52 protein-coding genes and 1 tRNA gene (1 of these 53 running past the window's edge) are annotated in these 56,102 nt (G+C 65.7%); 34 read left to right on the forward strand and 19 right to left on the reverse strand.

Annotated elements, in window-relative coordinates; all coding sequences use genetic code 11:
• From DKG74_RS13840 to queG, 17 genes are all read left to right on the forward strand, one after another.
• Window positions 1-122, forward strand: a 122-nt coding sequence (locus DKG74_RS13840) for an EF-Tu C-terminal domain-related protein (protein WP_133251593.1), incomplete at its 5' end; no start/stop codon positions are given.
• 28 nt (window positions 123-150) lie between these two features.
• Window positions 151-226 (forward strand) — tRNA-Trp (locus DKG74_RS13845).
• 143 nt (window positions 227-369) lie between these two features.
• A complete protein-coding gene (gene secE, locus DKG74_RS13850; protein ID WP_109906766.1) occupies window positions 370-567 on the forward strand; it encodes a preprotein translocase subunit SecE in 198 nt (65 codons plus the stop codon).
• A 4-nt stretch (window positions 568-571) separates the two neighbouring features.
• A complete protein-coding gene (gene nusG / locus DKG74_RS13855) occupies window positions 572-1,102 on the forward strand; it encodes a transcription termination/antitermination protein NusG (protein WP_109906767.1) in 531 nt (176 codons plus the stop codon).
• A 150-nt stretch (window positions 1,103-1,252) separates the two neighbouring features.
• Window positions 1,253-1,681 carry a 50S ribosomal protein L11 gene (gene rplK, locus DKG74_RS13860; RefSeq protein ID WP_109906768.1) on the forward strand — a complete coding sequence of 143 codons (429 nt, stop codon included), beginning with the start codon at window positions 1,253-1,255 and terminating at the stop codon, window positions 1,679-1,681.
• 4 nt (window positions 1,682-1,685) lie between these two features.
• The gene (gene rplA, locus DKG74_RS13865; RefSeq protein WP_109906769.1) at window positions 1,686-2,378 is read left to right on the forward strand and encodes a 50S ribosomal protein L1; all 693 of its coding nucleotides are present in this window, start codon (window positions 1,686-1,688) and stop codon (window positions 2,376-2,378) included.
• Between the two features lie 338 nt (window positions 2,379-2,716).
• Complete coding sequence (gene rplJ, locus DKG74_RS13870) at window positions 2,717-3,241, forward strand: 50S ribosomal protein L10 (protein WP_109906770.1); 525 nt, start codon at window positions 2,717-2,719, stop codon at window positions 3,239-3,241.
• A gap of 45 nt (window positions 3,242-3,286) precedes the next feature.
• A complete protein-coding gene (gene rplL, locus DKG74_RS13875) occupies window positions 3,287-3,664 on the forward strand; it encodes a 50S ribosomal protein L7/L12 (RefSeq protein ID WP_109906771.1) in 378 nt (125 codons plus the stop codon).
• A 155-nt stretch (window positions 3,665-3,819) separates the two neighbouring features.
• Entirely contained in the window at window positions 3,820-7,935 is a 4,116-nt protein-coding gene (gene rpoB, locus DKG74_RS13880) for a DNA-directed RNA polymerase subunit beta (RefSeq protein WP_109906772.1), read from the forward strand.
• A 94-nt stretch (window positions 7,936-8,029) separates the two neighbouring features.
• A complete protein-coding gene (gene rpoC, locus DKG74_RS13885) occupies window positions 8,030-12,208 on the forward strand; it encodes a DNA-directed RNA polymerase subunit beta' (protein ID WP_109906773.1) in 4,179 nt (1,392 codons plus the stop codon).
• Between the two features lie 266 nt (window positions 12,209-12,474).
• Window positions 12,475-13,068: a hypothetical protein gene (locus DKG74_RS13890; RefSeq protein ID WP_133251594.1), complete on the forward strand. Its 594-nt coding sequence runs from the start codon at window positions 12,475-12,477 to the stop codon at window positions 13,066-13,068.
• A gap of 2 nt (window positions 13,069-13,070) precedes the next feature.
• Complete coding sequence (locus tag DKG74_RS13895; protein WP_109906775.1) at window positions 13,071-14,726, forward strand: GTPase; 1,656 nt, start codon at window positions 13,071-13,073, stop codon at window positions 14,724-14,726.
• The gene (locus DKG74_RS13900) at window positions 14,701-16,428 is read left to right on the forward strand and encodes a LeoA/HP0731 family dynamin-like GTPase (protein ID WP_109906776.1); all 1,728 of its coding nucleotides are present in this window, start codon (window positions 14,701-14,703) and stop codon (window positions 16,426-16,428) included. Before DKG74_RS13895 ends, DKG74_RS13900 begins: the two co-directional genes overlap by 26 nt.
• Before the next feature lie 39 nt (window positions 16,429-16,467).
• Complete coding sequence (locus DKG74_RS13905; RefSeq protein ID WP_109906777.1) at window positions 16,468-17,508, forward strand: GHMP family kinase ATP-binding protein; 1,041 nt, start codon at window positions 16,468-16,470, stop codon at window positions 17,506-17,508.
• A gap of 5 nt (window positions 17,509-17,513) precedes the next feature.
• Window positions 17,514-18,071: a nucleoside 2-deoxyribosyltransferase gene (locus tag DKG74_RS13910; RefSeq protein WP_109906778.1), complete on the forward strand. Its 558-nt coding sequence runs from the start codon at window positions 17,514-17,516 to the stop codon at window positions 18,069-18,071.
• A 67-nt stretch (window positions 18,072-18,138) separates the two neighbouring features.
• Entirely contained in the window at window positions 18,139-18,807 is a 669-nt protein-coding gene (locus tag DKG74_RS13915; protein WP_109906779.1) for a glutathione S-transferase family protein, read from the forward strand.
• A 4-nt stretch (window positions 18,808-18,811) separates the two neighbouring features.
• Window positions 18,812-19,876, forward strand: a complete 1,065-nt coding sequence (queG, locus tag DKG74_RS13920; RefSeq protein WP_109906780.1) for a tRNA epoxyqueuosine(34) reductase QueG — start codon at window positions 18,812-18,814, stop codon at window positions 19,874-19,876.
• On the opposite strand, the gene DKG74_RS13925 is transcribed toward queG, so the two are convergent.
• The gene (locus DKG74_RS13925; RefSeq protein ID WP_165837681.1) at window positions 19,854-20,582 is read right to left on the reverse strand and encodes a tetratricopeptide repeat protein; all 729 of its coding nucleotides are present in this window, start codon (window positions 20,580-20,582) and stop codon (window positions 19,854-19,856) included. The two genes, queG and DKG74_RS13925, sit on opposite strands and share 23 nt — an antisense overlap.
• Window positions 20,583-20,626: 44 nt before the next feature.
• On the opposite strand from DKG74_RS13925, the gene DKG74_RS13930 reads away from it, so the two are divergent.
• The 3 genes from DKG74_RS13930 to DKG74_RS13940 all read left to right on the forward strand — a co-directional run bounded on the left by DKG74_RS13930 (window position 20,627) and on the right by DKG74_RS13940 (window position 22,630).
• Window positions 20,627-21,487 carry an SDR family oxidoreductase gene (locus DKG74_RS13930; protein WP_109906782.1) on the forward strand — a complete coding sequence of 287 codons (861 nt, stop codon included), beginning with the start codon at window positions 20,627-20,629 and terminating at the stop codon, window positions 21,485-21,487.
• Window positions 21,484-22,143: a VOC family protein gene (locus DKG74_RS13935; RefSeq protein WP_109906783.1), complete on the forward strand. Its 660-nt coding sequence runs from the start codon at window positions 21,484-21,486 to the stop codon at window positions 22,141-22,143. Before DKG74_RS13930 ends, DKG74_RS13935 begins: the two co-directional genes overlap by 4 nt.
• A 73-nt stretch (window positions 22,144-22,216) precedes the next feature.
• Entirely contained in the window at window positions 22,217-22,630 is a 414-nt protein-coding gene (locus DKG74_RS13940; RefSeq protein WP_109906784.1) for an MAPEG family protein, read from the forward strand.
• Window positions 22,631-22,634: 4 nt separating this feature from the next.
• Here DKG74_RS13940 and DKG74_RS21800 read toward each other — a convergent pair whose 3' ends face one another.
• The 3 genes from DKG74_RS21800 to ccrA are packed head-to-tail and all read right to left on the reverse strand — an operon-like array spanning window position 22,635 to window position 26,078.
• Entirely contained in the window at window positions 22,635-23,054 is a 420-nt protein-coding gene (locus tag DKG74_RS21800; RefSeq protein WP_165837682.1) for a PaaI family thioesterase, read from the reverse strand.
• Window positions 23,051-24,745, reverse strand: coding sequence for an acyl-CoA dehydrogenase family protein (locus tag DKG74_RS13950; RefSeq protein WP_109906785.1), 1,695 nt, complete (start codon window positions 24,743-24,745; stop codon window positions 23,051-23,053). Before DKG74_RS13950 ends, DKG74_RS21800 begins: the two co-directional genes overlap by 4 nt.
• A 34-nt stretch (window positions 24,746-24,779) precedes the next feature.
• Window positions 24,780-26,078: a crotonyl-CoA carboxylase/reductase gene (gene ccrA, locus DKG74_RS13955; protein ID WP_109906786.1), complete on the reverse strand. Its 1,299-nt coding sequence runs from the start codon at window positions 26,076-26,078 to the stop codon at window positions 24,780-24,782.
• A 266-nt stretch (window positions 26,079-26,344) separates the two neighbouring features.
• On the opposite strand from ccrA, the gene DKG74_RS13960 reads away from it, so the two are divergent.
• The 3 genes from DKG74_RS13960 (at window position 26,345) to DKG74_RS13970 (ending at window position 29,755) form a co-directional block, all read left to right on the forward strand.
• Window positions 26,345-28,360, forward strand: a complete 2,016-nt coding sequence (locus tag DKG74_RS13960) for a protein meaA (protein WP_109906787.1) — start codon at window positions 26,345-26,347, stop codon at window positions 28,358-28,360.
• 157 nt (window positions 28,361-28,517) lie between these two features.
• Window positions 28,518-29,516 (forward strand): permease, encoded by a 999-nt coding sequence (locus tag DKG74_RS13965; protein ID WP_109906788.1) that lies wholly within the window; start codon window positions 28,518-28,520, stop codon window positions 29,514-29,516.
• Window positions 29,517-29,527: 11 nt separating this feature from the next.
• Window positions 29,528-29,755, forward strand: coding sequence for a thioredoxin family protein (locus DKG74_RS13970; protein ID WP_109906789.1), 228 nt, complete (start codon window positions 29,528-29,530; stop codon window positions 29,753-29,755).
• Between the two features lie 15 nt (window positions 29,756-29,770).
• Here the strand turns inward: DKG74_RS13970 and DKG74_RS13975 are convergent, their stop codons facing one another.
• From DKG74_RS13975 to DKG74_RS13980, 3 genes are all read right to left on the reverse strand, one after another.
• The gene (locus tag DKG74_RS13975; protein ID WP_109906790.1) at window positions 29,771-30,541 is read right to left on the reverse strand and encodes a glucose 1-dehydrogenase; all 771 of its coding nucleotides are present in this window, start codon (window positions 30,539-30,541) and stop codon (window positions 29,771-29,773) included.
• Window positions 30,542-30,670: 129 nt separating this feature from the next.
• Window positions 30,671-30,820 carry a hypothetical protein gene (locus DKG74_RS21805; RefSeq protein ID WP_165837683.1) on the reverse strand — a complete coding sequence of 50 codons (150 nt, stop codon included), beginning with the start codon at window positions 30,818-30,820 and terminating at the stop codon, window positions 30,671-30,673.
• An 81-nt stretch (window positions 30,821-30,901) separates the two neighbouring features.
• The gene (locus tag DKG74_RS13980) at window positions 30,902-31,894 is read right to left on the reverse strand and encodes an aldo/keto reductase (protein ID WP_109906791.1); all 993 of its coding nucleotides are present in this window, start codon (window positions 31,892-31,894) and stop codon (window positions 30,902-30,904) included.
• A 96-nt stretch (window positions 31,895-31,990) separates the two neighbouring features.
• Between DKG74_RS13980 and DKG74_RS13985 the strand changes: the two genes are divergently transcribed.
• Window positions 31,991-32,887: a LysR family transcriptional regulator gene (locus DKG74_RS13985; RefSeq protein ID WP_109906792.1), complete on the forward strand. Its 897-nt coding sequence runs from the start codon at window positions 31,991-31,993 to the stop codon at window positions 32,885-32,887.
• A gap of 110 nt (window positions 32,888-32,997) precedes the next feature.
• Here DKG74_RS13985 and DKG74_RS13990 read toward each other — a convergent pair whose 3' ends face one another.
• Window positions 32,998-33,585, reverse strand: a complete 588-nt coding sequence (locus DKG74_RS13990; protein WP_109906793.1) for a TetR/AcrR family transcriptional regulator — start codon at window positions 33,583-33,585, stop codon at window positions 32,998-33,000.
• 119 nt (window positions 33,586-33,704) lie between these two features.
• Here DKG74_RS13990 and DKG74_RS13995 point away from each other — a divergent pair, with 119 nt between their 5' ends.
• A complete protein-coding gene (locus DKG74_RS13995) occupies window positions 33,705-34,919 on the forward strand; it encodes an MFS transporter (protein WP_341475861.1) in 1,215 nt (404 codons plus the stop codon).
• Window positions 34,920-34,943: 24 nt separating this feature from the next.
• On the opposite strand, the gene DKG74_RS14000 is transcribed toward DKG74_RS13995, so the two are convergent.
• Window positions 34,944-35,993, reverse strand: coding sequence for an alcohol dehydrogenase (locus DKG74_RS14000; RefSeq protein ID WP_109906795.1), 1,050 nt, complete (start codon window positions 35,991-35,993; stop codon window positions 34,944-34,946).
• 46 nt (window positions 35,994-36,039) lie between these two features.
• A complete protein-coding gene (gluQRS, locus tag DKG74_RS14005; RefSeq protein ID WP_243404140.1) occupies window positions 36,040-36,891 on the reverse strand; it encodes a tRNA glutamyl-Q(34) synthetase GluQRS in 852 nt (283 codons plus the stop codon).
• Window positions 36,892-36,970: 79 nt separating this feature from the next.
• Here gluQRS and DKG74_RS14010 point away from each other — a divergent pair, with 79 nt between their 5' ends.
• Window positions 36,971-37,633 carry an alpha/beta hydrolase gene (locus DKG74_RS14010; protein WP_109906797.1) on the forward strand — a complete coding sequence of 221 codons (663 nt, stop codon included), beginning with the start codon at window positions 36,971-36,973 and terminating at the stop codon, window positions 37,631-37,633.
• Between the two features lie 143 nt (window positions 37,634-37,776).
• Window positions 37,777-38,328: an HNH endonuclease gene (locus DKG74_RS14015; RefSeq protein ID WP_109906947.1), complete on the forward strand. Its 552-nt coding sequence runs from the start codon at window positions 37,777-37,779 to the stop codon at window positions 38,326-38,328.
• On the opposite strand, the gene DKG74_RS14020 is transcribed toward DKG74_RS14015, so the two are convergent.
• Both DKG74_RS14020 and DKG74_RS14025 read right to left on the reverse strand, forming a co-directional pair.
• Complete coding sequence (locus tag DKG74_RS14020; RefSeq protein WP_109906798.1) at window positions 38,301-39,344, reverse strand: NAD(P)/FAD-dependent oxidoreductase; 1,044 nt, start codon at window positions 39,342-39,344, stop codon at window positions 38,301-38,303. The two genes, DKG74_RS14015 and DKG74_RS14020, sit on opposite strands and share 28 nt — an antisense overlap.
• A gap of 66 nt (window positions 39,345-39,410) precedes the next feature.
• Entirely contained in the window at window positions 39,411-40,388 is a 978-nt protein-coding gene (locus DKG74_RS14025; RefSeq protein WP_109906799.1) for a histone deacetylase family protein, read from the reverse strand.
• On the opposite strand from DKG74_RS14025, the gene DKG74_RS14030 reads away from it, so the two are divergent.
• On the forward strand, window positions 40,387-41,235 hold the full coding sequence (locus DKG74_RS14030) for a fumarylacetoacetate hydrolase family protein (protein ID WP_109906800.1): 849 nt from the start codon (window positions 40,387-40,389) through the stop codon (window positions 41,233-41,235). The two genes, DKG74_RS14025 and DKG74_RS14030, sit on opposite strands and share 2 nt — an antisense overlap.
• Window positions 41,236-41,280: 45 nt before the next feature.
• Entirely contained in the window at window positions 41,281-42,102 is an 822-nt protein-coding gene (locus tag DKG74_RS14035) for an IclR family transcriptional regulator (protein WP_109906801.1), read from the forward strand.
• On the opposite strand, the gene DKG74_RS14040 is transcribed toward DKG74_RS14035, so the two are convergent.
• Complete coding sequence (locus tag DKG74_RS14040) at window positions 42,006-42,374, reverse strand: DUF952 domain-containing protein (protein WP_109906802.1); 369 nt, start codon at window positions 42,372-42,374, stop codon at window positions 42,006-42,008. The two genes, DKG74_RS14035 and DKG74_RS14040, sit on opposite strands and share 97 nt — an antisense overlap.
• Window positions 42,371-43,984, reverse strand: coding sequence for a lysine--tRNA ligase (locus DKG74_RS14045; protein WP_109906803.1), 1,614 nt, complete (start codon window positions 43,982-43,984; stop codon window positions 42,371-42,373). Before DKG74_RS14045 ends, DKG74_RS14040 begins: the two co-directional genes overlap by 4 nt.
• Before the next feature lie 490 nt (window positions 43,985-44,474).
• Between DKG74_RS14045 and DKG74_RS14050 the strand changes: the two genes are divergently transcribed.
• Window positions 44,475-47,237 (forward strand): ATP-dependent DNA helicase, encoded by a 2,763-nt coding sequence (locus tag DKG74_RS14050; protein WP_109906804.1) that lies wholly within the window; start codon window positions 44,475-44,477, stop codon window positions 47,235-47,237.
• 47 nt (window positions 47,238-47,284) lie between these two features.
• The gene (locus DKG74_RS14055; protein ID WP_109906805.1) at window positions 47,285-47,698 is read left to right on the forward strand and encodes a tellurite resistance TerB family protein; all 414 of its coding nucleotides are present in this window, start codon (window positions 47,285-47,287) and stop codon (window positions 47,696-47,698) included.
• 44 nt (window positions 47,699-47,742) lie between these two features.
• On the opposite strand, the gene DKG74_RS14060 is transcribed toward DKG74_RS14055, so the two are convergent.
• On the reverse strand, window positions 47,743-48,381 hold the full coding sequence (locus DKG74_RS14060; RefSeq protein ID WP_109906806.1) for a peroxiredoxin: 639 nt from the start codon (window positions 48,379-48,381) through the stop codon (window positions 47,743-47,745).
• Between the two features lie 230 nt (window positions 48,382-48,611).
• On the opposite strand from DKG74_RS14060, the gene DKG74_RS14065 reads away from it, so the two are divergent.
• Window positions 48,612-49,127, forward strand: a complete 516-nt coding sequence (locus tag DKG74_RS14065) for a SixA phosphatase family protein (RefSeq protein ID WP_165837684.1) — start codon at window positions 48,612-48,614, stop codon at window positions 49,125-49,127.
• Window positions 49,127-50,659 carry a CYTH and CHAD domain-containing protein gene (locus tag DKG74_RS14070; RefSeq protein ID WP_109906808.1) on the forward strand — a complete coding sequence of 511 codons (1,533 nt, stop codon included), beginning with the start codon at window positions 49,127-49,129 and terminating at the stop codon, window positions 50,657-50,659. Before DKG74_RS14065 ends, DKG74_RS14070 begins: the two co-directional genes overlap by 1 nt.
• A 16-nt stretch (window positions 50,660-50,675) precedes the next feature.
• Here DKG74_RS14070 and DKG74_RS14075 read toward each other — a convergent pair whose 3' ends face one another.
• The 4 genes from DKG74_RS14075 to DKG74_RS14090 all read right to left on the reverse strand — a co-directional run bounded on the left by DKG74_RS14075 (window position 50,676) and on the right by DKG74_RS14090 (window position 53,884).
• Window positions 50,676-51,503 carry an ABC transporter permease gene (locus DKG74_RS14075; RefSeq protein ID WP_109906809.1) on the reverse strand — a complete coding sequence of 276 codons (828 nt, stop codon included), beginning with the start codon at window positions 51,501-51,503 and terminating at the stop codon, window positions 50,676-50,678.
• A gap of 14 nt (window positions 51,504-51,517) precedes the next feature.
• Window positions 51,518-52,555, reverse strand: a complete 1,038-nt coding sequence (locus tag DKG74_RS14080) for an ABC transporter permease (RefSeq protein ID WP_109906810.1) — start codon at window positions 52,553-52,555, stop codon at window positions 51,518-51,520.
• A 10-nt stretch (window positions 52,556-52,565) separates the two neighbouring features.
• Entirely contained in the window at window positions 52,566-53,333 is a 768-nt protein-coding gene (locus DKG74_RS14085; protein ID WP_109906811.1) for an ABC transporter ATP-binding protein, read from the reverse strand.
• Window positions 53,334-53,452: 119 nt separating this feature from the next.
• Window positions 53,453-53,884, reverse strand: a complete 432-nt coding sequence (locus tag DKG74_RS14090) for a response regulator (RefSeq protein ID WP_109906812.1) — start codon at window positions 53,882-53,884, stop codon at window positions 53,453-53,455.
• 398 nt (window positions 53,885-54,282) lie between these two features.
• Between DKG74_RS14090 and DKG74_RS14095 the strand changes: the two genes are divergently transcribed.
• Window positions 54,283-56,102, forward strand: partial view of an autotransporter outer membrane beta-barrel domain-containing protein gene (locus DKG74_RS14095; protein ID WP_165837685.1) — the 5' portion only. 613 nt of this gene lie beyond the right edge of the window; the window shows 1,820 of its 2,433 coding nt (coding positions 1-1,820); its start codon is at window positions 54,283-54,285; the stop codon falls past the right edge of the window.

Below are 56,102 nucleotides of genomic sequence, written 5' to 3' on the forward strand. Positions count from 1 at the left end.
ACAACGTCGCGATGTCGGTCGAGCTGATCGCTCCGATCGCCATGGACGATGGTCTGCGTTTCGCGATCCGCGAAGGCGGCCGCACCGTCGGTGCCGGCGTCGTCGCCTCGATCGAGAAGTAAGGTTTGACGGGTTCCCGTCCGGGGCCTTAGGAGTGTAGCTCAATTGGTAGAGCACCGGTCTCCAAAACCGGGGGCTGGGGGTTCGAGCCCCTCCACTCCTGCCACCTTTCACGGGTGAGCTGTCGGGCGGGTTGTACAGGGCAAAGGGCAAAGGGCCGGACGCGGGCAGCCGCTTCCCGGCCCTAGGCTCGTTGGAAATCGGGACTGCGGTGACGCTGTCTCAGTTCGCAAGGGTGAGTGACAGGGCATGAGCAAGTCGAGTCCGATCGAATTTGCCCGGCAGGTGCGCCAGGAAGTCTCCAGGGTCACTTGGCCGACGCGCAAGGAGACCGGGATCACGACCCTGTTCGTGTTCGTGATGGTGGTGGTCGCTTCCGTGTTCTTCCTTGCGGTGGACATCGGCCTTTCCAAGCTGGTCGAATTGATCCTTGGCTTCGGAGCGTAAGGTCATGGCAGCGCGCTGGTACATCGTTCACGCCTATTCGGGCTTCGAGAAGAAGGTTGCCGCCTCGATCCGCGAGCAGGCCGAACAGCACGGTATGCAGGAGCAGATCCAGGAAGTGCTGGTCCCGACCGAGGAAGTGGTCGAGGTGCGGCGCGGCCAGAAGGTCTCGGCCGAGCGCAAGTTCTACCCGGGCTATGTCCTGGTGAAGATGGAAATGAGCGATCAGGGCTATCACCTGATCAAGAATACCGCCAAGGTGACGGGTTTCCTTGGTCCCGCCGGCAAGCCGACGCCGATTTCCGAGCGTGAGGCGCAGCACATCCTGCATCAGGTGCAGGAAGGCATCGAGCGGCCCAAGAGCACGATCAACTACGAGATCGGCGAGCAGGTGCGGGTGGCGGACGGCCCCTTCACCTCGTTCAACGGCGTGGTGGAAGATGTCGACCACGAGCGTTCGCGTCTCAAGGTCGCGGTTTCGATTTTCGGCCGGGCGACCCCGGTCGAGCTGGAATTCTCGCAGGTCGAAAAGATCTGAGGGAAAGGCGAGGGGCCGGCGTTTCTCCCTTGAGGGGAAGCATCGGTCGGTGCGGGAGGCCATCCTGGGGAGTCCACCAGGGGCCGGACCCACAACCTCCCGGATCAACCGGCCGCTTCCCGCTTTCGGGATACGGCCAGGAGGGATGTCATGGCAAAGAAGATTGACGGTTACATCAAGTTGCAGGTGAAGGCTGGCGCCGCCAACCCTTCCCCGCCGATCGGCCCGGCGCTGGGTCAGCGCGGCGTGAACATCATGGGCTTCTGCAAGGAGTTCAACGCGCAGACCGCCAACCTGGAAAAGGGCATTCCGATTCCGGTGGTGATCACGGTCTATTCCGACAAGTCGTTCACCTTCGTCACCAAGACCCCGCCGGTGACCTTCTATCTGAAGAAGGCCGCGAACCTGAACAAGGGTTCGACCACCCCGGGTCGTGGCACTGTCGGTTCGGTTTCGATGGATCAGATCCGCGAAATCGCCGCGATCAAGATCAAGGACTCGAATTCCAACGACGTCGAGGCCGTTGCCCGCCAGATCGCCGGCTCCGCCCGGTCGATGGGCCTTGCGGTGAAGGAGTAATCCCATGGCTATCGCAAAGCGTCTGCGCAAGGCCGCCGAAGGCATCGACCCGGCGAAGAGCTATCCGCTGACCGACGCGGTCAAGATGATCCGCGAACGCGCCACGGCGAAGTTCGACGAGACCATCGAAGTCGCGCTGAATCTCGGTGTCGATCCGCGTCACGCCGACCAGATGGTCCGCGGCGTCGTCACCCTGCCGAACGGCACGGGCAAGACCGTCCGCGTCGCCGTCTTCGCCAAGGGCGACAAGGCGGAACAGGCCAAGGCCGCCGGTGCCGACATCGTCGGTGCCGACGATCTCGCGGCCGAAGTCCAGGCCGGCAACATCGCGTTCGATCGCTGCATCGCGACCCCGGACATGATGGTCGTCGTCGGCAAGCTCGGCAAGGTGCTCGGCCCGCGCGGCCTGATGCCGAACCCGAAGCTCGGCACGGTGACCGGCGACGTCGCCGGCGCGGTGAAGGCGGCCAAGGGCGGCCAGGTGGAGTTCCGCGTCGAGAAGGCCGGCGTTCTGCAGGCCGGCGTCGGCAAGGCCAGCTTCACGCCGGAAGCCCTGGAAGAGAACATCAAGGCTTTCGTCGACGCGGTTTCGCGCGCGAAGCCGACGGGCGCCAAGGGCACCTACCTGAAGAAGGTGGCCGTGTCCTCGACCATGGGCCCGGGCATCAAGGTCGAAGTCTCGTCGGTTGTCGGCTGACGCTTCTTCGATCCGCTGAAGAATTGGAAGTCTCCCGGCCGCAGGGCCGGGGGACTTTCAGGGTTTCCTACCCTCGCGAGGGGGTGGGAAGGGGCGGTCCGGCAACGGGCCGCAACCCTGTCCGAGACTGCTGGTGTGTCACGGGTTCCTGCCCGTGATGCTTAAAATCCGCCAGCATAGACGGGAGTAGTCCGAATTCGGACCCGGGGCCGTTCCCCGGGGCTGGGATTGGGTCTTTCTCGGGACAGGTGTCACGGATCGCGGGGATTTCTCCGTGGTTCTGGCAGAAACGGCCCGGCGGGGCATGGTGCATCGCCGGGTAACTCGGGAGTAACAAGGTGGACAGAGCCGCAAAAAAGGAGCTGGTCGAGACCCTCTCGGGCGTCTTTAGCGAGACGTCTCTGGTGGTCGTCGGTCACTACAGCGGGCTGAAGGTCTCGGAGATCACCGATCTCCGTCGCCAGATGCGCGCTGCTGGTGCCAGCTTCAAGGTTTCCAAGAACCGGCTCACCAAGCTTGCTCTCCAGGGCACGAAGTTCGAAGGCCTCGCGGAGCTCATGAAGGGCCCCACCGCGATCGCCTATTCGGCCGATCCGGTTGCCGCGGCCAAGGTCGCGGTCGACTACGCCAAGAAGAACGACAAGTTCGTTCTGAAGGGCGCGGTCATGGGCGGTCAGCAGCTGGACGTCGAGGGGATCAAGGCCCTCGCGACCCTGCCGTCGCTCGACGAACTTCGCGCCAGGCTCCTTGGCATGATCCAGACGCCCGCGTCGCGGATCGCATCGGTGCTTCAGGCGCCGGGCGGTCAGCTGGCCCGCGTGCTGTCGGCTTACGCCAAGAAGGACGAAGAGCAGGCGGCGTGAGCCGCCGTACCAACCCAATCCAGTTGAAGACAAGGACGTATCAAAATGGCTGATCTGGCCCGTATCGTTGAAGAACTCTCGGCCCTCACCGTCATCGAAGCCGCCGAGCTGTCGAAGCTCCTCGAAGAGAAGTGGGGCGTCTCGGCCGCCGCTCCGGTCGCCGTCGCCGCCGCTGCCGGCCCGGCCGCCGCTGCCGCTCCGGTCGAAGAGCAGACCGAGTTCACCGTCATCCTGCAGGATGCCGGCGACAAGAAGATCAACGTGATCAAGGAAGTCCGCGCCATCACCGGTCTTGGCCTCAAGGAAGCCAAGGACCTCGTGGAAGGCGCCCCGAAGGAAGTCAAGGCCGGCGTGTCGAAGGACGAAGCCGCCAAGATCAAGGCGCAGATCGAATCGGCCGGCGCCAAGGTCGTCGTTAAGTAATTTAACGACTTCGGAAGTGGCCGGGGGCGGGTTCGCCTGCCCCCGGTTTCCCCCTCCGACGAGGGGCCGGCCCGGACGGGCGATGAGAGGGCAGAGGCTGCGCGCCGCACTCCATCATGTCAGATGCGCAGCAGAGACGTTGTCGCGAGGGTCCCATGGCGATTTCCTTCACCGGCCGCAAGCGGGTCCGTAAGTCCTTCGGGCGTATTCCCGAAGTGACGACCATGCCGAACCTGATCGAGGTTCAGAAGTCGAGCTACGACCAGTTCCTCCAGATCGACATTCCGGCCGAGAAGCGCACCGACACGGGCATCCAGGGGGTGTTCAAGTCGGTCTTCCCGATCAAGGACTTTTCCGAGAACGCCCACCTCGAATTCGTGAAGTACGAATTCGAGCACCCGAAGTATGACGTCGAGGAATGCCAGCAGCGCGGCATGACCTTCGCCGCGCCGCTGAAGGTCACGCTCCGTCTGATCGTCTTCGAAACCGACGAGGATACCGGCGCCAAGTCCGTGCTCGATATCAAGGAGCAGGACGTCTACATGGGCGACATGCCCCTGATGACGGCCAATGGCACCTTCGTCGTGAACGGCACCGAGCGCGTCATCGTCTCGCAGATGCACCGCAGCCCGGGCGTGTTCTTCGACCATGACCGTGGCAAGACCCATTCGAGCGGCAAGTATCTCTTCGCCGCCCGCGTCATTCCCTATCGCGGCTCGTGGCTCGATTTCGAGTTCGACGCGAAGGACATCGTGCACGTCCGCATCGACCGTCGCCGCAAGCTGCCGGTGACGACGCTGATGTTCGCGCTCGGCATGACCGCCGAGGAAATCCTCAACCACTTCTACCGCTCGATCGTGTTCCGTCGTTCGGGCAGCCAGGGTCAGGGCCAGTGGCGCCAGCCGTTCGAGCCCGATCGTCTGCGCGGCGTGAAGCCGCTCGTCGACCTGATCGACGCCAAGACCGGCAATGTCGTCGTCGCCGCGGGCACCAAGGTGACCCCGCGCATGGCGAAGAAGCTGCGCGAGGAAGGCGTCGAGGAACTCTTCGTGTCCTCTTCCGATCTGGTCGGGCGCTATGCCGCCTATGACATGATCAACGAAGAGACCGGCGAGATCCTGATCGAGGCCGGCGAGGAGCTGACCGAAGCCGCGGTGAAGCTGCTCGAGGAATCGGGCGTCGAGGAGTTCCATGCCCTCGACATCGACCATGTCACGGTCGGGCCCTATATCCGCAACACCATGATGGCGGACAAGAGCCAGTCCTACGAACAGGCGCTGATCGAAATCTATCGCGTCATGCGTCCGGGCGAGCCGCCGACCCTCGACACCGCCTCGGCGCTGTTCCAGGGCCTGCTGTTCGACGAGGAGCGTTACGACCTCTCGGCCGTCGGCCGCGTGAAGATGAATTCGCGCCTCAGCCTCGAGACCCCGGACACCCAGCGCACCCTGCGCAAGGAAGACGTGCTCGCGGTGATCAAGACCCTGGTCGAACTGAAGGACGGCCGCGGCGAGATCGACGACATCGACCATCTCGGCAACCGCCGCGTCCGCTCGGTCGGCGAGCTGATGGAGAATCAGTACCGCATCGGCCTCCTGCGCATGGAGCGCGCGATCCGCGAGCGCATGTCCTCGGTCGAGATCGAGACCGTGATGCCGCACGATCTGATCAACGCCAAGCCCGCGGCCGCCGCGGTGCGCGAGTTCTTCGGTTCGTCCCAGCTGTCGCAGTTCATGGACCAGACCAACCCGCTGTCGGAAATCACCCACAAGCGCCGTCTCTCGGCGCTTGGCCCGGGTGGTCTGACCCGCGAGCGCGCCGGTTTCGAGGTGCGCGACGTGCACCCGACGCATTACGGCCGTATCTGCCCGATCGAGACGCCGGAAGGCCCGAATATCGGTCTGATCAACTCGCTCGCGACCTATGCCCGCGTGAACCAGTACGGTTTCATCGAGACCCCGTACCGCAAGGTGATCGACGGCAAGGTGACCAACGAGGTCGTCTATCTGTCGGCCATGGAAGAGGGCAAATACACGATCGGCCAGGCCAACGCCGAGCTGGACGCCGAAGGCCGCTTCACCGCGGACCTCGTCTCCTGCCGCGAGGCGGGCGAGTTCGAGATGCGTCTGCCGTCGTCGATCCAGCTGATGGACGTCTCGCCCAAGCAGCTGGTGTCGGTCGCCGCCGCGCTCATCCCCTTCCTCGAGAATGACGACGCCAACCGCGCGCTCATGGGCTCGAACATGCAGCGTCAGGCCGTGCCGCTGATCAAGGCGGAAGCGCCGCTGGTCGGCACCGGCATGGAAGCGACGGTGGCCCGCGATTCCGGCGTGACCCAGGTCGCCCGGCGTTCCGGCATCGTCGATCAGATCGACGGTACCCGTATCGTCGTCCGCGCGACCGAGGAGAACGATCCGGCCGCCTCGGGCGTCGACATCTATCGTCTGCTGAAATTCCAGCGCTCGAACCAGAACACCTGCATCACCCAGCGTCCGCTGGTGAAGGTGGGCGACCTGGTGAACAAGGGCGACATCATCGCCGACGGTCCGTCGACCGAGCTGGGCGAACTCGCCCTCGGCCGCAATGTGCTCGTCGCCTTCATGCCGTGGAATGGCTACAACTTCGAAGACTCGATCCTGATCTCCGAACGGATCGTGTCGGAAGACGTCTTCACCTCGATCCACATCGAGGAATTCGAGGTGATGGCCCGCGACACCAAGCTCGGGCCCGAGGAAATCACCCGCGACATTCCGAACATCGGTGAAGAAGGCCTGAAGAACCTCGACGAGGCGGGCATCGTCTACATCGGCGCCGAAGTGAAGCCGGGCGACATCCTGGTCGGCAAGGTGACGCCGAAGGGCGAAAGCCCGATGACCCCGGAAGAGAAGCTGCTGCGCGCCATCTTCGGCGAAAAGGCGTCGGACGTGCGCGATACCTCGCTGCGCCTGCCGCCGGGCGTCGCCGGCACGGTGGTCGAGGTCCGCGTCTTCAACCGTCACGGCGTCGACAAGGACGAACGCGCCCTGGCGATCGAACGCGAGCAGATCGAGACCCTGGCCAAGGACCGCGATGACGAACTCGCGATCCTCGAGCGTAACGTCTACGGCCGTCTGAAGGTCCTGCTGCAGGGCAAGACCGTCGCTTCGGGTCCGAAGGGGATGCGGTCGGGCGTCACCGTCGATGACGCGGGTCTCGCCGAGCTGACCAAGGGTCAGTGGTGGCAGATCGCGATCAAGGGCGACGAGCAGACCAACCTCGACATCGAGGCGCTGAAGAAGCACTTCGACGAGGCGAAGGACCGTCTGCAGAAGCGTTTCGAGGACAAGGTCGAGAAGCTGCAGCGCGGCGACGAGCTGCAGCCGGGCGTGATGAAGATGGTCAAGGTCTTCGTCGCGGTGAAGCGCAAGCTGCAGCCGGGCGACAAGATGGCCGGCCGTCACGGGAACAAGGGTGTCATCTCGCGCATCATGCCGCGTGAGGACATGCCCTATCTCGAAGACGGCACCAATGTCGACATCGTGCTGAACCCCCTCGGCGTGCCGTCGCGCATGAACGTCGGGCAGATCCTGGAAACCCACCTCGGCTGGGCCGCGGCCGGTCTCGGCCGCCAGATCGGCGAGGTGGCGGACAAGATCCGTCGCGGCAATACCCAGGCGAACGCCCTGCGCGAAAAGCTGCAGACGATCTATTCGGCGGCCGAATACGCCGAGAAGATCGCCCCGCTCGAGGACGGTCAGCTGCTGGAGATGGCGGACAACCTGCGCCGCGGCGTGCCGATCGCGACCCCGGTGTTCGACGGCGCCCAGCCGTCCGACATCGAGGACTACCTGAAGATGGCGGGCTTCGCCTCCTCGGGCCAGAGCACGCTGATCGACGGCCGTACCGGCGAGACCTTCGACCGCAAGGTCACGGTCGGTTACATCTACATGCTGAAGCTGCATCACCTCGTGGACGACAAGATCCACGCCCGGTCGATCGGCCCCTACAGCCTCGTCACCCAGCAGCCGCTGGGCGGCAAGGCCCAGTTCGGTGGCCAGCGCTTCGGTGAAATGGAAGTGTGGGCGCTGCAGGCTTACGGCGCCGCCTACACCCTCCAGGAGATGCTGACCGTGAAGTCGGACGACGTCGCGGGCCGCACCAAGGTCTACGAGGCGATCGTGCGCGGCGAGGACAATTTCGAGGCCGGTATTCCGGAATCGTTCAACGTTCTCGTCATGGAAATGCGGTCTCTCGGCCTCAACGTCGACATGGGCGGCAAGGGCGCCGCGTAAGCGCGGCGCCCCCCATGCTGAAACCTTTGTCGACCGTGATTTCTCGCAACCGAGCGGCGTCGGGGACGCCCGCGCCGCATGAGGGAGCAAAGTAATGAACCAAGAGGTTATGGCCCTGTTCGGCCACGCCCCCGGCACCCAGGCTTTCGATCAGATCAAGATCTCGATCGCCAGCCCGGAAAAGATCCGCGCCTGGTCGCATGGCGAGATCAAGAAGCCGGAAACGATCAACTACCGGACCTTCAAGCCCGAGCGCGACGGCCTGTTCTGCGCCAAGATCTTCGGGCCGATCAAGGACTACGAGTGCTTGTGCGGCAAGTACAAGCGCATGAAGTATCGCGGCATCACCTGCGAGAAGTGCGGCGTCGAGGTCACCCTGTCGAAGGTGCGCCGCGAGCGCATGGGCCATATCGAACTGGCCTCGCCGGTCGCGCACATCTGGTTCCTGAAGTCGCTGCCGTCGCGCATCGGCCTGCTGCTGGACATGACCCTGAAGGATCTCGAGCGGATTCTCTATTTCGAGAATTACGTCGTGACCGAGCCGGGCCTGACCGCGCTGAAGCGTAACCAGCTTCTCAACGAGGAAGACTTCATCCGCGCTCAGGACGAGTATGGCGAGGACAGCTTCGAGGCCGGCATCGGCGCCGAGGCGATCCGCAAGATGCTCGAAAAGCTCGACCTCGAGGGCGAGCGCGACGAGCTGCGTCAGGAACTGGCCACGACCACGTCGGAAGCCAAGCCGAAGAAGATCGTGAAGCGCCTGAAGCTGATCGAGAGCTTCATCGAATCCGGCAACCGCCCGGAATGGATGATCCTGACCGTCGTGCCCGTGATCCCGCCGGAACTCCGCCCGCTCGTTCCCCTCGACGGCGGCCGTTTCGCGACCTCGGACCTGAACGATCTCTATCGCCGCGTCATCAACCGTAACAACCGCCTGAAGCGGCTGATCGAGCTGCGCGCGCCGGACATCATCGTCCGCAACGAAAAGCGCATGTTGCAGGAAGCGGTCGACGCCCTGTTCGACAACGGCCGCCGTGGCCGTGTGATCACCGGCGCCAACAAGCGTCCGCTGAAGTCGATCTCGGACATGCTGAAGGGCAAGCAGGGCCGGTTCCGCCAGAACCTGCTCGGCAAGCGCGTCGACTACTCGGGCCGTTCGGTCATCGTCGTCGGGCCGGAGCTGAAGCTCCATCAGTGCGGCCTGCCGAAGAAGATGGCGCTCGAGCTGTTCAAGCCGTTCATCTACGCCAAGCTCGACATGAAGGGCATCGCCACCACGATCAAGATGGCGAAGAAGATGGTCGAGAAGGAGCGGCCGGAGGTCTGGGACATCCTCGAAGAGGTGATCCGCGAACATCCGGTGATGCTGAACCGGGCGCCCACGCTGCACCGTCTCGGCATCCAGGCTTTCGAGCCGACGCTGATCGAAGGCAAGGCGATCCAGCTGCACCCGCTCGTCTGCGCCGCCTTCAACGCGGACTTCGACGGCGACCAGATGGCCGTGCACGTGCCCCTGAGCCTCGAGGCCCAGCTGGAAGCGCGCGTGCTGATGATGTCGACCAACAACATCCTCAGCCCCGCCAACGGCAAGCCGATCATCGTGCCGTCGCAGGACATCGTCCTCGGCGTCTATTACCTGACGATGGAACGCCCGAACGAGCCGGGCGACGGCATGGCCTTCGGCACCATCAACGAGATCCAGGCGGCGCTCGACTCGAAGTCGGTCACCCTGCACTCGAAGATCAAGGCGCGTCTGCACACCGTCGACAGCAACGGCGACCCGATCGTCGTGCGCGTCGAAACCACGCCGGGCCGGATGCTGCTCTCCGAGCTGCTGCCGCGTCACCCGAACGTGCCCTTCTCGATGATCAACAAGCTGTTGACCAAGAAGGACATCTCGACCGTCATCGACACGGTCTACCGCCACTGCGGCCAGAAGGAGACGGTGATCTTCGCCGATCGCCTGATGGCTCTTGGCTATGCCCATGCCTGCCGTGCCGGCATTTCGTTCGGCAAGGACGACATGGTGGTGCCGAAGGCGAAGGACGCCCTGGTCGCCGCGACCCAGGAGCAGGCCAAGGAATACGAACAGCAGTACCTCGACGGCCTGATCACCCAGGGCGAGAAGTACAACAAGGTCATCGACGCCTGGGCCCAGTGCACCGACAAGGTCGCGGACGAGATGATGAAGGAAATCTCGTCGGTCGTGATCGACGAGACGACCGGCCGCGCCAAGCCGATCAACTCGATCTACATGATGGCCCACTCCGGTGCCCGCGGCTCGGCCGCCCAGATGAAGCAGCTCGCCGGAATGCGCGGCCTCATGGCCAAGCCGTCGGGTGAAATCATCGAGACGCCGATCATCTCGAACTTCAAGGAAGGCCTGTCGGTTCTCGAGTACTTCAACTCGACCCACGGCGCCCGCAAGGGTCTGGCCGATACCGCGCTGAAGACGGCGAACTCGGGTTACCTGACCCGTCGCCTCGTCGACGTGGCGCAGGACTGCATCATCGTCATCGACGATTGCGGCACCTCGAACGGCCTGACCGTGACCGAAGTGGTGGAAGGCGGCGACGTCATCGAGCCGCTGGGCGACCGTATCCTCGGCCGGACCGCGGCGATCGACGTGATCGACCCCGCGACCTCGGCCCTGGTGGTTCCGGCCGGCGAGATGATCCTCGAGGACGATGTCGAGCGCGTGAACAAGGCCGGCGTGCAGTCGGTGCTCATCCGCTCGGTCCTGACCTGCGAGGCCGAAGGCGGCGCCTGCGCCAAGTGCTATGGCCGAGACCTCGCGCGTGGCACCTCGGTCAACATGGGCGAGGCGGTCGGCGTCATTGCGGCGCAGTCGATCGGCGAGCCGGGTACCCAGCTCACCATGCGTACCTTCCACATCGGCGGCGCGGCGCAGTTCTCGGAAAAGACCAGCGTCGAGGCGACGATCGACGGCACGATCAAGATCAACAACCGTCACATCGTCATCGACAGCTCGAACCGCATGGTCGTGATGAGCCGCAACTGCGAACTCATCCTGATCGACGCCAACGGGCGTGAGCGTGCGCGTCACCGCGTCTCCTACGGCGCGCGTCTGTTCTTCGACGACGGCCAGACCGTCACCAAGGGCGCCAAGCTGGTCGAGTGGGATCCCCGTACCCTGCCGATCATCTCGGAACGCGAAGGTTACGCCGCCTACATGGACCTCGTCGAAGGCGTGTCCATGCGCGAGGCGACGGACGAAGCGACCGGTATCGCCAACAAGGAAGTCATCGACTGGCGCAGCCAGCCGAAGACCTCGGACCTGCGTCCGCGTATTGGCCTGCGTGACGAGAAGGGCAACCCGATCCTGCAGCCGAACGGCACGGAAGTGCGTTACTTCCTCGCCGCCGGCGCCATTCTCTCGGTCGAGGAAGGCGGCAAGATCAACGCGGGTGACGTGCTTGCGCGTATTCCGCTGGAATCGGCCAAGACCCGCGACATCACCGGCGGTCTGCCGCGCGTCGCCGAACTCTTCGAGGCGCGTCGTCCCAAGGACCACGCGATCATCGCCGAGCGTTCGGGCCGGGTCGAATTCGGCAAGGACTACAAGAACAAGCGCCGCGTCATCCTGCATCCGCTGGAAGGCGACGATGCCGATCCGCAGGAATATCTGATCCCGAAGGGCAAGCACATTGCCGTTCAGGAAGGCGATATCATCCAGAAGGGCGACTATCTGCTCGACGGCAACCCGGCGCCGCATGACATCCTGAAGGTCCTGGGCGTCGAAGCCCTGGCCCGTTACCTCGTGAACGAAATCCAGGACGTCTATCGACTGCAGGGCGTGAAGATCAACGACAAGCACATCGAGGTGATCGTTCGCCAGATGCTGCAGAAGGTCGAGATCGAGGATTCGGGCGCGACCACCTTCCTCCAGGGCGAGCAGGTGGACCGCGTCGAGTTCGAGGAAGAGAACGCCAGGACGATCAAGCTCGGCCTGCGGCCGGCCACCGGCAGCCCCGTGCTGCAGGGCATCACCAAGGCCTCGCTGCAGACCCGCTCGTTCATCTCCGCCGCCTCGTTCCAGGAAACGACCCGCGTGCTGACCGAGGCGGCGACTGCCGGCAAGGTCGACAACCTGGTCGGTCTCAAGGAAAACGTCATCGTCGGCCGCCTGATCCCGGCGGGTACCGGCGCCATGATGAACCGCCTGAAGGAAGTCGCGACCAACCGCGACAAGGAACTGGCGGCGATCGAAGCCGGCAGCGTCCCGGCGGTCGATACCAACGACGCCGCCTGATCGCGGACGACAAACATGGAAAGGCCCGGGACGGCGACGCCCCGGGCCTTTTTCTTTTGGGTCGGATATCCATCACAGGGTTAGTTAATTCTCGCCAACGCTGGCGATAAAAGATGTTTTGTAATCTGTGATTGTTAAAGGCATTGTGTTGACGAGATTTGTACGGCCGGAAAATTGCTGCATGACAGGACGATCAGCAGCGATGGTAGCCACAAATAAAGGCGGAATGATATGGCTGGCGGCGGTACAGGTATCCGAAGACGATCATGATGAATGCCCATCGTTCAGAGTGCAATATGAATCCAGAACGTGATTTCACTCGTCTGTATGCGGATGTGTCCACGAGTATCGCTGCTGCGATGGACGATATCGCCGATCTCAGAGTCGATCATAAACAGGGGAAACAAGAACTCAGCAGCATGATGGAGCGTCTGCGGTCCATTCGCGCGCGCTTTGATGGCGAGCTTGATCTGCTGGGGCAGAATGCCGAATGGGACAAATTCACGATCGCTTTTTTCGGCGAGACCAATGCCGGTAAGAGCACGATCCTTGAATCATTGAGAATCATGTTTGATGAAGAGCTGCGACAGCAGCTGCTGCGAGACAATAAGGGTACAATCGTTGGATATGAGCAGGCATTGGACGATCATGTCGCTCGGGTCCGGGAAGGCCTCGGTCTGATCTACGCCGAATATGCCGGAGAGATTGAGGCAATCCGAGCCAGTGCGGCGGCGCTGCGCGGGATTGTGCGTGAAGAGTCGGATGCGCGGGTCAAGAGAAAGCTCCTGTTAGCCGCCGTAACCGGCCTGGCGTTCGGAGGTGGGGTCTGCGGCGTCCTCGTCCATTTTCTGAGGCTCTGATCGTGGCGCGGACTGAATCGAAGGCATCGAATGCGGTTGACGAGCTTCTCAAGAGCTTTCTGCCTGCGCTCAAGGCTTCGGTCATCGAATTGGAGCAGCGCCGGTCGATAGTCGCGCGAGTCGATGGCCAAATCATCGGTACCGGACAAGCCGATTTCACGACCACCAACACGTTTTACACGCTGAACTTTGAAGGCAAGGCGTTTCAGCTCGTCGATGTTCCGGGGATCGAGGGGGACGAGCGCCGTTTCGAAGCGACCGTCAAGCAGGCGATCGCTCGTGCGCACCTTGTTTTCTATGTCAACGGTACGAACAAGAAGCCCGAAAAGGCCACGGCGGAAAAGATTCGTTCATACCTGAACCGTGGAACGCAGGTTGTCCCGCTTGTCAACGTGCGCGGGAGCGCCGATGCTTACGAGTTCGACGAGGACCGCGAGGCCTTGGAATCGAACGGTAGCGCAAGAGCCGCGCTCGAACAAACCCGGGAAGTGCTTCGATCGGCGTTAGGTGCGGAGGTTCTGCTAGAGGGGCATTGTATCCAAGGCCTTCTCGCTTTCAGCGCCCTCGCGTTAAGCCGCGCCGACAATAGAACAACGATCCATCCATCACGCGATCGGGACCTCGTCCTCCAGCAGCGGAATTACCTGAAGTACTTCAGATCACCGGAAGCCATGCGCAGTTTCAGTCGCATCGACGCGGTGGCCAAAATTCTTCACAATAAATTGGCGACTTTCAAAGAGGACATCGTCGAAGCCAACAAAATAAAAATTCGTGAGCTCCTCGCCGAGAACATTCTCGTGCTGAAGGCTGCCCAGTGTGAACACGAGGAGTTCATGAAACGAGTCGCGCCGGAGTTTGATAAGTGCCGGGAGGCACTTGCACATTCCTTGAAGAGTTTCGAGCAGCTGGTTGTGGCGGGGCGCAAGAACCTGTGGGATGGGTTTTTCAATAAAGTGCAAGAAGACTCAAGCGAAATTGTAGAAAAATATTTCGGCGATAACGAAAAAATTCAGAGCCTTATCCAGAAGGATTTTGAGAGGCGTCAAAATATTCTGAAGCCGGAATTGGAAAATCAACTCAAGAAAAACGTAGGCGAGATGCTCGATGCGGTGCGGGAAGCGCTAACGCGGTTGGTGGAGGACGTGAACCGTGTCCAGTTCGAGGAACAGGTCCTGTTCGCGGGCGAGGCGGCGGTGGGATACGAACCTGCCGAGCTAGAGATGAGCCTCAAATTCTGGGATTACGGTGCAATCCTTTACAGGTTCGGTTCGTATATTACGACAGGCATGGCTGCGGGATCTGTGATTCCAGGCATTGGCACGCTTATTGGAGGTGTCGCTGGGGCGATGATCGCATTGGTGGTGTCCGCAGTTTCTTATTTTCAGGGAAAGGATGCACGGATCCGAAGGGCGCAGAGTAAAGTTCGGGCATCAATCGAAGAAAAGCGCGAAAAATTACTGCAGAGCATCAATTATAATTCTGAGGAGATTTTAAACCCGGTCCGCGATATTATGAATGATGTGTATCGGAAAATCAAAGAATCTCAGGAAAATATTGATAGGCCTCTGAAAATTATTCAGAAATTGACCGAAACAATGTCGGGACTTAAGATTCAATTGGAGGATATGGCCCGTGGATCAATTCGGCCAATTCAATAGCGGCAAGGAAGCGATCCTCGGCACGCTCGAGCAACTTCGCTGTCTTCTCGTTGAACTCGGCGAGATCGGGGCCGACGTCGCCGTCGACCTGGAGAAGATTGCGGCTGCGGTCAAGTCCATCGAGTTGGATGTGCTTCGCATCGCTTTGCTTGGAGCCTTCTCGGACGGAAAGACCAGCGTGGTGGCGGCGTGGCTCGGAAGGGTCATGGACAACATGAAGATCGACATGGATGAATCCTCCGATCAACTTGCCGTCTACTGCCCGGAGGGGCTGCCAGATCAATGCGAGATCGTCGACACGCCCGGGCTTTTCGGCGACAAGGCCAGGGCCGTCGACGGTACGCAGGTGATGTATGAGGATGTGACGAAGCGCTACATCTCCGAGGCACACCTGATCCTGTATGTCGTCGACGCCACCAACCCGCTCAAGGACAGTCACGGTTCGATCGTCCGATGGCTGCTGCGTGACCTCGACAAGCTTTCGTCCACCGTTTTCGTGATCAACAAGATGGACGAGGTCACCGATCTGACAGAACAAGACTTGTTCGCTCAACAGGCCACAATCAAGAAGGAAAATCTGAAGTCCAAGTTACTCCGAGTCGCCAACCTCAGCGCCGTCGAGGCAGGGCAGCTGAATATCGTATGCATAGCTTCCAATCCCAATGGCCGGGGACTGGAATTCTGGTTTTCGAAGAGATCGCAGTACGAAGAACGGTCCCGCATAAACGACTTGAAGGCAGAAACCAGCCGTATCCTGGACGCCAGCGTTCCGGCAGTGCTTGTGGCCAAGACGGGGCTGGATGTGGTTCGCGACATCGTTGGCAAGAAGGTATTGGAGGCACGGGCCCAATTGGACGATCTCAGGTCCTACGAGCAGAGAAACCGGGAGGAATCTACGCGCATTCGGAAGGATTTGGTCAAGGCGCGCGGCGAAGTGAAGCGCTTGGGCGGAGAGCTCTTCGACGAGCTTCAGAATCTGGAGAGGCAGTTACTGGGAAAGCTGCGTCCGTTGGCTATCGAGGATATAAGAGGTTACCTGGAGGACGAGATTGGTTACAGCGAAGAAGCTGTCGGCTACAAAATGAACCTGAAAATCAAGATGGCCGTCGACCGTTTCTTTGCTCAAGCATCGAATGTAGCCAAAACGCTGGCGCTGGACATCGAGCGAGAATTGGATTCGAGCCAAAGTTTCCTGGAGGCCATGAGCGGGAAAGCCGCGAGAGGGGCTGGCAATGCTCTGCAAGGACTGGCTCGTGTCAATCCAGAGGCTCTAAAGGGGGCGATTCTGGCAGCACGAGATGTACTGGGGAAAGTGACCGGCATTACCATTAAGTTCAAACCTTGGGGAGTCACTAATCTTGCTGGCGCGGCTAAGTTCGCACCGGCTGCGGGTCTTGCGATTCAGCTTGCTTCAGACGCATGGGAATTAATGTCATCAATTCAGCGCGAAGAAAAATTGAAAGAAATTAAAGAAGAAATTAATGGAATGATCAAGAGTTCCTTCAAGAACGTTTACGAAATTATTGCTCATGAAGAGAAGTTGTTCGAGTGTTTTGCGCCTGAATTGGCCGAATTCGATGTGATCATCCAGGGCATGGAGGAAGCGGCGAGCGTAATCGAGTCAAAGCGGCTCAAGGTCGCGCATTTGGAGGAGAGGATGAGCGTGCTTCGGCAGGCTGCAAGCCGCCCCCAAGTCCTGTAGCATCCGGCTGTGCGGATGATTCCGGGCGGGGGAGAGACGATGGCCGGGTTGAATTTTCACAAGACCAGGGCGCGCGCGCCGCTTCGTCTCGGCCTCGCCGGGGGCGGCACCGATTTGTCGCCCTATTGCGATCAGTTCGGCGGCGCGGTGCTGAATGTCACCATCGACCGCTACGCCTTCGCCTCGATCATCCCGCGCTCGGACAACCGCGTGGTCTTCGTGTCCGACGATACCGGCATCGAGGAAAGCTTCGAGATCGACCAGCCCCTGTCGAATGCCAAGCTGCTGCTCCACCGCGGCGTCTATCAGCGCATGATGGCGGAATTCAACGGCGGCCGGCGCGAGCCGATGACGATCAGGACCACGGTCGATGCGCCCGCGGGCTCCGGTCTCGGCTCGTCATCCGCCCTCGTCGTCGCCCTCGTCGATGCCATGCGCGCGGTGCTCGGTGCGCCGCTCGGCCCTTATGACGTCGCCCATCTCGCCTTCGAGATCGAGCGTATCGACCTTGCCCTGTCGGGCGGTCGGCAGGATCAATATGCGGCGGCCTTCGGCGGGCTGAACTTCATCGAATTCCTGCCGCAGGATCGGGTGATCGTGAACCCCTTGCGGGTCTCGGACGCCATCGCCAATGAATTCGAATGTTCGCTGGTCACCTGTTTTTCAGGGCGCTCGCGCCAGTCGGCGGAAATCATCGACCGGCAGACGGCGGGCCTGAAGTCGGCGGGCAGCGGCACCATCGAGGCGATGGACCGTCTGAAATACGATGCCATCGAAATGAAGCGCGCGCTTCTCGTCGGCAGCATTCCGCGCATGGCCGAAATCATGAACGATTCCTGGAAAGCCAAGCAGCGCACGGCCACCGGCGTCTCCAACGCCCGTATCGACGAATTGTTTCAGGTCGCCATGAGCAATGGCGCCCAGGCCGGCAAAGTGTCGGGCGCGGGCGGCGGCGGCTTCATGTTCTTCGTGGTGACGCCCGAGAATCGCTATTCCCTGATGCATGCCCTGAACGAGGCGGGCGGTCAGGCGACGCCGGTTAAATTCGTCGACCGCGGCAGCGAGACCTGGCACGTCTGATCGCCATGCACAGCATCTATCTTGCCGGGCCGGAGGTCTTTCACGCCGAGGCTTTCGCCCTCGGCCGCGCCAAACAGGCGCTGTGCGGCGCCGTCGGTTATGTCGGGCTCTATCCCCTCGATGGCACGATCGACACCGATGTGGCCGAGCCGCGCGACCTCGCCCGGGCGATCTATCGCTCCAACATCGCCATGATCCGCACGGCGGACGCGGTCATCGCCAATCTGACCCCGTTTCGCGGCCCAGGTGCCGATGCCGGCACGGTGTTCGAGGTCGGCTTCGCCCTGGCTCTCGGCAAGACCGTGCTCGGTTACCGCAACACGGTCGGTCTCTATGCCGACCGGGTGCGGGACTGGAACGGAACTGAATTCCAGCGCGATGCCGACGGCCGTCCCCTCGACCGCGACGGTCTGCTGGTCGAGGATTTCGGCTTCGGCGACAATCTGATGATCGACGCCGCCGTGACCGTGTTCGAGCATGACGCGGCGCCAGCCGCCCGGCTCACCGATCTGTCGGGATTCACGGCCTGTCTCAAGCGTTTGCAGGCTATTCTTCCGCCCTGAGCTTTAGTCCCCTTGGCGACCGACAAGGGACTTGTCGGCCCGGGTCCCCCCGCCTAAAGTCCCGGCCATGCGCATCCTCTATCATCAGCCCCTGTCGCCCTTCTCGCGCAAGGTCCGCCTCGCGCTCAAGGAAAAGGGCCTCGACTTCGAGCTGCGGGTCGAGCGGGTGTGGGAGCGGCGGCCGGAATTCCTCGCCCTCAATCCGGCCGGTCAGGTGCCGGTGATGGTGGAGCCGGACGGCAAGCCCTATGCCGATTCGATGGCCATCGTCGAATTCCTCGACGAAGTCTATCCCGACCGCCGGCTGATCGGCTTCGACCCGGAAAGCCGGGCCGAGACCCGCCGTCTGGTGGCCTGGTTCGACCAGAAATTCTATGCCGAAGTCACCCTGAACCTGGTGTTCGAGAAGGTGAACAAGCGCTTCTACGGCCTCGGCAACCCGGACTCGGGCGCGATCCGCGTCGGCAAGCAGCTGATCGGCGTGCACCTCGATTACATCGCTGAATTGTCGGAGCGGCGGCGCTGGCTGGCGGGCGACGAATTCGGCCTCGCCGATATCGCCGCGGCCTCCCACCTCTCCTGCATCGACTATCTGGGCGACGTGCCCTGGGACGCGCATCCGCGCGCCAAGGACTGGTATGTGCGGGTGAAGTCGCGGCCCAGCTTCCGGCCGCTGCTCGGCGATCATGTCGCCGGCATGCCGCCGCCGCCGCAATACGCCGACCTCGACTTCTGACGCCATGGCCGCGCCCGCCGATCCCCGCGCCGCCCTCGAGGGGGAGGCGCGGCGGCTTGGTTTCGATGCCGTCGGCTTCGCCGCGCCCGATAGCATCGAGACGCTGGGCCGGGATGCGCTGTTCCGCGACTGGCTGGCGGCGGGCCGGCACGGCACCATGGCCTGGATGGCCGAGACCGAAGAACGCCGGGCCGATCCCCGCGTGCTGTGGCCCGGGGTTCGCAGCATCGTGATGCTGGGCGCCAATTACGGGCCGGAGAGCGACAGCCTTGCCCTGCTCGGTGAAAGGGACCGGGGTGTTGTCGCCGCCTATGCCCGGATGCGCGATTACCACGATGTGATGAAGGGCCGGCTGAAGATGCTGGCGCAGTGGGCGGTGCGCCACCTCGGCGGCGAGGTGAAGGTCTTCGTCGACACCGCGCCCGTGCTGGAAAAGCCGCTCGCCCAGGCGGCGGGGCTTGGCTGGCAGGGCAAGCATACCAATCTGGTCAGCCGCGAGCATGGCTCCTGGCTTTTTCTTGGCGCGCTGTTTCTGGGCATCGAGCTGCCGGCAGGCGCGGCCGAGGTGGATCATTGCGGCAGCTGCCGGCGCTGCCTCGACATCTGCCCGACGAACGCCTTTCCCGCGCCCTATCAGCTCGACGCGCGGCGTTGCATCGCTTACCTGACCATCGAATATGACGGCGAGATCCCGGAAGAATTCCGCGCCGCCATCGGCAACCGGATCTATGGCTGCGACGATTGCCTTTCGGTCTGTCCCTGGAACAAATGGGCCAGCGCGTCGCGCGACCTGAAACTGTCGGAGCGGGCGGAACTGGCGGCGATCCCGCTCGCCGCGCTCGCCCAGCTCGACGATGCCGCCTTCCGCAGCCTGTTCGCGACGACACCGGTGAAACGCATCGGCCGCGACCGCTTCATCCGCAATGTCTGCATCGCCATCGGCAATTCCGGCGACCCCGCCCTGCTGCGCGTCGCCCGCCACCTGATGTCGGACGGCAGCCCGCAGGTCCGGGCCATGGCCGAATGGGCGCTGGCGCGGCTGGAGACTATTTCTTCGTCAGCGCCTTGAGGCTGGCGTTGGCCGCGTCGCGAATGGCGGGATCGGTCGCCTTGGCGGCGGCCTGTTTCCAGTCGGCGGCGGCCTTGTCGCGTTCATCGCGCAGGAGATGGATGCGGCCGCGCTCCAGGAGGATGGCGGCGTCGCCCGGGGCGAGACTGGCGGCCTTCTCGATGGCGCCGAGGGCTTCCGGCAGTTTGCCAGCTTCGCGCAATGCCGTCGCATAGAGGAGGTGCAGTTCCGGGTCTTCGTCGTCGATCTGCACCGCCCCGTCGAGATCGCGCACCGCCATCGGCCAGTTCTTCTGGGCGGCATAGGCCCGCGCCCGGTCGGCCAGCAGCTGGGGATCGTTCGGCGTGTTCTTCACCGCGAGGTCGAAGGCCTTGATCGCGAGGTCCGGCTTGCCGTCCAGCATCCGGACATTGCCGAGTTGGCCGAGCAGGGCGGCGGCCTCGTAAGGATTCTCGGTCTGGTCGATCATGCGGTTCAGGCGGTCGCCGGCGGCGCCGTAACGCTTCAGCGCGACTTCGGCGAGGGCGGCGCAATGCTGGGCGGCGGGATCGTCAGTCGTCTTGATCCAGGCGACGGCGGCGCTATAGGCGTCGCCGGGTGCCTTGTCGATCAGGGCGGTGCATTCGCCATAGGTCATGGCGCGGGCGGGCAGGATCGCGGCGGCGGCGAGAAGGAGGCCGAGGGCGGCTTGTTTAACGGCGGGCATGATGGCTACAGTCCTCTCTCGCATTCGTTGACGCAAGGCCGCACATGCCCCGCCTGTTCTGTTTCGGCCTCGGCTACAGCGCGCTGGCGCTGGCCCAGCGCCTCGGCCCCCGGGGCTTTGCCATCGCCGGCACGGTCAGAACGGCGGACAAGGCCGAACGCCTGCGCGCGCAAGGGATCGAGGTCCATCTGTTCGACCGGGGACAGCCGCTGGCCGACCCGGAAGCGGCGCTGGCCGGCACCACGCATCTTTTGTCGTCGGTGCCGCCCGACGAGGCGGGGGATGCGGTGGTCGATCATCATGGCGACCTTCTCGCCCGGCATTCGGGCCTTTTGTGGGCGGGCTATCTGTCGACCACCGGGGTTTACGGTGACCGGGGCGGCGACTGGATCGACGAGGGCGCCGCCATCGCCCCCACCGGCGCGCGCGGCCAGCGCCGGGCGGCGGCGGAGGCGGCCTGGTCCGCCCTCGGCCTGCCGCTGCATATCTTTCGCCTCGCCGGCATCTATGGCCCGGGGCGGAACGCCATCGCGCAACTGCGCGCCGGGCGGGCGCAGGCGGTGGTGAAGCCGGGTCAGGTGTTCAGCCGCATCCATGTCGAGGACATCGCCGCTGTACTGGAAGCCTCGATCGCGCGGCCGCGACCGGGGACGGCCTATAATGTCTGCGACGACGAGCCGGCGCCGCCCTGGGAGGTGATCGAATATGCCGCCGATCTGGCCGGTCTGCCCCGGCCACCCCGCATCGCCTTCGAGGCGGCGGAGATGAGCGCCATGGCGCGCAGCTTCTGGGCCGAATCGAAGCGGGTGTCGAACCGTCGCCTGCATGAGGAACTGGGGGTCACGCTGGCCTATCCGAGCTATCGCGAGGGCCTGCGCGCCCTGCTGACGGGGGGCGGGGCATGAGGCCGGACCGTCTCGACCATCTGCTGTGGGCCGTCACCGATCTCGACGAGGGCATCGCCCGGCTGGAAGACCTGTCGGGTGTGCGCGCCGCGGTCGGCGGCCGGCATCCCGGCTTTGGCACGCGAAACGCCCTCGCCGGGCTTGGCGACGGGCTCTATCTCGAAATCCTCGCGCCCGATCCATCGCAGGATCGGGCGGGCACGCTGGGCGCCCTTGTCGAAGCCTTGCCGGTGCCGAGCCTGATCGGCTGGTGCGCGCAGGGGCGAAACCTGCCCCGTCTTGCCGCGGAATTGCCCGGCGCCGGCCTGTCGAGTCCCGGGCCCGTCGCCATGGCGCGGACAAGGCCCGACGGCGTCCATCTGGCCTGGAGCATCCTCGGCATCGACGGCCACGGTTTCGGTGCGCTGGTGCCTTTCCTGATCGACTGGGGCGCTTCCCCCCATCCCTCTGCCTCGGCGCCGGCGGGGCTGTCGCTGGTCGACTTCGCCGTGACCTGTCCCGAGGCGGCGCGCCTCGAATGGACCTTTGCCGCCCTTGGTCTCGCGCTGCATCCGCAGGCGGGGGCGGCGGGTCTGTCGGCGGTGATCGAGGGGCCGCGCGGGCGTTTCGCGCTTCAGACCATGGGTGGCGTGCCGAATCGCACCTTCGGCCTCTGAAGCCACCCTTTCCGATTGCCGCGCGGGCTGTTATCTCTCCGTTGCTGCGAAGATAACGCAGGGAGGAGAGACGATGTCGATTGCTGTGATCTGTCTGGTGATTGCGATTATGCTGCCGGCCTTGACCAATATCGTGGGCAAGGTTTCGGCCGGTAAGGGCTACGACAATAATTCGCCGCGCATCTGGCTGGAGAAGCAGACCGGCTGGCGCCAGCGCGCCTATTGGGCCCACAACAACCATCTCGAAGCGGTCGCGCCCTTCGCCGCCGCCGTCATCCTGTGCTTTGTCGCCGGTGTCGACCGGGCCTGGCTCGACCAGTGGGCGATGATCTATATCGCGCTGCGCCTCGTCTATACGGCGATCTATCTCGCCAATATCGGGCCGCTGCGCACGCTCGTCTGGATCGGCGCGATGGGCATTGTCGTCTGGATGATGATCAAGGCGGGCACGGCGCTGGCCATGGTGGCCCCGGCGGTCGCCGGCTGAGGCGTCAGCCGATCGCGAGCAGCTTGCCCGTCGCGGAAGCGCGGGCAAGCAGTCGCCCGTCGTCGCCGAGCAGATCGCCCTCGAGAAAGACGATGGAGCGGCCGAGCCGCAGCACGCGGCCCCGGGCCTGAATGACGCCGGGCATCACCGGCTCGAAAAACGAGACCTTGAGTTCCAGCGTCGGCGGCACATATTTGCCCTCCGTCGTCAGGATCAGCGCGACCGCCATCACGTCGTCGAGCATGGCGGCCTGAAAGCCACCCTGGACGACACCGCGCGGATTACAGAATTCCGGCTTGCCGTCAAAACTCGCGCGCAATTCCCGCGTGGCGGGATCGAAGCCGATGGGCGCGAAGCCGAGATGGCGCGAACAGGCGGGCAGGGGCAGCGCGCCGAAGCGCGCCGCCAGATCGTCCCCGGTCAATTGCCGCCTTCGAGCAGACGGCGGGCGATGACATTGGCCTGAATTTCCGCCGCGCCCTCGAAGACGTTCAGGATGCGGGCGTCGCACAGCACGCGGGAGATCGGATATTCCTCGGCGTAACCATTGCCGCCATGGATCTGCAGGGCGTTGTCGGCGGTCGCCCAGGCGACGCGGGCCGCCAGCAGCTTGGCCATGCCGGCCTCGAGGTCGCAGCGGCGCTCCGCGTCCTTCTCGCGCGCGGCGAAGAAGGTGATCTGGCGCGCGATCATGATCTCGACCGCGGCCCAGGCCAGCTTGCCGAAGACACGCGGGAAGGAATAGGTCGGCTTGCCGAACTGGATGCGTTCCTGCGCATAGCGCAGGCCGAGTTCGAGCGCGCATTGGGCGACGCCGACGGCGCGCGCCGCGGTCTGGATGCGGGCCGATTCGAAGGTGGTCATCAGCTGCTTGAAGCCCTGACCTTCCTGCTGGCCCAGCAGGTTCTCGGCCTTCACCTCGAAACCGTCGAAGCCGATTTCATATTCCTTCATGCCGCGATAGCCGAGCACCTTGATCTCGCCGCCGGTCATGCCCGGGGTCGGGAAGGGGTTGGCATCGTCGCCGCGCTTCTTCTCGGCGAGGAACATGGACAGGCCCTTGTAACCCGGCTCGGCCGGGTTGGTGCGGGCAAGCAGGGTCATCACGTCGGCGCGGGCGGCGTGGGTGATCCAGGTCTTGTTGCCGGTCACCTTGTAGACGTCGCCGTCGAGCACGGCGCGGGTGCGCAGCGAGCCAAGGTCAGAGCCGGTGTTGGGTTCGGTGAAGACCGCGGTCGGCAGCAGCTCGCCCGAGGATATCAGGGGCAGCCACTTCTGCTTCTGCGCCTCGGTGCCGCCGGCCATGACCAGCTCGCAGAAAATCTCGGCGCGGGTGCCGAGGGAGCCGACGCCGATGTAACCGCGCGAGAGTTCTTCGGTAACCACGCACATCGCGGTCTTGCCGAGGCCGTGGCCGCCGTATTCCTCGGGCAGCGTGAGGCCGAAGACGCCGAGTTCCGCGAGTTCCGAAATGATCTCGAGCGGGATGAACTCGTCTTTCAGGTGCCATTCGTGGGCGAAGGGAATGACCTTGTCCTCGGCGAAGCGGCGGAAGCTGTCGCGCACCATGGCCATGGTCTCGTCGAGGCCGAGGTCGCCGAAGCCGCTGGCGAGACCATCGGAAATCGCGGCCGCGATCTCGGCGCGGACGGCGGCGGTATTGCCGGCGTGCAGCAGGGCGGCGACGCCCGGCACGGCCATATAGGCATTCACCTGATCTTCGCTCAGGCCGTAGTCGGCCGGGCGCACGACCTCGCCCTGGCTCATCGGGATACCGCCCTCGATCTGGGCGAGATATTCACCGAAGCCGGACTGCAGGATCAGGGTCTCGAGCCGGCCCAGCTTGCCTTCGCCCTTCAGGGTTTCGGCCCAGTGCAGCAGCTGGCGCAGGGATTCGACATAGGTCGCGAGCCAGGCGAGGCCGTGGGCCGCGAACTGCTCGGCCTCGAGCTTGGCGCCCGAGACCTTGCCGTTCACGGCGACCTTGGCGAGGACCGCGGCCTTGGCGTGACCGAGGAGCGTGTCCGCCGCTTCTACCGCCTGGGCCGCCTTGCCGAACAGGTCGGTCAGGACGGTGTCGGCGGCGGTTTCGGATGCAGTGGCGGCAAGGCTCATGTTTCGCTCCTCGGACTACTCTACGTTATGACAATCAGGCGCTGTAACCGGCTTCGATCGAATCCTCGATCGTGCGCAGGCCCGGATATTTGGCGGAAACGAGAACCGCCATGTTGCCCGGCTTGTGCTGGTTCTTCCACATCTTGGTATGGGCGCGCGGAATATCCTCGAAGGAGAAGACTTCCGACATGCAGGGATCGAGGCGACGCTCGATCACCAGCTGGTTGGCCTGCGACGCCTGCATCAGGTTGGCGAAGTGGCTGCCCTGGATGCGCTTCTGACGCATCCACACGAAGCGGGCGTCGAAGGTGATGTTGAAGCCCGAGGTTCCGGCGCAGAACACGACCATGCCGCCGCGCTTCACGACGAAGGTGGAGACCGGGAAGGTCGCCTCGCCGGGGTGCTCGAAGACGAAGTCGACGTCGTTGCCCTTGCCGGTGATGTCCCAGATCGCCTTGCCGAACTTCTTCGCTTCCTTCATGAAGGCGTCGAATTCCGGCGAATTGACCTTGGGCAACTGGCCCCAGCACTTGAAGTCGTTGCGGTTGATGACGCCCTTGGCACCCAGCGACATGACGAAATCGCGCTTCGTCTCGTCCGAGATGATGCCGATCGCATTGGCGCCCGAGATCGAGATGAGCTGGATCGCCATCGAGCCGAGGCCGCCCGAGGCGCCCCAGACGAGGACGTTGTGGCCCGGGCGCAGGATGTGCGGACGATGGCCGAACAACATGCGGTAGGCGGTGGCGAGGGTCAGCGTGTAGCAGGCCGCCTCTTCCCACGACAGGTGCTTCGGCCGGTGCATCAGCTGACGCGCCTGGACGACGGTGAACTGGGCGAAGGAGCCGTCCGCGGTCTCGTAACCGTAGATGCGCTGCGAGGGCGAGAACATCGGGTCGCCGCCGTTGCACTCCTCGTCGTCGCCGTCGTCCTGGTTACAGTGCACGACGACTTCGTCGCCGACCTTCCAGCGCTTCACCTTGGCGCCCACCTTCCAGACCACGCCCGAGGCGTCGGAGCCGGTGATGTGGTAGTCCTTGCGGTGCACGTCGAAGGTCGAAACGGGAATGCCGAGGCCCGCCCAGACACCGTTGTAGTTGACGCCGGCGGCCATCACGAGCAGCAGGACTTCGTCCTCGCCGATCTCGGGCACGGGCATCACCTCGAGCTGCATCGCGGTCTCGGGCGGGCCGTGACGGTCGCGCCGGATGACCCAGGCGTACATCTCCTTCGGCACATGCCCGAGCGGCGGGATCTCGCCGACTTCGTAAAGATCCTTGATCGGCTGGCTGATCGAGGCCGTCTGGACCTGACCCGTCGTGGTTGCCGTCATGCTTCTGTCCCTCGCGCTCCGTCGGTTTATATTGGTCGGCGTTAGCTGCTTTTGTCCGCGTGCCGCCCCCCGGCCATCCTACTCCAAGGAGGAGATCGGGGTAGGGCCGGAGTTTTGGATGCACAGCGTCCGAGTTGCAAGTTTATTTTGCGTCGCACAACATGCTATTTGAATAATATGGCATCGGATATGGTCCGAAAGAGTAATGTCGCTGGCGGACAGAGGGTCTAGAACGCCAGAAAGTTGCGAGAGCGGGGATTCTGACAATGAGTGACACCAAGCGTGAAAGCGTGGCGAGTGATGCGACCAAGGTCGTGCGCGACGACCCCTGGCTGATCCGGACCTATTCCGGCCATTCGTCGGCGGCGGCGTCCAATGCCCTTTATCGCACGAACCTCGCGCGCGGCCAAACAGGTTTGTCAGTAGCGTTCGACCTGCCGACCCAGACCGGCTATGACGCGGACCATGTCCTGTCGCGTGGCGAGGTCGGCAAGGTCGGCGTGCCGATCAGCCATATCGGCGACATGCGGACGCTGTTCGACGGCATTCCGCTCGGCCGCATGAACACTTCGATGACGATCAACGCGACGGCGGCCTGGCTGCTCTCGCTCTATATCGCGACGGCAGAAGGGCAGGGGGCGAAGCGATCGGACCTGCAGGGCACGACGCAGAACGACATCATCAAGGAATATCTCTCGCGCGGGACCTATATCTTCCCGCCGCAGCCCTCGATGCGCCTCATCGCCGACGTCATTTCCTTTACCTACAAGGAAGTGCCGAAGTGGAACCCGATGAACGTCTGCTCCTACCACCTGCAGGAAGCAGGAGCGACGCCGGTGCAGGAACTGGCCTATGCCCTGGCGACGGCGCAGGCCGTGCTCGACGAGGTGAAGAAGGCGGGTCAGGTGCCGGCTTCGGACCTGCCCAAGGTGGTCGGGCGCATTTCCTTCTTCGTGAACGCGGGCATCCGCTTCATGACCGAAGTCTGCAAGATGCGCGCCTTTACCGAATTGTGGGACGAGATCACCCTCAATCGCTATGGCGTCCAGGAAGAGCGGTTCCGCCGCTTCCGCTATGGCGTGCAGGTGAACAGCCTCGGCCTGACCGAGCAGCAGCCGGAAAACAACGTCTATCGCATCCTGCTGGAAATGCTGGCGGTCACCCTGTCCAAGGACGCCCGTGCCCGCTCGGTGCAGCTGCCGGCCTGGAACGAGGCGCTGGGCCTGCCGCGGCCGTGGGACCAGCAGTGGTCGCTGCGTTGCCAGCAGATCCTGGCCTTCGAGACCGACCTTCTCGAATTCGGCGACATCTTCAACGGCTCGACCGTGGTCGGCCAGAAGGTCGCCGAGCTGAAGGCGTCGGCGATGGAGGAACTGGCCCGGATCGAGGCCATGGGCGGGGCGATCGCCGCCGTCGAATCCTCCTACATGAAGCAGCGTCTGGTCGAATCGAACGCCCAGCGTCTGGCCGCCATCGAATCGGGCGACATGACCGTGGTCGGCGTGAACAAATTCATCGAATCGGCGCCCAGCCCGCTCGCCACCGGCTCGGAAGGCGCGATCCTCGTCGTCGACGATGCCGCCGAGATCGAACAGGTCGAGCGTCTGAAGGCCTGGCGCGCCTCGCGCGATGAAGCCAAGGTGAAGGCCGCGCTGGAAGGCGTGCGCAGCGCCGCGGTCGAGGGCCGCAACATCATGGAACCCTCCATCGCCGCCGCCCATGCGGGTGTCACCACCGGCGAATGGGGCCAGATCCTGCGGGAGGTCTTCGGCGAATACCGCGCGCCGACGGGCGTCGCCCGGGCCGCCTCGGCCCCGGCCGGCGACATGGCCGCCGTGCGGACCAAGGTCGACGCAGTCTCGGCCAAGCTCGGCCGGCGCCTGAAGTTCCTGGTCGGCAAGCCCGGCCTCGACGGCCATTCCAACGGCGCCGAGCAGATCGCCGTCCGCGCCCGCGACGCCGGCATGGAAGTCGTCTACGAGGGCATCCGCCTGACCCCGGCGCAGATCGTCAACGCGGCGCTGGAAGAAGGCGTTCATGTCGTCGGCCTGTCGATCCTCTCGGGCAGCCATGTCGCCCTCGTCACCGACGTGATGGAGAAGATGAAGGCGGCCGGCATCGCCGATATTCCGGTGATCGTCGGCGGCATCATCCCGCCTGAGGACGAGGCCAAGCTGAAGGCCGCGGGTGTCGCCCGGGTCTATACGCCGAAGGATTACCAGCTGACCGACATCATGGCCGACATCGTCGACATGATCGACGAACTGCCGGTCGCCGCCTGACGCCCTTGCCGGGGCCGCGAAAGCGGCCCCGGTCCCTGATCCAGATCAAGTCGCCGGCACCCCCTTCGTGCGCAAGTAAGGGGCAAGCCGGAAGCCCGATCCTGGACAGGCAACAGCCTGTTCCCCGTCGTGCCACCGGCACCGTCGATGGGGAAACGTGACCGTGTTCGGCTGGCTGAACGACCAAGTGCTGCGCATGGCGTGGCTGTCCGACCTCGTGAGCGCCGGGGTGACGGCGGGCGGTCTCGACCCCGCGTCGCGGCTGGGCGGTTCGGTGCAGTTCTTCGTCTATGACGTTGTGAAGATATTCCTGCTGCTGTCGGTGCTGATCTTCACCGTCTCCCTCGGCCAGGCCTATTTTCCGCCGGAGCGGACGCGGCGCATCCTCGGTGGCCGCGCCGGTTTGGGCGCTAATGTGCTGGCGGCCTTGCTCGGCACGGTCACGCCCTTCTGTTCCTGCTCGTCGATCCCGATCTTCATCGGCTTTACCGCGGCGGGGCTGCCGCTCGCCGTCACGTTCTCGTTCCTCATTTCTTCGCCCCTTGTCGATCTCGCGTCGGTCATCCTGCTCGCCTCGATCTTCAACTGGTCGATCGCCCTCGCCTATGTCGGGGTGGGGCTGGTTGTCGCTGTGGTCGGCGGCACGGTGATCGGCCGTCTGCATCTGGAGTCGCAGATCGCGGATTTCGTACGCAAGGCCCCCGTCTCGGATAGCGACGCCGCGATGACCGGAGCGGAGCGTCTGGCCTATGCCCGGGATCAGGTGATCGAGATCGTCGGCCGGGTCTGGCCCTATGTCCTGATCGGCGTCGGCCTTGGCGCCGTCATCCACAATTGGATTCCGCAAGAGGCGATCACCGCCCTGCTCGGCCAGGACAAATGGTGGTCGGTGCCGCTGGCGACACTGGTCGGCATCCCGATGTATGCGGATATTTTCGGCACCCTGCCGGTCGCCGAGGCACTGGTGGGCAAGGGCGTCGGCCTCGGTACCGTGCTCGCCTTCATGATGGCGGTCACGGCCCTGTCGCTGCCCTCGCTGGTCTTGCTGAAGCGCGTGGTCAAGATGCAGCTGCTCGTCGCCTTCACCGGCGTCGTCACCGGCGGCATCCTCGCCATCGGTTTCCTGTTCAACGCCCTGTCGGGCTGGTTCGTCTGAAGGAGAGCATCATGATCATCAAAATCCTCGGCTCGGGCTGCAAGAAGTGCATCGCCCTCGGCGAGAACGCCAAGACGGCGGCGGCGGCGGCCGGGATCGACGCCGAATTCGTCAAGGTGACCGATATCGCCGAGATCGCGGCGGCGGGTGTGATGCACACGCCGGCCCTGATGGTCGACGGCAAGCTGGTATCGAGCGGGCGGGTGCTGTCGCCGGAGGATATCGGCAAGCTCCTGTGACAGCACCCTTCGGTGTTACTGCGCCGTGTAACCGCCGTCGATCACCAGTTCGCTACCGGTCATGAAGCTCGACTCGTCCGAGGCGAGATAAAGGATACCGTTGGCAATGTCCGAGGCGACGCCGAGCCGGCCGATGGGATGGAGAGAAACGAGGCCCTCCTTGCCGGCAGCCGGGTCCTCGGTCTCGTTCAGATAGCCTTCGACCATGGGCGTCCAGATGTAACCCGGGTGGACCGAGTTCACCCTGATCTTGTATCCCGATTTGGCGCAGTGGAGCGCGGCCGACTTGCTGAAGATGCGCACGCCGCCCTTGCTGGCGTTATAGGCGGCGAGGTTGGGGTCGGCGATGATGCCCTCGATCGACGAGATATTGATGATCGAGCCGCCGCCATTGCCCTTCATGGCGAGAATGCCGTGCTTGGTGCCGAGGAAGACGGCGTCGAGGTTGATCGACATCAGCCAGCGCCAGTCCTCGAGGCTGGTCTCCTCGACGCTGCCGGCGAGGGCGACGCCCGCGTTGTTCACGAGAATGTCGAGCCGGCCGAAGCGGGCGAGCGTCGACGCGATCACCGCCTGCCACTGCGCCTCGTCGGCGACATCCTGCTTCATGAACAGGGCTTCGCCGCCCGTGGCGGCGATGGCCTCGGCGACCTTGCGCCCTTCCGCTTCGTCGAAATCGGTCACCGCGAGTTTCGCGCCTTCGCGCGCCAGCAGCAGCGCCGCTTCCTTGCCGATTCCCTTCGCCGCCCCGGTAATCAGGGCGACCTTGCCTTGTACTCGACCCATCGGACATTTCTCCCTTATGCGCCGGGCCCTGCTTGGGACCCGGCTTTGCTGTGCCGGCCGATCCTGCCGGCAGGGAAAGATAGCAGGGTCCACGCCGCGACGATCTGCCCGGGATCAAGCCGCAGCAGGTTATTTGTCCTGCTTGCCCTTCACGGGTGCCGCCGTGCCGGCATGGGTCGGCACGAAGGCGGGCGGGTCGCTCGCCGGGAAGGATTCCCGGCTGGCCTCGTCGATGGGATCGAGCGGCGTGGTCCTGCTGGTCTCTTTCCGTTTGGCCATGGTCTTGTTCCTTTCGGCTTCAAGTCACCCCTGCCATATGGGGGGAGGGGCGGCGATCTCCAAACGGGAAAGCCGGCGCGCCTATTTCTCGCTGTCGAGATGAACCAGCAGGGGGGCCGGATACCGCTCGCCCTTGGCCGCGCCCTTGGGGATCGCGGCTTCGAGGGCGGCGAGATCGTCGGCGTTCAGGCTGACGTCCAGCGCGCCCAGGCTTTCGCTCAGGCGCTCGCGGCGGCGGGCGCCGATCAGGGGCACGATATCGCTGCCTTGCGCCGCCACCCAGGCGATGGCGATCTGCGCCACCGTCGCGCCCTTGGCCTCGGCGATCCTGGCGATGGTCTCGACGAGGGCGAGGTTGTGGCCGACGTTTTCCTCGGCGAAGCGGGGCGAGAAGGCGCGGAAATCGCCCAGCTTCTGCTGGCCCGCCTGCCAGTGGCCGCTGATCAGGCCGCGCGACAACACGCCGTATGCGGTGATCGCGATGCCAAGGTCGCGGCAGGTCGGCAGGATGGCGTCCTCGATCCCGCGCGAGATCAGGGAATATTCGATCTGCAGGTCGGAGATGGGCGCGACCGCGGCGGCGCGGCGGATGGTCTCGGCGCCGACTTCCGACAGGCCGATATGCCGGACCCAACCCTGTTTCACCATGTCGGCGATGGCGCCGATGGTGTCTTCGATGGGCACCGCGGGGTCGAGGCGGGACAGGCGATAGACGTCGATATGGTCGGTGCGCAGCCGCTTCAGGCTCATGGCCAGGAAATTGCGCACCGAGGCTGGCCGGCCGTCATAACCGATGAAGCCGCCCGCCGGATCGCGCAGGGCGCCGAATTTCACCGATAGCTGGTAGCGGTCGCGGGCGACATCCTGCAGGGCGTCGGCGATCAGCATTTCATTATGGCCCGAGCCATAGAAATCGCCGGTGTCGAGCAGGGTGATGCCGGCATCGAGCGCGGCATGGATGGTGGCGATGCTCTCGCCCCGGTCGGCCGGGCCATAGAAATCGGACATGCCCATGCAGCCAAGGCCAAGGGCGGAGGTGAGGGGGCCGCTGGCCCCGAGTTGACGCTGTTCCATGCCATTCTCCCGCGAAGGTGATGGCTGGATGATGCGCTTTGGCTTTGTGTTCGATAATCTGATTTTATCCAGACGAGCTGTTCGGAATTTCGCACAATGACTCTGACGCCCGATCTCGCCGATCTCGATCTCTTCGCCGCCGTCGCGCGGGCGCGCAGTTTCCGGGGCGCGGCCAAGGCGCGGGGCCTTTCCGCCTCCAGCCTGTCGGAAGCGGTGCGCCGGCTGGAGGACAGGCTGGGCGTCCGGCTGCTGAACCGCACCACCCGCAGTGTCACCCCGACCGAGGCGGGCCTGCGCCTCCTGGAGCGCCTGACCCCCGCGCTCGACGAGATGCGCGCCGCCCTCGACGTGGTGAACGGCTTTCGCGACAGCCCGACCGGGACCCTTCGCCTCAATGTGCCCGGCATCCTTGCCCGGGTGATCCTGCCGCCGATTATCGCCGGCTTCCTCGCCCGGCATCCGGGCATCACGGTCGAATTGATGAACGAGGACCGCTTCATCGACGTGCTGGCTGCGGGCTTCGACGCGGGCATCCGCTATGGCGAGACGCTGGAGCAGGACATGATCGCCGTGCCCATCGGCCCCCGGGTCCAGCGTTATGTCCTGTGCGCCGCCCCCGCCTATCTGGCGAAGGCGGGCTATCCGGAGCACCCGCGTGACCTGCTCGACCATGCCTGCCTGCGCCATCGCTTCCCCCATGGTGCCCTGACCCCCTGGGAGTTCATCCGGGGGGAAGAGGTGGTGCGGATCGACGCTTCGGGACCGCTCGTCTCCTCTTCCATCGAGGCGCTGATCGCGGCGGCGGAGGCGGGGCTCGGCTTGGTCTTCGGCTTCGAGGACTGGCTGGGGCCGCCGATGCGGGCCGGTCGTCTGGCGCCTGTGCTCGAGGACTGGTGGCAAAGCTTTCCCGGCCCCTTCCTCTATTACCAGAGCCGCCATCTGATGCCGGCGCCTTTGCGCGCCTTCATCGACCATGTACGGGAAATTGCCTGAATCGGGCAACACGTCGATCCGGCGCAGGCCGGGCCTCGTGACGAGAAGGCGCCATTGCCGGCCCGAGATGCTGGCCTTCGCCGGCATGACGAGATTTTGCGAGGCAGCGGCTACAGGCTGGCGTCGATCAGGGCCTTGCCGGCCTCGACGAGGTGAAGCGCCGGGCCGTCGCCATCGAAGAGCTGGGCCGAGGCATAGGTGCCTTCGATCAGGAGGAGGAGGGCGTCGCCCAGCATGTCCGGGTCGCGCGCGCCCAGGGCGGCGGCGAGACCGCGCAGGCGGCGGCGGTATTCCTGCTTGTTCGCGACCGAGGCGAGGCGGGCCGGGTGGTCGCGGTCGGGATATTCCACGGCGGCATTGGTCATGCCGCAGCCCCGGTAATGGCTGACCCTTGTCCGATCCTCGATGGATTGCAGCCAGGCCATGATCTGGGCGCGTGGATCGCCGGCATGGGGCGCGGTCACCCGCTCGAACCGCTCCCAGAAATCGGCGTCATAGTCGCGGATATAGGCGGCGGCGAGTTCGTCCTTGGAGGCGAAGGCACGGTAGAGGCTGGGCTTGGTCACCCCCGCCGTGGTCACGATTTCCTCCACCCCGACGTCGCGGATGCCCCGGCGATAGAACAGGTCGCGCGCCACCTCGCGGATGCGGTCGACCGCGCGGCGGGGGCGGTCCTCGGTTTTGGCGGATAGGGTCATGCAAAAACTTCGTATTGACGATGTTACCGATCGGTACGTATGAAGGGGGCTCCTGAAACGTACCGGTCAGTCACATGAACATAATGCGCCCCAGGGGCCTTGGCCAGAGATATGCGTTCGTGGTCGCTGGCGTCGCCTTTCTCGCGCTGCTGGTCTCGGCCGGTCAGCGGTCGGCGCCGGGCGTGCTGATCCTGCCGCTGGAGGAAGGCTTCGGCTGGAGCCGGGACACGATCTCGCTCTCCGCCGCCATCGGCATCTTCCTTTACGGCTTGGTCGGGCCCTTCGCCGCGACGCTGATGGTCAGCCTCGGCATCCGGCGGGTCATGATCGGGGCGCTGTCGCTGATGACGCTGGCGCCGGCCCTGTCCTATTTCATGTCGGAGCCCTGGCAACTGATCGTCACCTGGGGCGTCTGTTCCGGCCTTGGTTCGGGCTGTATCGCCATCGTCCTGGGTGCGACGGTGGTGAACCGCTGGTTCGCCACCAACCGCGGGCTGATGATGGGTCTGCTGACGGCCAGCGCGGCGACGGGCACGCTCCTGTTCCTGCCGGCGCTGGCGGCGATCGCGCAGGCCTTCGGCTGGCAGGCGGTGGTGCTGACGGCGGCGGGGGCCTGTGCCCTGATGATCCCCGTCGTCTGGTGGCTGCTGCCGGAATCGCCCGCCAGCGTCGGCCTGCTGCCCTATGGCGCGGTCCAGGCGCCGGAGGCGGTGGCGCCCCGGCCCGGCAACATGATTGCGGCGACTTTCGCCACCCTCGGCCGGGCGGCGAAGACCAGGGCCTTCTGGTATCTCTTCGCCACTTTCTTCATCTGTGGTTTCACGACCAATGGCCTTGTCGGTACCCATCTGATCGCGCTCTGCGGCGACAATGGCATTCCCGAGGTGCAGGCGGCCGGGCTGCTCGCCGCCATGGGCCTGTTCGATCTGGCCGGCACCACCCTGTCCGGCTGGCTGACCGACCGGTTCGATCCGCGCAAGCTGCTCTTCGTCTATTACGGCATTCGCGGCCTGTCGCTGATCTTCCTGATCCATTCGGATTTCGATCTGCTCAGCCTCGGCCTTTTTTCGGTCTTCTACGGGCTGGACTGGATCGCCACCGTGCCGCCGACCCTGCGCCTGACCACCGATCATTTCGGCGACCGCGACGCGCCGGTGATCTTCGGCTGGATCGCCGCCGGTCACCAGATCGGCGCCGCCAGCGCCGCCTTCTTCGCCGGCTACATGCGGACCGTGCAGGGCGACTACATGCAGGCCTTCGTCATCGCGGGGGCGACCGGTCTCGTCGCCGCCCTGCTGTCGATCATGCTGGCGCGGCGGCCCGCCTTCGCCTGAGCCGGGGGGCCGCCGCCTGAGGCTTCAGGCCACGAGCACGGTGCGGCCGACGACCTTGCCCGCCTTCAGGTCGTGCAGGGCCTCGGTCGCCTCGCTCATCGGGCGGAGGGTGACCGGGATGGGCGCGACCTGGCCGGCCTTGACGAGGTCGAGCAGTTCGGCGAGTTCGGGCAGGCTGCCGACATAGGAGCCGAGCACGGTGATGCCGTTCCACGGAAACAGCGGGATGGGCATGGTCAGCGCGCCGCCGAACAGGCCGACGATGACCGCCGTGCCACCCCGGCGCAAACCCCTTATGGCGAGGGTTACCGTCGCGTCGGCACCGACGAAATCGAAGGCGGCATGGACGCCGCCATAAGTTTTCTGGATTGCCGCCAGTGCGTCCTTGTCGCGGGGATCGAGGATGTCGCTGGCGCCGGCCGCCCGCGCCGCCTCGGCCTTCACGGGGTCGATCTCGGCGACAAGGAGGGGCGCGGCGGGATAGAGCGCCTTCGCCACCTGGATCGCCATCAGGCCGACGCCGCCCGCCCCGATGATCAGGATGGGATCGCCCGCGCCCGCCGCCGGGATCTTCTTCAGCGCGGAATAGGCGGTCAGGCCGGAGCAGGCGAGGGGGCCGGCCCGGTCCTCGGCGATGCCGGCGTAATCGAGCAGATAGCGCGGATGGGGCACCAGCACCGTGTCGGCGTAACCGCCGTCGACATTGACCCCGAGGTGCCGGCCCTTGGGGCACAGATGCTCGAGACCGCGGGCGCAGACGCTGCAGCTGCCGCAGCCGATCCAGGGATAGACCACGCGCCGGTCGCCGACCGCGACACCCTCCGCGCCCGCGCCGACCGCGACCACCTGGCCGACGATCTCGTGACCGAGGGTGAAGGGCAGCTTCCGCCCGGCCCTGATGTCGAGTCGGTTGCCGCCGCCCATCTCGAAGTAACCCTCGTAGATGTGCAGGTCGGAATGGCAGACGCCGCAGCGGGAAATCCGCACCACCACCTCGGTGCCCTCGGGCACGGGATCGGCGACGACCAGCTCGCACAGGGGCGCGGCATAGTCGACCATCTTCTGGCTCTTCATGTTCTCTCCTTCGTTTTGCCGGCGAGGGTAAGGGCTCCCCCCGCCGTCAGCAAGCAGAGAGGCCGAGGCGGCGGCGCAGGTCCTGCGGCGTCTCCCCCGCCGCGCGCATGGCGGCGAGGGTCAGCGCCTTGTCCCGCTTGGCGAGGCGGATGCCGTCCTCGCCCAGCACCAGCCCGTGATGGGCATAGGCCGGCACCGGCAGGTCCAGCAGGGCCTGCAGCAGGCGGTGGACATGGGTCGCCGGAAACAGGTCGATGGCTCGTGTGACCAGGGTGATGCCCTGCAACGCGTCGTCGACCGTGACGGCGAGGTGGTAGGACGTCGGGGTTTCCTTGCGCGCCAGCACGACATCGCCCAGCATGTCGGGCCGAGCCTGCTGCTCGCCCGCCTTCTCGTCGTGCCAGAACAGGGGCCGGCCGACCAGGGCCATGGCCTTGCCGACGTCGAGGCGCAGGGCATGGTCCTTCCCCTCGGCGAGGCGGGCGGCGCGCCGCGCGGGATCGAGGGCGCGGCAGGTTCCGGGATAGAGCGGCCCGGCCGGCCCCTGCGGCGCGCCCGGGCTGGCCGCCACCTCGGCCGCGATCTCCGCCCTTGTGCAGAAACAGGGATAGATCACGCCAAGCCCGGTCAGCCGGTCGAGGGCGACGCGATAGTCGGCGAAATGCTCCGACTGGCGGCGCACCGGCCCGTCCCAGGCGATGCCCAGCCAGTTCAGGTCCTCGATGATGGCGGCGTCGAATTCGGGCCGGCAGCGGGTCTGGTCGATATCTTCCAGGCGCAGCAGGAAGCGCCCGCCGGTCGCCCGCGCCCGGTCGTGGGCTGTCCACGCGGCATAGGCGTGGCCGAGATGCAGTCGGCCGGTGGGGCTTGGCGCGAATCTCGTCGAAATGGGAGCAATATTGACCAATCCGGGCTTTTCCTCGGGCGATTCGACGTCATGATTATGGCAGCCGCGCCGCCCATCAGGAGACAGCCGAATGACGCCCATCGACGGACCGCGCCTTGCCCCGCTCGAAGACCGGCCCGCCCGCCAGCTGGTGATCCTGCTGCATGGCTTCGGCGCCGACGGCGAGGACCTGATCGGTCTCGCCGACCACTGGCGCCGCCTGCTGCCGGACGCACTCTTCGTCGCGCCGGACGGGCCGCAGCCCTGTGTCCTCGGCGGTTTCGGCCGGCAGTGGTTCCCCCTGACCGATTTCAGCGACGGGGAGAGGCTGGCGGGCGCGCGCTCGGCCGCCCCGGTGCTCGATGCCTTCATCGACCGCGAACTGGAAAAGGCCGGCCTGCCGGACAGCGCCCTCGCCCTCGTCGGTTTCAGCCAGGGCTGCATGATGGCGCTGCACGTCGGCCTGCGGCGCAAGCTGGCACCGGCCGCGATCCTCGGCTATTCCGGCGCCCTTGCCGGTGGCGACCTGCTCCCGGACGAGATGACCTGCAAGCCGCCCGTTCTGCTCGTTCATGGCGATGCGGATGGCGTCGTGCCGGTCGCCGCCCTGCGCCGGGCCGTCGCGTCGCTGTCCGCCGTCCAGGTGCCGGTGCAATGGCACGTCGAGGAGGGCCTGCCGCATGGTATCGGGCCGGAGGGGCTGGCGCTCGGCGGCGAATTCCTCTGCCGTCATCTGCTCGATGCCCGGGATTGACGATAACGGGCCGGAGGTCACGACAGCGTCACACAGCATGTAGTATTTTGCTGGCGTCCAACCGCAAGGCTTGACACTATTTTGCTGGGTCCGCAGCCGCGAACCCCAGTCTGGGCTTAGGGCGAGGCGTATTGATGAACGCGATGTCCCAACCTGTTGGCGCCTGTCCCGCGCTCGTGCTGAACGCGGACTACCGGCCGCTTAGCTATTTTCCCCTCAGCCTGTGGTCGTGGCAGGACACGATCAAGGCGGTCTGTCTCGGGCGGGTCAACATCCTGTCGGAATACGACCGGACGGTGCGCAGCCCCAGCTTTGAAATCCGTCTGCCCTCGGTGGTCAGCCTGAAGACCTATGTCCAGCCGGCCAAGCATCCGGCGTTCACCCGGTTCAACGTCTTCCTGCGCGACCGTTTCGCCTGCCAGTACTGCGGCGACGGCGATGATCTGACCTTCGATCATGTCGTGCCGCGCAGCCGGGGCGGGCGCACGACCTGGGACAATATCACCACCGCCTGTTCGCCCTGCAATTTGCGGAAGGGCGGGCGGATGCTGCGGGAATCGGGGCTGCATCTGCGCTCCCGCCCCTATGTTCCGACGGTGGGCCAGCTGCAGGAAAACGGACGGTCGTTCCCGCCCAATTACCTGCACGACAGCTGGAACGACTTCCTCTACTGGGACGCCGAACTGGAAGCCTGAGGCGTCCGCAGCCCCAGCTGCCGGGCCATGGCCGCGCCGAGGCTGCGGCCCGACAGGAAGGCACCCTCGATCCGCGCGCCCAGGCACCAGTCGCCGCAGGCGCCCAGCGCCCGGCGCGGGTCGAGAAGATGGGGCTGGCCCAGCGGCTGTGTCGTCATGGCATGGCGCCAGCGGTGCGCCCGCACCGACAGCGGCACCGGCCGTGGGCCACCGATGGCGGCGGCGAAGGCGGCCAGCATCCGCCCGGCGATATCCTCCGGCTCGTCCTCGACATGCGCGGCGCTCCACTGGGGCGAGGCGTGCAGCACCCAGGTTTCGGGCAGGCCGCGGGGGCGGCCGGGTTTGGAATTGTCGCGCGCGATCCAGGACAGCAGGCCCCCGGTCAGTCCGGGGTCGACGAAGGCCCCGTCGAAGGGCTGGCCCAGCGGTGCCGCGAAGGACAGCATCAGGGCCCAGCAGGGCGCGGTTTCAACCGCCGCGATGCGGCCCGACAATTCCGGCGCGAGGGCGAGCAGGGGCACCGCCTGCGGTGCCGGTGTCGCGACGACCACCCCGTCATAGGGGCCGAAATGTTCGCCATGGCGATCGGTCACGGTCAGCATGGGGCCGCGCGGCGCGATTTCCCGTACCTCGACCTCATAGACCGTGGCGCCGCTGCCCAGCGCCGAGACGAGGGCGCTCATGCGCGGCTGGCCGACAAAGCGGGTTTCCGTGTCGTCGGAGGCGACGAAGCCGCCAGGGCCGAGGGTGCCGATGAGACCGGACCAGGGCGCGACCACGCCCCGGGCGACAAGGCCGGCGACCTGTGCCTTCAGCGCGGGGTCGCGGGCGGTGAAATATTGCGCGCCATGATCCCATTGCAGCGCGTCGTCGCGCCGCGTCGCCAGGCGCCCGCCGGCGCCCCGGCCCTTGTCGAAGACGGTGACCAGCGCCCCCGCCTGCGACAGCACGGCGGCCGCGCTCTGTCCGGCGATACCGCCGCCGACGACGGCAACCAAAGGCCTTGGATTCATCATCGCCTCCTCGCCGCTCGCGCTCGGTCGTGCCGCAGTTCTTGTTGTCTCGGGGTGGCTGGGGTGATTTTACACCGCCTGCGCCCGCTTGGCGACGGCATCGTTGAGGGCGGATTCGGCCGCATGGTGCAGCAGGGCATGACGCCGGGCGAGGGCGGCGATATCGTTCATATAGCCGCCGCCGATCACCCCGGCGAGTGGCAGGCCGAGGGTTCTTGCCCGGCCGATCACCAGCGCGTCGCGGCGGGCGATGCCCTCGTCGGTCAGGGCGAGGTGGCCCAGCCGGTCCTCGCCATGAACGTCGACCCCGGCGTTGTAGAAGACGAGGTCGAAGCGGCCCGAGCCGAAGGCGGTGTCGAGCGCGGGGGCGAGGGCGGCCAGATAGGCCTCGTCCCCGGTCCCGGGGGCAAGATCGACATCGAGGCAGGAGGCTTCCTTGCGCACCGGGAAATTGGCGCCGCAATGGACCGACAGGGTGAAGACGGAGGGATCGTCCGCGAAAATCTCCGCCGTGCCGTCGCCCTGATGGACGTCGAGATCGACGATCAAGGCCCGTGCGATGGCGCCTTCCGCCTGCAGCGCGCGGATGGCGACGGCGACGTCGTTGAAGACGCAGAAACCGGCACCCGTCGCCTTGCGGGCATGATGGCTGCCGCCCGCGGTGTTGCAGGCGATGCCATGACGCAGGGCGAGCCGCGCGGCGAGCAGCGTGCCGCCATTGGCAAGCAGGGCGCGGCGGGCGACGCCGTCGTCGACGGGCAGGCCGATCCGCCGCTCGACCGCCGGGGGCACCGCCCGGGCGAGCACAGCATCGACATAAGCCGCGTCATGGACGCGAATCAGCTGCTCGCGCGTCGCGGGGGCGGGGACATGGGTATTGCCCGTGCGGGCGAGGCCGGATGCCTTCAGTTCGTCGAAAAGCGCGGCGAATTTGGCCATCGGAAAGCGGTGACCGGCGGGAAGCGCCGGGGCATAACCTTGGTGGTGGACAAGGGGCAGCGCCTTGCGCCCTTCTGTCGCCGGAACAAGAGCAGCGGAGGATCCCATGAAGCTCGTCTCCTTCCTCGATGGCCCGCGGCTCGGTTATGGCGCCGTGAAGGGCGACGGCATCGTCGACCTGTCGGCCCGGCTGGTGGCGGAAGCGCCGAAAATCCGCGACTGCATCGCGACCAGCCTCGGCAAGGCGGCGGCGACGGTCGCGCGCATCGCGCCCGATCTGGCGTTGGCTGACGTCCGCCTGCTGCCGCCGGTGCCCGTGCCCGAAAAGATCATCTGCATCGGCGTCAATTATGCCGACCATGCCAGCGAAATGGGTCGCACCGCGCCGCCTTTTCCCACCGTGTTCACCCGCTTCGCCGATACGTTGGTCGGGCCGGGTTCGGATCTCATCCTGCCGAATAATTCGGCGCAGTTCGATTACGAAGGCGAACTCGCGGTGATCATCGGCCGGCGCGCCCGCCATGTCCGGGCGGCCGATGCCATGGCCCATGTCGCTGGCTATTCCTGCTTTCAGGATGCCTCCGTGCGCGATTTCCAGCGCCACACCAGCCAGTTTGCCCCGGGCAAGAACTTCCCCGGCACCGGCGGCTTCGGCCCCTGGCTCGTCACCGCCGACGAGGTGAAGGACCCGCACGGCCTGAAACTGGTGACGAGGGTCAATGGCGTCGAGCGGCAGAACGGCTCCACCGCCGACATGATCTTCCGTATCCCCGCGCTGATCGCCTATCTCTCGTCCTTCACCACGCTCAATCCCGGCGACGTGATCGCCACGGGCACCCCGGCCGGCGTCGCCGCCGGACGAACCCCGCCGCCCTGGCTGCGCGACGGCGATCGGGTAGAAGTTGAAATCGAACAGATCGGATTGCTCGGCCACAACGTATCAGCAGAAGGATGAGGTGCCGCGTGGCGCCTCCCGGCCCGAAGCAGGAGGCGTTTAACCATGAGCAGTCTCGATCGCATGTTGCGCGTTCTGGACCTTTTCGCCGCGGAGCGGCCGCATTGGACGGTCGAGCAGGCGATGACGAGGACAGGCTTTTCGCGTTCCACCATCTATCGCTATTTCAAAAGCCTGACGGCCGCTGGCCTGGTGGCGCCGGGGCCCGACGGCGCCTATTGCCTTGGCCCCGCGGTGATCGGTCTCGACCGGCTGATCCGGCTCTATGACCCGCTGCTGGCGACGGCGCGCGGTCAGCTGACCGAACTTGCCCGCAATCTCTCGCTCGTCACCGTGGTGCAGCCCTATCGCGACCAGGTGGTGGTCACCCATGTCGAGGCGGCGCCCGGACTCGCCACGCCCCCCGATCTGGTGCGTGGCCTTTCGGCCGGCCTGTTCGACAGCGCGGCATCGCGGGTCATTCTCGCCCACGAGCCGGTGCGGCGGTTGCGGCGTGTCTATGACGTCGCGGGCCCGGCCATCGCCGAGGCCGGCCTCGGCGCCAGCTGGACCGCCTTCCGGCAGGCGCTGCGGGTCCAGCGCCGGGTCGGTTTCGCCGCCCATCGCGGGCAGGGGCCGCTCGGCGCCCTCGCGGTCGCCGTGCCGGTCTTCGGCGAGGGCGACCGGGTCATCGCCGCCATCGCCGCGCCCGCCCGCGACGCCGATGTGGCGACGGTCGGCGGGACGTTGTTCCGCGCCTCGCGCCGGATCGCCGCCCAGCTGATCGAGCGTCAGCCGCCCGAGCCGGAAGCGATCGCCAGGGCCTCGGCCGCGCTGTGGCGCCCGCCGGCATCCAGCGACAGGGCGGCGCAGCTTCTGACCGCCTGAAGCGCCAGCGCGGTATAGAGATGGGGGAACAGCTCCCCCCCGCGCGAGACTTCCCAGCGCAAGGCACCGCCAAGGGCGGCGGGATCGACGGCGACGAGCACCAGATCCCCCCGCCCGGCGAAATGCTTGTCCAGCGTGCCCTGGACCTGATGCGCGGCGGAGAAGTGGATAAAGCCGTCGGCGATATCGACCGGCGCGCCCGCGAATGTGCCGGCGGCCTGGAATTGCTCCCAGGCCGCGCGGTCCATGATCTTGTAGATGGCCTCGCTCATGCCGCCGTGGCCGGCTGCAGCAGCTCGCCAGCGAGGCCCCTGCGGATCAGCTTCGCCGAATTGGCGACGCCGAACAGCGCGATGAAGGAGCCCATGCGCGGCCCCTGCGCCTCGCCGAACAGGACTTCGTAGCAGGCCTTGAACCAGTCCCGCAGGCTGGGGAAGGCATGGCGTTTGCCGATCTCGAAAACCTCGGTCTGCAGGGCTTCCGCGCTCTGGTCCGCCGGGCCGCTCTCGAGCCAGGCAGCGAGTTCCGACAGGGCCGCCGCCTCGAGTTCGGTCGGCAGGCGGAACTTGCGGTGCGGCTTCTCGTAATCGCGGAAATAGGCGATGGCATGGCCGACCATGTCGTCCAGCACCGGCAGGCTTTCCGGCGTCGCGCCCGGGGCGTAGCGGCCGATGAAGCCCCACAGCACCGATTTGTCTTCCGACGCGACGACGCCCGCGAGGTTCAGCAGCAGGCCGAAGGTGATCGGCAGCTTCACCGCCGGCGGATTGCCCGAATGGATGTGATAGACCGGATTTTCCAGCTGCTTCGCCGGCTCCTGCGCCGGGTAGGCGGCGAGATGGTCGAAGTAGTCGTCCACCTGACGCGGAATGACGTCGAAATAGAGCCGCTTCGCCGTCTTCGGCTGGGCATACATGAACAGCGACAGGCTCTCGGGGCTGGCATAGGTCAGCCATTCCTCGATGGTCAGGCCGTTGCCCTTCGACTTCGAGATCTTCTGGCCCTTGTCGTCGAGGAAAAGCTCGTAGTTGAAGCCGTCCGGCGGCAGGCCGCCGAGCACGCGGCAGATCTTGCTCGACGTCTTCACATTGTCGATATGGTCCTTGCCGGACATTTCATAGTCGACGCCAAGGGCGGCCCAGCGCAGCGCCCAGTCGGGCTTCCACTGCGCCTTGCAGCCGCCGCCGGTCACCGGGGTCTCGAAGGTTTCCTTCGTCTCCGGGTCGGTCCAGCGGATCAGGCCCTTGGCGACGTCGCGGCCTTCGATCGGCACCTGCATGACGACACCGGTCTTCGGATGCACCGGCAGGAAGGGGGCATAGGTCTCCTGCCGCTCAGACCGCAGGGTGGGCAGCATGATCGCCATCACCTCGTCGTAGCGGGCCAGCATGTGCAGCAGCATGTCGTCCAGCTTGCCCTCGGCGTAATAGTCGCTGGCCGAGGCGAATTCGTATTCGAAGCCGAAACGGTCGAGGAACGAGCGCAGCATCGCGTTGTTGTGATGGCCGAAGCTGTCGAACTTGCCGAAGGGATCGGGCACGCGGGTCAGCGGCTTGCCGAGATTGGCACGCAGAAGCTCGGGGTTCGGCACATTGTCCGGCACCTTGCGCATCCCGTCCATGTCGTCCGAGAAGCAGAGGAGCTTCGACGGGATCTTGCCGTCGGTCAGCACGTTGAAGGCATGGCGCACCATCGTGGTGCGCGACACTTCGCCGAAGGTGCCGATATGCGGCAGGCCCGAGGGGCCATAGCCGGTCTCGAACAGGATGTAGCCCTTGTCGAGCACTTCCGGTTTTTTCTCGATCCGCGCCAGCAGTTTCCGTGCCTCCTCGAAGGGCCAGGCACGGGCATTCTGGGCAAGCGTGCGGATCTCGCTCGACATTTCGCAAAAACTCCTTTGTCGCAACGCCTTCGTTGCGGGTCTGTTCGTAAGGCGGCGCAAGGCTTTCGTCAATTGAATGGCAGCGCCGTTGTCGACATGGCAGCCGAGGCCTTAAGGTAAGGCCACGAGCGAGAATGACCGACGGCCAGAAGTTGGATGGTGCGACTGGAATGCCAATTGAAGTTCGTCATCCCGGCGCAGGCCGGGATCTTGAGACGATCGAGGCGCCTTCGTGTCGCGAGGTTCCGGCCTGCGCCGGAACGACGAACTCAAGCAACACGCAAAGGGCCTATGGTCCGGCAGAGGCGCCGCCTGAAGTCGCAGACCTGTTTCGCGATGCCATAGATGCCTTTGTTAAGGGGGCGCGTGGTTAGGGCCGAGCCGACCTGCACCACCTCGTCAGGTCAGGGCATGTCCCCCTGTGCGGTCATGAAGGGGCATCGGCGTTGAGCGGGCTTCGCCTTCGCGCCGGTCCGTCTATCATCCCGCCATGTCCGAATCGCCTTCCTCCCGTCTCGTTCCGCCGCTCAGCCTGCCTGCGCTGGCGGTCGGGGTCGGTCAGGCCGTCATCCTGCGGCCGACCGGAGAGATCGAGGAATTGTCCCTGCGCGATGGCGCGATTGCCGCCGACAGCGGCCAGCTGCTGCTGGCCCATGCGCCGCTGACGGCGCGGCGCCTCGGCGTGCGGCAGTTGCGCGGCTTCGATGTGCTCGAGCTGTTCGCCTTCGCGCGGCCGGCGCAATTCTGCCTGCCGAGCGCGGGCGGCCTCGCCCTTGTCTTCGGGCTTGCCCCGCCCGCCGATCTGATCGACGAGGCCGGCATCCTCGCGCAGGCGGCGGCGCTGCTGCTCGACGAGTTGTCGCGCGCGCCCGACGCGGCAGAGGCGGCGCGCATCGCCTTCACCATGGGGCGGGGCGGCTGGGTCTGGGCGCCGCTGGTCCTGTCCGCCCTGCGCCGGCCCGATGGCGGGGAGGGGCGGGGCACCGGCCTCGACGTCTGGAATCGCCTGCCCGAATGGGAGGAGCCGCCACCGGCGCCGCCCCCTCTCGGCCTGCCGGTCTCGGCCGCGGAAGCGCGGGAGGCGCTGGCCGCGATCAAGGGTGAGGGGGCGGAGGATCGCCCGGCCCAGGCCGATTACGCCGCCCTCGCCGCCGAAGCCTTCGGCCTTCGCGAGGTCGCGGGCGCGCCCCGGGTGGTGCTGGCGGAAGCGGGCACGGGCATCGGCAAGACCCTTGGCTATATCGCGCCCGCCATCGTCTGGGCGCGCAAGAACCGGGCGCCGGTCTGGCTGTCGACCTATACCAAGAACCTGCAGCGCCAGCTCGACCGGGAACTGTCCCGTCTTTACAAGGACCCGGCGATGAAGGCGCGCAAGGCGGTCATCCGCAAGGGCCGGGAAAATTACCTGTGCCTGCTCAATCTCGAGGAAGTGGCGGGGCCGGGCGGCGTCGCCCCCGGCGTCTCGGCCACCGCCATCGGCCTCGTCGCCCGCTGGGCGCGCTACACCCGCGACGGCGACATGGTGGGCGGCGATTTCCCGACCTGGGCCATCGAATTGCTGCAGGGCGCCCGCCTCGGCGCCCTGACCGACCGGCGCGGCGAATGCATCCATTCGGCTTGCGCCCATTTCCGCAAATGCTTCATCGAGCGCAACCGGGCGCGGGCCAAGGCGGCGGAAATCGTCGTCGCCAACCACGCCCTCGTCATGATCCAGGCGGCGCTGGCCAGCGAGGCGGCCGACTTGCCCTCGCGCTATGTCTTCGACGAGGGACATCATGTCTTCGAGGCGGCGGACGGTGCCTTTTCCGCCCAGCTGACCGGGGCGGAGGCCGCGGAAATGCGCCGCTGGGTGCGCGGCGCCGAGGCAGGGCATCGCCGTGCCGGCCGGGGCCGGGGCATCGACCGGCGGCTGGGCGATCTGATCGGCGGCGACGAATCGGCCGAGACCGCCCTCGCCGACGTTCGCCATGCCGCCGCCCAATTGCCCGGCGAAGGCTGGGCCGCCCGGATCGCCGGGGGCGAGGGCAATGGCCCGGTGGAGCGCCTGCTGTCGGAAATCCGCCGGTTCGTTACCGCGCGGGCGCAGGAGCGGCAGAGCCAGTTCGCGCTGGAAGCGCCGGTGATCGAGCCGCCGGCGGAGATGATCTCGGCCGCCCTCGACGTCGATGCCCTTTTGCGCCGGCTGGTCGAGCCGGCGGCGGCGCTGAAGGCCCGGCTGGCGACCCGCCTCGACGAGGAGGCGGCCGATCTCGACACGCCGACGCGCCTGCGGCTGGAGGCGGGCATCCGCAGCCTCGACCGCCGGGTGGTGCAGCCGGTCAATGCCTGGCGCTCCATGCTGCGCAGCCTTGGCGAGGAGACGCCGGAGCAATTCGTCGACTGGATGTCGATCGAGCGCGAGCGCGGACAGGATGTCGACGTCGGCCTGCACCGCCACTGGCTCGACCCCACGGTGCCCCTGACCGGCGCCCTGTTCGAGCGGGCGCAGGGTGTCCTCGTCACCTCCGCGACCTTGCGCGACAGCGGCCCCAGCCTCGCCGACGACTGGCAGGCGGCGGAGGCGCGCACCGGCGCCGCCCATCTGATCCTGCCGGCGAAGCGGGCCAGTTTCGCCTCGCCCTTCGATTATGCCGCCGAATCCCGGGTGCTGATCGTCAGCGACGTGCGAAGGGACGAGCCGGACGAGGTCGCCGCCGCCTACCGCAGCCTGTTCCTCGCCGCGGGCGGGGGCGCCTTGGGCCTGTTCACCGCGGTCGAGCGGCTGAAGCGGGTGCATGGCCGGATCGAGGGGCCGCTCGACGCGGCCGGGTTTCGGCTCTATGCCCAGCATGTCGATCCGATGGATGTCGGCACCCTCGTCGATCTGTTCCGGGCGGAGGAGAATGCCTGTCTGCTGGGGACCGACGCGGTGCGCGACGGCGTCGACGTGCCGGGAAGGGCGCTCCGCCTCATCGTCTTCGACCGGGTGCCCTGGCCCCGGCCCAGCCTGCTGCACCGGGCGCGGCGCGATGCCTTCGGCGGCGCGGCCTATGACGACATGCTGGTGCGCTTCCGCCTGCGTCAGGCTTTCGGCCGGCTGATCCGCCAGCAGGGCGACCGGGGTGTCTTCGTCCTTCTCGACGGCATGACGCCGAGCCGCCTTTTGCCCGCCTTTCCCGATGGCGTCCCGGTCGAGCGGGTGGGCCTTGCGCAGGCGGTGAAGCGGGTGCGCGAATTCCTCGGGCCGGAAGGCGCCTTGCCGTCCGGCGGGTGATCCTCTATTCCTGCCGGCCAGCAGCAGTGACAGGGACAAGCAAAGCCATGACCGAACGCATCAGCGCCCAAGACGCCTTGATCTGGGTGATGGTCTGCGTCGCCGCCGCCGACGGCAAGATGACCGATGCCGAACTGCACACGATCGGCGAGATCGTGAAGACCCTGCCGGCCTTCAAGGGTTACGATGTCAATCGCCTGCCCGATTCGGCCCGGGCCTGCGGCGCCATGCTTCATGCCCCCAAGGGCCTTGAAGAGGTGACGAAGATGATCGGCGCCGGCCTGCCGCCGGAAGCCCATGATACCGCCTATGCCCTGGCCTGCGAGCTGGCGGCGGTCGATTCCAAGCTGGAGATTTACGAGGCCCGCCTGCTGCAGATCGTGCGCGGCGGCCTGAAGGTCGACCGGCTGACCGCCGTCGCCATCGAACGGGCAGTGCAGGCGCGCTACCGCCGCATCTGACCGGCGGGCAGGGGCGGCATCGTCGCCGCCCCGCCGCCTTCGCCTCAGCGGTTGGGCTGGGGCGTTACGCGCAGATAGGGCTTCAGCGCCTTGTAGCCCTTGGGGAATTTCTCGGCGATCAGGGCCGGGTCCTGCAGCGAGGGGACGATGATGACATCGTCGCCATCCGTCCAGTTCACTGGCGTTGCCACCGAATAACCGTCGGTCAGTTGCAGCGAATCGATGACCCGCAGGATTTCGTCGAAATTCCGCCCGGTCGAGGCCGGATAGGTCAGCGACAGCCGCAGTTTCTTCTTCGGGTCGATGATGAAGACCGAGCGCACCGTCAGCGTGTCGTTCGCGTTCGGGTGGATCATGTCGTAAAGGTCGGAGACCTTGCGATCCGTGTCCGCGAGGATCGGATAGTTGACCGCCGTCCCTTGCGTCTCGGCGATGTCGCCGACCCAGTTCCGGTGGCTGTCCACGGAATCGACCGACAGGGCGAGAACCTTCACGTTCCGCTTGTCGAATTCGGGCTTCAGCTTCGCCGTATAGCCGAGTTCGGTGGTGCAGACCGGGGTGAAATCCTTCGGGTGAGAGAACAGGATGCCCCAGCTCGATCCCAGCCAGTCGTGGAAGTGGATCGGGCCTTCGGTCGAGTCCTGCGTGAAATCGGGCACGATATCGCCGAGCCTGAGCGTCATCTGACGGTCTCCTAAAGCCGATAGGGTGGCGCCGATGCGGCCACCGCCTCCATATCCGATCAAATCCACAAGAAAATATCAATAATGAAATTTAACAACATAATATATGTGTGTTATTTGGGCGATCCGCCGCGCTATCCACGCACCGCCTGCCCCGGCTATGCTAGGGCCGGATGCGCATCGCGATACGCGCCGCCACGACCCGACCGTTTCCTGCTGCCGGATCACCGATGAAGACGATCATTCTCCTGCGTCACGCCAAATCGAGCTGGGGCGATGCCTCGGTCGAGGATTTCGACCGCAGCCTCAATCAGCGGGGTGAAAGGGCGGCTTCGCTGGTCGGCCAGTTCCTGCGTCACGAAGGGCTGCACCCCGATGTCATCCTGTGCTCCGCCGCGCGGCGGACGCGGGAAACCCTGGTGCGGATCGAAGGCGCCATGGGGGGCGACGTGCCGGCCCTGATCGAGAAGGACCTCTATCTGGCCTCGGCGACCAGTCTGCTGGAACGGCTGCGCCGCCTGTCGGACGAGGCGGCTTGCGTGCTCGTCATCGGTCACAACCCGGGGCTCGAGGATCTCGCCGCCACGCTGATCGAGCCGCTTGGCTCGCCGCTCGAGGAAAAACTGGCGATGAAATACCCGACGGCGGGCCTTGCCGTGATCTCCGTCGATATCGGCCGCTGGCACGACCTGAAAAAGCGCGGCGGCAAACTCGACCTGTTCGTCATTCCGAAGGATCTTGTGTGATGAGTTCCGAAACCGAGCTCAAACTTGGTGTCGCGCCCGAGGATTTGCCGAAACTGCGCCGCCTCGCCTTGCTCAGCCGGGGCAGCCTGGAGCCGGCGGCGACGAAACACCTGAAGACCGTCTATTTCGACACGGCCGACCGGCAGATGGCGGCGGCCAAGATCACGCTTCGTGTGCGCGAGGACGGAAGGCGTCTCATCCACGGCGTGAAGGTCCCGCACAAGAGCCTGGCCGGCCTTGCCACCCGGCGGGAATGGGAAGTCGAAAGTCGCAGCCCGGTGCCCGATTTCTCGGCCTTTCCGCCGGGCACGGTCGAGACCGTGCTCGACACCGGCGCGCTGACCCCCGACCGGCTGGAAGCCACTTTCGAGACCGATTTCCGCCGCTCGGTCCGGCGCCTCGCCCTTGGCACCGGCGGTGAGGTCGAGGTGGCGATCGACGAAGGCGCGATCCGCGCCGCCGGCAGGGGCGAAGTGCCCATCTCTGAACTCGAGTTCGAGCTGAAGGCGGGCGAGGCGGCCGATCTCTTCACCTTTGCGCTTGCCGTCGCGGAACAGGTGCCGTTGCGCGTTCTCGTCGCCTCCAAGGCGGAACGCGGGGCGCGCCTTGCCGCGGGCACGCTGGCGGCGCCGGCCAAGGCGCCCCGTCTCGACCTCGACGCGGGCGAGACCACGGGCGAGGCCTTCGGCCGCATCGTCACCGAATGCACCGGACACTGGCTGGCCAATGTCGAGGCCGTGCTTGACGGCAGCAACCCGGAAGGCCCGCATCAGATGCGCGTCGCCCTGCGCCGCCTGCGCTCCGCCTTCAAGCTGTTCCGGAAAGTGCTGGGACCGGAGCCGTCACGCGCCCTCTCGGACGAGGTGAAATGGCTCGCCGGCAGCCTTGGCCCCGCGCGGGACTGGGATGTCTTCATCGGCGACGTGGCGGGGCCAGTGTTCGAGGCCCTTGGCCCCGATGCCCGGTTCGACCGCGTGTTGCTGCAGGCCGAGGCCGAACGCCGCCTCGGCTATGGTATCGCCTGGCGTGCCCTCGCGGACGAGCGGCACACGAGGCTCGCGCTTTCGCTCGGCCGCTTCGTCGCCGCCGCCGAATGGCGCGAGGGGGGCGATGCCAAGCGTCTCGACCAGAGCGTGACAGTCTTCGCCGCCGAGGCGCTGGACCGCCACTTCAAGCAGGTGCGGCGCAGCGGCCGACGCATCATGGAGCTGGAGGCCGAAGCCCTGCACGCGCTGCGCATCGAGATCAAGCGCCTGCGCTATGCCCTCGAATTCTTCGCCGCCCTGTTCGATCCGCGCGAGGTGCGCCGCTTCCTCGACGGGCTGTCGGGGCTGCAGGATTTCCTCGGCAACCTTAACGATCTCACGGTCGCGCAGCGGCTGATCACCACCCTCGGCAAATCCGACGCCGGCCGGGCCTATGCCGAAGGCGTGCTTACCGGTTTCTACGGCGCCTCGCTGGAGCGCAAGCGCAAGAGCCTGCGCAGCCAATGGGCCGAGGTGCTGGTGCAGGAACGCTTCTGGCGCGACTGAGGAAGATTGGGCGCCCTCACGCCGCCCGGGGCGGGCGGCGTTGGGGATTCATCCAGGCTTCGAGCCTTGCCCAGGCGCGGGTCAGGATGAAGGTCACCATCAGATAGATCGCGGCCGCGTAGAGATAGATCTCGAAGGAAAAGCTGCGGGCGTAGATCAGCTTGGTCTGGCCCATCAGGTCGAGGATGGTCACCACCATGGCGATGGCGCTGCCCTTGATCATCAGGATGATCTCGTTGCCATAGGCGGGCAGGGCGATGCGATAGGCGCCGGGCAGGATGACCCGGCGCAGCATCAGCCAGCGGCTCATGCCCAGCGCCCGTGCCGCCTCGATCTCGCCGGGCGGGATCGCCTCGATGCCGCCGCGCAGGATTTCGCCGGTATAGGCCGCGGTGTTCAGGCTGAAGGCGATCAGCGTGCACCAATAGGCTTCGCGGAAGATCGGCCACAGGCCCGCGGATTCGAAGAAGGGCCGGAACTGGCCCGAGCCGTAGTAAATCAGGAAGATCTGCGCGAGCAGCGGCGTGCCCCGGAAGAAGAAGATGTAGGACACCGCAAGAGCGCGGATGGGTCCGATGCGCGATAACCGCGCAAGGGCGACCGGGATCGCCAGCAAGCCGCCGATGGCCAGCGAAATGCCGACCATCTCGAGCGTGGTGCCAAGGCCGGCCAACAGGCGCCAGCCGTATTTGCCCAGCAATTCGACCTGTCCGTCGAAAGCGGTGGCGATCCAGCCCGCGACCGATTGCAGGAACAGGACGAGTCCGTCGAAGAAGGAGGGATCGGCGACCGGCACGGCGTCGAGGGGCACGCTATCGGGAGGCAGGGTGTTGGTCGGGTCCATCGCGTCCTCCCCCCTCAGATCCGGCGCACGCCGCGCGAGGCCCAGCGCTCGATGCGGGTGGTGGCGATCATGGAAACCCCGGTGATGGCGAGATAGACGAGACAGGCCATGCCGTAGAAGAAGAAGGGCTGCTTGGTCACGCCGACGGCGATCGAGGTCTTGCGCATCAATTCGTCGAGCGCGATGACCGAGACGAGGGACGTATCCTTGATCATGATCAGCCACAGGTTGCCGAGCCCGGGCAGGGCATAGCGCCAGACCTGCGGCAGCAGGATGCGCCGGATGGTCAGCCGGCGCGACATGCCGATGGCCCGCGCCGCCTCGAGCTGGCCCTTGGGCACGGCCAGGATGGCGCCGCGCAGGACTTCGGTCGAAAAGGCGCCGAAGACGAGGCTGAGCGCGACGACGCCCGCGGTGAAGCCGTCGATCTCGACCGTGGTCGAGACGCAGATGCGCGCCGTGTCCTCGCCAAGACCGATCAGCGCCAGCTTGTCGGCGAGACCGGCGCCGTCGCACACCATGGGCAGGAAACCGGTCGACAGCAGGCCCTGCAGGCCGAACAGCAGCCCGTAATAGATCAGCATCAGGGTCAACAGCTCGGGCAGGCCGCGGATCAGGGTCGTATAGGCATTGCCGATGAAGTTCAGCGCCCTGGACGGCGCCAGCTTGGCCCCCGCGCCGAGCAGGCCGATGCTCAGCCCGATCGAGAGCGAGACCACGGCGAGCTTCAGCGTCAGCTGCAAGCCGACCCACAGATCGTCGCCCCAGCCACCTTTGCCGAAACTGATCAGGTCGATATAGAAGGTCGCGCCCGGCGCGACGTCGGCGATCACGTCGTAGATGACCGTGCCGATCCAGCCGAAGACGGCGCCCAGAATGTCGACGGCGAAACCCAGCACTTGCCCCACGGGCCAGAACAGGAGGCCGAGCAGCCACCACAGCGCCCCGGCCAGCAGGACGATGCCGTGAACGAGGGCGATGACGGCGGCAAGAAGCCAGCCGACGATGTCGCCGAAACCGGCGGAAAGCGGGGCGGCCGCGACCGGGTCCATGGCCTGCGTCCTAGAGATGCTTGGCCAGGAACTGGCGGCAGCGTTCCGACGCCGGGCTGGTGAAGACCTGCGACGGCGGTCCTTCCTCCTCCACCTTGCCCTGGTGCAGGAACATCACCCGGCTGGAGACATCGCGGGCGAAAGCCATCTCGTGGGTGACCACCAGCATGGTGCGGCCCTCGTCGGCGAGGCTGCGCATCACGGCCAGAACCTCCCCGACCAGCTCCGGATCGAGGGCGGAGGTCGGCTCGTCGAACAGCATGACGGCCGGGTTCATGGCCAGCGCCCGGGCGATCGCCACCCGCTGCTGCTGACCGCCCGACAGATGGGCAGGGTAATAATGGCGCCGCTCGGCGAGGCCGACCCGCTGCAGCAGCGCCTCGGCCTCCGCCGTCGCCTCGGCCCGCGACTTGCCGAGAACATGGATCGGCGCCTCGATCACATTCTGCAAAACGGTCATGTGCGACCACAGGTTGAAGCTCTGGAACACCATGCCCAGCTTGGAACGGATGCGGTCGACCTGCCGGTTGTCCGCCGGCACGCTGTTGCCGGTCTTGTCGCGCTTCATGCGAATCAATTCGCCTTCCACGCGGATGTCGCCGGAATCCGGTGTCTCCAGGAGATTGATGCAGCGCAGGAATGTGCTCTTGCCCGAGCCGGAGGCCCCGATGAGCGATATGACGTCACCCTTGACGGCAGAGAGCGAGATGCCCTTCAGCACTTCGAGATTGCCGAAGCGTTTGTGGACCTTGTCCACCGTCAGCGTCGCACCGTCCATGAACCCCGCCCGAAAAGCCTGCCATCTTCGGCAAGGCTAGACGCTTCGCGGCCATGCGCAAGGGCCAAAGCCCGGAAAGCGCCGGATTCGCGGGCAACGAGGCGAAGACTGGTGAAAAATCAGGCGATGTCGAAGGATTCGCCGGCCCCACCCTCGGTCGAGACCTTGGACAGGGCGTTCATCATGACGGCGCGCAATTCGCTGATCGAATTGGGATTTTCGATAATGCCGATGACGCGGCGGCGCGATGCGCGGGAGGCCATGTTCTGACCCTGATCGGTCAACATGATGACGGGCGCGCGCGACCCCAGGCGTACCGCGCCGTCAATGACGACGGACGATGACCAGCCCTTCAGTTCCGCGTCGACGACGATCAGCTCGGGCCAGGTGCTCATGATGTGGCGCAGGCCCGAATAGCCGTCGTGGGCGACGGTAACGGCGAAACCCCAGGACGACAGATGCTCGCGCAGCTGCTTGCTGCGGTCGATGTCGCTGTCGACCAGCAATACCTGCGGCCCCTGGTGAGAACTGCCCGTCAATGCGTGTGCCATGTCGCCGCGCTTTCCATCGCCACCGGTGCGCCCGGCAGTCACCCTGATTTGCCACCCTCCGACCTGAACAATGCGGTTCCGGTCGGCCCCAAGGCGCTCTTCTGCTTTGCAACTTTGAAGAACGGGCGGTCAGGGTCAAGGACCAAAGGCGCCAATTTCCCCCCGATTTCGGGAGCGTGGGCGATCGGTTCAATTTGGGTCTTTATCCGGCGTTGTCCGCCAATTAGGGGGTAAACGAAGTCGGTTCGGTTGATGATGGCGTGTATTACGGGGTCATGGAGTTGCGGTCCAGGGCTTCCGGAAGACCCGGCTCTTCAAGGGCGATCAATAAATCCAAAGTCTTGCGGCGATTTGCGTAGTGAATCCCGCAAAGGATTGAAGATAGGGGCTAAGTCACCATGAACACGATAACTTCCAAAAAGGCAGTTCTTTTCGCCACAACGGCGATGGCGGTACTGGTGGCTGCCGGCTTCGGCGCGGCACAGGACGCCATTCCCGTGTCGGGGGATCAGTTCGGTTACGGCAGCCGGGCGGTGGCGGAAACCAGCTTCAACGTCGATCTGTTCGGCGGCGGCGACGAGAACGGCGGCATCTATGGTGGCGCGCCCACCATCACCATCCCCGTCGGTGACAAGCTTGGCCTGCAGGTCGATGGCATCGTCGGTTCCGCGGCCGACGAAAGCTTTTTCGCCGGTGGCGCGGCCCAGCTGTTCTATCGCGATCCCCAGCAGTTCCTGGTCGGCGTCGCGGGTGGCGGCTATTTCGTCGACAGCGTTCAGCAGTTCGCGGTGGCCGCGATTGCCGAATATTATCTGGACAACGTCACGCTCGAAGGCCTGGTCGGCTATCAGACCGGCGACGTGACCGACGGCGCCTATGGCCGGGCCGGGCTTTCGATCTATGCCAACCCCAATCTGCGCATCGGCGGCGGCGTCAGCTATTCGGAAGAGAACAAGCTGGGCGGCGACGTCCAGGTCGAGGCGCTGCTCACCGACATTCCCGGCCTCGCGCTGTTCGCGACCGGTGTCTTCGACGAGCGGGGCTCGATGGGCGTCGGCGGTGTCCGCTTCTATCTGAACAGCGGCACCGGCCTGATGACCAGCGACCGTACCAAGCAGGCGGAAAGCCCGACCCTGATCGGGATGCACCGCAATCTCGGCCGGCCGAATTTCTTCGTCAACGGCGGCGCCGGTTTCGGCCTGCGCCAGATCAGCCTGGTCGCCGGGGCCCTGAACGGCGGCCAGCCGTTCGGTGACATCCACGATCCCGACACCCCGGTCGATCCCGTGGCGGCCTGCGGCGACGGCGCGATCTGCGCGGTCCAGGATGTTCTCGGCAATCTGACCGACAATACGGTTCTCCAGCCCCTGACCGACCTGGTCGACACGCTGCTGAACCCGAACGACGGCGCGCTGTCGGCGCTGACCGGCGCCCTCGACGATCTGACCAGCTCGTCCTCGGGTCCGCTCGGCGCGGTCACCGACCTGGTCAACGCCCTGGTCGGCACCCAGGACTCGGCGCTGGAGCCGCTGATTTCCTCGCTCAATCAGGTGCTGGCCGGCCTGACCGGCGGCGTGCCCAATGCCGACATCGCCTCGGGCCTGCTCGGTGGCCTGACGGGCGGCCTGACTGGCGCTTCGACCGGCACGACCTCGGGCGGGCTGATCGACGTGGTGCAGGGCACGGTCGACAATCTGCTGGGCGGCACGCCGCTGTCCGCCGTCGGCGACCTCGTGACCACGCTGGTCGATCCGCAGACCGGCGCGCTTGCGCCGCTGACCGGCCAGCTGAACGACCTGACGTCGGTCGCGGGCGGCCCGCTCGCCCCGGTGACCCAGCTGGTCGACGGTCTGGTCGGCGCGCAGAACGGCGCCCTCGATCCGGCGCTCGACGCGGTCAATCACTTGCTGGCCGGCGGGACTGGCAGCCTCGGTGACGGCACGGCGGCGCTGTCCGACGTTCCGGTCGTCGGCGGCATCCTGAACGGCCTTGTCTCCGGCCTCGGCACCTCGGTGACGCAGCCGGCCGGCGCGGGCGGCGGCCTGATCGACGTGGTGCAGGGCACGGTCGGCAATCTGCTGGGCGGCACGCCCTTGCAGCCGGTCGCCGGCCTCGTCGACATGCTGGTCGATCCGCAGACCGGCGCCCTGGCGCCGCTGACCGGCCAGTTGAACGACGTGACCTCGGTCGCGGGCGGCGGTCCGCTCGCGCCCCTCAC

This window comes from Zavarzinia aquatilis (assembly GCF_003173035.1).
Taxonomy (GTDB): Bacteria; Pseudomonadota; Alphaproteobacteria; order Zavarziniales; family Zavarziniaceae; genus Zavarzinia; species Zavarzinia aquatilis.

Excerpts from the sequence above, each read along its gene's own strand:
- secE (WP_109906766.1), top strand. The coding sequence starts at position 370 with ATGAGCAAGTCGAGTCCGATCGAATTTGCCCGGCAGGTGCGCCAGGAA.
- nusG (WP_109906767.1), top strand. The coding sequence starts at position 572 with ATGGCAGCGCGCTGGTACATCGTTCACGCCTATTCGGGCTTCGAGAAG.
- rplK (WP_109906768.1), top strand. The coding sequence starts at position 1,253 with ATGGCAAAGAAGATTGACGGTTACATCAAGTTGCAGGTGAAGGCTGGC.
- rplA (WP_109906769.1), top strand. The coding sequence starts at position 1,686 with ATGGCTATCGCAAAGCGTCTGCGCAAGGCCGCCGAAGGCATCGACCCG.
- rplL (WP_109906771.1), top strand. The coding sequence starts at position 3,287 with ATGGCTGATCTGGCCCGTATCGTTGAAGAACTCTCGGCCCTCACCGTC.
- rpoB (WP_109906772.1), top strand. The coding sequence starts at position 3,820 with ATGGCGATTTCCTTCACCGGCCGCAAGCGGGTCCGTAAGTCCTTCGGG.
- rpoC (WP_109906773.1), top strand. The coding sequence starts at position 8,030 with ATGAACCAAGAGGTTATGGCCCTGTTCGGCCACGCCCCCGGCACCCAG.
- DKG74_RS13890 (WP_133251594.1), top strand. The coding sequence starts at position 12,475 with ATGATGAATGCCCATCGTTCAGAGTGCAATATGAATCCAGAACGTGAT.
- DKG74_RS13905 (WP_109906777.1), top strand. The coding sequence starts at position 16,468 with ATGGCCGGGTTGAATTTTCACAAGACCAGGGCGCGCGCGCCGCTTCGT.
- DKG74_RS13910 (WP_109906778.1), top strand. The coding sequence starts at position 17,514 with ATGCACAGCATCTATCTTGCCGGGCCGGAGGTCTTTCACGCCGAGGCT.
- DKG74_RS13915 (WP_109906779.1), top strand. The coding sequence starts at position 18,139 with ATGCGCATCCTCTATCATCAGCCCCTGTCGCCCTTCTCGCGCAAGGTC.
- queG (WP_109906780.1), top strand. The coding sequence starts at position 18,812 with ATGGCCGCGCCCGCCGATCCCCGCGCCGCCCTCGAGGGGGAGGCGCGG.
- DKG74_RS13925 (WP_165837681.1), bottom strand. The coding sequence starts at position 20,582 with ATGCCCGCCGTTAAACAAGCCGCCCTCGGCCTCCTTCTCGCCGCCGCC.
- DKG74_RS13930 (WP_109906782.1), top strand. The coding sequence starts at position 20,627 with ATGCCCCGCCTGTTCTGTTTCGGCCTCGGCTACAGCGCGCTGGCGCTG.
- DKG74_RS13935 (WP_109906783.1), top strand. The coding sequence starts at position 21,484 with ATGAGGCCGGACCGTCTCGACCATCTGCTGTGGGCCGTCACCGATCTC.
- DKG74_RS13940 (WP_109906784.1), top strand. The coding sequence starts at position 22,217 with ATGTCGATTGCTGTGATCTGTCTGGTGATTGCGATTATGCTGCCGGCC.
- DKG74_RS13950 (WP_109906785.1), bottom strand. The coding sequence starts at position 24,745 with ATGAGCCTTGCCGCCACTGCATCCGAAACCGCCGCCGACACCGTCCTG.
- ccrA (WP_109906786.1), bottom strand. The coding sequence starts at position 26,078 with ATGACGGCAACCACGACGGGTCAGGTCCAGACGGCCTCGATCAGCCAG.
- DKG74_RS13960 (WP_109906787.1), top strand. The coding sequence starts at position 26,345 with ATGAGTGACACCAAGCGTGAAAGCGTGGCGAGTGATGCGACCAAGGTC.
- DKG74_RS13970 (WP_109906789.1), top strand. The coding sequence starts at position 29,528 with ATGATCATCAAAATCCTCGGCTCGGGCTGCAAGAAGTGCATCGCCCTC.
- DKG74_RS13975 (WP_109906790.1), bottom strand. The coding sequence starts at position 30,541 with ATGGGTCGAGTACAAGGCAAGGTCGCCCTGATTACCGGGGCGGCGAAG.
- DKG74_RS21805 (WP_165837683.1), bottom strand. The coding sequence starts at position 30,820 with ATGGCCAAACGGAAAGAGACCAGCAGGACCACGCCGCTCGATCCCATC.
- DKG74_RS13980 (WP_109906791.1), bottom strand. The coding sequence starts at position 31,894 with ATGGAACAGCGTCAACTCGGGGCCAGCGGCCCCCTCACCTCCGCCCTT.
- DKG74_RS13985 (WP_109906792.1), top strand. The coding sequence starts at position 31,991 with ATGACTCTGACGCCCGATCTCGCCGATCTCGATCTCTTCGCCGCCGTC.
- DKG74_RS13990 (WP_109906793.1), bottom strand. The coding sequence starts at position 33,585 with ATGACCCTATCCGCCAAAACCGAGGACCGCCCCCGCCGCGCGGTCGAC.
- DKG74_RS14000 (WP_109906795.1), bottom strand. The coding sequence starts at position 35,993 with ATGAAGAGCCAGAAGATGGTCGACTATGCCGCGCCCCTGTGCGAGCTG.
- DKG74_RS14010 (WP_109906797.1), top strand. The coding sequence starts at position 36,971 with ATGACGCCCATCGACGGACCGCGCCTTGCCCCGCTCGAAGACCGGCCC.
- DKG74_RS14015 (WP_109906947.1), top strand. The coding sequence starts at position 37,777 with ATGTCCCAACCTGTTGGCGCCTGTCCCGCGCTCGTGCTGAACGCGGAC.
- DKG74_RS14020 (WP_109906798.1), bottom strand. The coding sequence starts at position 39,344 with ATGATGAATCCAAGGCCTTTGGTTGCCGTCGTCGGCGGCGGTATCGCC.
- DKG74_RS14030 (WP_109906800.1), top strand. The coding sequence starts at position 40,387 with ATGAAGCTCGTCTCCTTCCTCGATGGCCCGCGGCTCGGTTATGGCGCC.
- DKG74_RS14025 (WP_109906799.1), bottom strand. The coding sequence starts at position 40,388 with ATGGGATCCTCCGCTGCTCTTGTTCCGGCGACAGAAGGGCGCAAGGCG.
- DKG74_RS14035 (WP_109906801.1), top strand. The coding sequence starts at position 41,281 with ATGAGCAGTCTCGATCGCATGTTGCGCGTTCTGGACCTTTTCGCCGCG.
- DKG74_RS14040 (WP_109906802.1), bottom strand. The coding sequence starts at position 42,374 with ATGAGCGAGGCCATCTACAAGATCATGGACCGCGCGGCCTGGGAGCAA.
- DKG74_RS14045 (WP_109906803.1), bottom strand. The coding sequence starts at position 43,984 with ATGTCGAGCGAGATCCGCACGCTTGCCCAGAATGCCCGTGCCTGGCCC.
- DKG74_RS14050 (WP_109906804.1), top strand. The coding sequence starts at position 44,475 with ATGTCCGAATCGCCTTCCTCCCGTCTCGTTCCGCCGCTCAGCCTGCCT.
- DKG74_RS14055 (WP_109906805.1), top strand. The coding sequence starts at position 47,285 with ATGACCGAACGCATCAGCGCCCAAGACGCCTTGATCTGGGTGATGGTC.
- DKG74_RS14060 (WP_109906806.1), bottom strand. The coding sequence starts at position 48,381 with ATGACGCTCAGGCTCGGCGATATCGTGCCCGATTTCACGCAGGACTCG.
- DKG74_RS14065 (WP_165837684.1), top strand. The coding sequence starts at position 48,612 with ATGAAGACGATCATTCTCCTGCGTCACGCCAAATCGAGCTGGGGCGAT.
- DKG74_RS14070 (WP_109906808.1), top strand. The coding sequence starts at position 49,127 with ATGAGTTCCGAAACCGAGCTCAAACTTGGTGTCGCGCCCGAGGATTTG.
- DKG74_RS14075 (WP_109906809.1), bottom strand. The coding sequence starts at position 51,503 with ATGGACCCGACCAACACCCTGCCTCCCGATAGCGTGCCCCTCGACGCC.
- DKG74_RS14080 (WP_109906810.1), bottom strand. The coding sequence starts at position 52,555 with ATGGACCCGGTCGCGGCCGCCCCGCTTTCCGCCGGTTTCGGCGACATC.
- DKG74_RS14085 (WP_109906811.1), bottom strand. The coding sequence starts at position 53,333 with ATGGACGGTGCGACGCTGACGGTGGACAAGGTCCACAAACGCTTCGGC.
- DKG74_RS14090 (WP_109906812.1), bottom strand. The coding sequence starts at position 53,884 with ATGGCACACGCATTGACGGGCAGTTCTCACCAGGGGCCGCAGGTATTG.